The organism is Streptomyces sp. LUP30, from assembly GCF_001746365.1.
In the GTDB taxonomy this organism is placed as follows: Bacteria; Actinomycetota; Actinomycetes; order Streptomycetales; family Streptomycetaceae; genus Streptomyces.
The window spans coordinates 341938-384048 of the sequence record NZ_MJAJ01000002.1; the positions used below are offsets into that span (position 1 = coordinate 341938).

Sequence of the window (42111 nt, forward strand, 5' to 3'; positions counted from 1 at the left end):
GCCTGCGCGGCGCCAGTCCGGGGCTCAGGTCAGGGCGGTGGCCGGCAGGGCGAAGGAGGCGATGTACCGGAACGGCACACGGCGCCCTGCGACCGGTCTCCGTGCGCGCGGCCGAGTTGGCCGCTGTTCTCGGGGAGCGCGTCGAGGATCGGGCCGATGACGAAGACGACGGACAACTCCACCCCCACCCCCACCATCACGCCGACGTCCACGGTGGTGACGACCTTGCATGCGTTGACCATGGCGCCCTCCCGGCTACTAGCGTCGCTAGGTGCTGATGCAACGCTAGTACTACTGCCGCTTGATTGTCTAGCGATGCTAGGATCGAATCATGTCGGTACAAGAACGCAAGGCCCGCGAACGGGCGGAGCGCGAGCGCCTCATCGTGGCGACGGCCCGTGAACTCGCCGAGCACCAGGGGTGGGACGCCGTCACCACCCGCCGGCTCGCCGAGCGCATCGAATACAGCCAGCCCGTCCTCTACAGCCACTTCCGCGGCAAACGCGAGATCATCGGCGCCGTCGCCCTGGAGGGCGCCACCGAGCTGGCCGTCGCGGTGCGGGCCGCGGCCGCCACCGCGGACGGTCCGCGCGCGCGGGTCGCCGCCCTGGCCCGCGGCTACCTGGACTTCGCCGAGCGCAACCCGGCGGTCTACGACGCCCTGTTCCAGCTCGACGGCGGCCTGGCGTACGCGCAGGACGACACCCCGGAGCAACTGAAGGACGCCTTCGCCGCATTGCTGGAAAGCCTGGGCGAGGTCGCCGGGGACGGCGTCCACCCAGGGCTGTTCACCGAGGTGTTCTGGGCGGCTCTGCACGGGCTGGCGACCCTGACCCGGGCGGGACGGCTGCCACGGCAGGACGCCGAGTGGAGGGTGGAGTTGTTGGTGGACCGGCTCGCCATCGTCTGACGCGACACCCCGGCGGGCGCGCAGCCGACACCCGCGGTCGGCCTTCCTCGTCCTGAAGAGGTCGACCGTCAGGTGTTCTTCTGGGTTGGACGTCGAGCGCTGACACACGATCAACCGCCCACTGTCGCGCGGCTGCGCTTTTCCCCCTGGCACAGCAGGACTTGGCGCAGTGCCCAGCCGTTCGCAACGCCATCGCCTCGCCCCCGGGCGGCTGTGCGGGCCTCGGCCGGGGGTGTGGTGGGAGCAGGATGGCATTCCGGATGACCTCGGCGGACGTCCGGCCGCACGAGTCCTTGATCACCGTCTGGGCGTGCCGGCCGAGGGACAGGGGTAGGAGATGATGCAGGGAGGAGGAGGGCCGATGAGTGGACGTCAGGATCGTGAGTGGCCGGCGATGACGCCGGCGGACTTCGACCGGGAGGTCCCGCTGCGTCTCAACGTGGCGACAGGCCCCACCCCCGTGCCCGCCGAACCCGACGAGTACGGCACGCTCCCCCTCTTCGGTCATGAGCCGCCCGCCCGGCAACCGAACCGGCGCACCAGGCCTCGCACCGCCCTCGTGGTGCAGGACGAGCTGTTCTGACCAGACCAATCAGCGCCGGATCTCCGAACTGTGCGGCCACGCTGAAAGGTTGACCCCGATCAGAAGCGCGGGCGGATGCGGGACGGACTGTGGAGGCGATCGTGCGCCCTGACTCACCCCCTGCCCCGCCCCCACCTCCCGCGTACCCGACCGCACTACGCGCCCCTCTCAGTCCGCAGTCGCCCTCGCCCTCGCCCTCGCCCGAGCCAGCACATCAACGTTCAAGCGGCACAAGCGGCATCGGAGTCGGCAAGACTTCGCCTGTCCGGACATCACAGGCGCCATCACATGACCCCGTCGCCCTGGTAATACAGGCCGAACTACGCAAAAGGAGGCCGGGCATCACTCCTCGGTCTGCCGCGCCGACTCCCTTCGCTCCTCTCAGACTTGGGCGCGAACACGACGCCCGGCCGCCACGCGGAAGCACGTGCGTAAACCCCGGTGAAGAGGGTCGCCACGACTGCTAGTCTTCGGCGTCTTGTCGCACACTCGTGCGCACAGATCAAGCCACTCGTTGCATCAGCCCGTGGGGGGACTCTGCCATGACCCAGCCGACTCAGCCGCCGTCCGAGGGTAATCCGTTCGCCCAGCAGTCCACCGCCGCCGTCCCGCTTGCCGCCGACGGCAACCCTTACGCCCAGCAGCCCGGTGCCGCCGTTCCTCCCACGGCCCCATTCGCGCCCGCGGCCGTGCCGGCCCGCGGCAACGTGGCTCTGGGGCTGGTGGTCGCCGTCGTCGTGGCCCTGGTCACCGCCGGCGTCTACGGCGGGATCGTCGGCGCGACCGAGTACGAGATCGGCTACGCGGCCGTCGGCGTCGGCTTCCTCATCGGTTTCGCGGCGGGCAAGGTCGGTGGCACGAACCCGGTACTCCCCGTGCTGAGCGCCGTGCTGTCGCTGGGTGCGGTCTACCTCGGCCAGCTCATCGGCATCGCGATGATCGGCGCTGACGATCTCGGCGTCTCGGCGACCTCGCTGTTCACCGAGCACTTCGACGTGCTGACCAAGGGCTGGAACGAGACCGCCGACCCGATGACCTTCCTGTTCCTCGCCATCGGCGCGTTCGCGGCGTTCTCCGGCGCCAAGAAAGCCGCCGTGTAATCACGCAGGTGTTGCGTGACCAGATGCCTGCGCAAGAGCATGTGTCGCGCGACGGGGCTCGTCCACCTCAGGGTGTGCGGGCCCCTTTCATTCCGTACGCCCCGCAGCCGGCCCCCCACGCTGGAGCCGCATACACCCGGGCATCCGGTCGCCGCTCTCGTGATCACGTAGCCGTGGGGACGCGGGGCAGACAGCGCGGGTGGCTACGGCCGGGTGAGACCGGCCCCGATCGCCCCCCGAGTCAAGGGCACGTTACCCCCGGAGCCGGTCTCCCCCACCGCCGAGGCCGAGGCAGCCGTGCTGTCTCCGGCCTCGCCGGATGCCGCTTGCATGGTCGGCAGCGACCTGGTCATCGACGGCGGCGGCTCTCCCTGACGGCGATCCCCGGCGTACACCGATCCCTTGCTGAGTGCCGCTGAGAACGCCGTCACCGGTCCTGCCGACTTATCGTGCGGTCGCCTCGACGGTGTCCTCCGACTCGCGGTTCAGCTTCGACTTGCGGTCGTTGAAACCTGTTCTTGACGTGCGGCGTGGCTATTGGACGCCGGAGTCGACTTATGACAGTGGGGGGCTGGCCCCACCACCGATCAACCGGACACCTGGATGGCCCGATGAATGCCGTGTCGGCAACCGTAGAGCTGTCCCGTGCAAGTCGCCTACAGAGAAGGCAAGATCGTGCGCATTGTCACGGCCATCGCCGCCGCCCTGACCCTCGCCGGCCAAGCCGCGCCAGCCGCCACCGCCACCGCCACCGCCACCGCCACCGCTCACCAGCAGACCACCGCCGGGATCTGGCGCATGGACGGCTACGGCACAGTCCTATCCATCCGGAACGGAATTTTCCAGGAGTACCAGACCACCGCCGTCAGCTGTCTCAAGGGCGATTCCGCGCGGCGGACCGGCCCCGGCACCTACACCATGCCCGACGGCACTGTCCTCACTGTGCGTGCCCACGGAGGCCGCGACCGCGCGTCCCTACAGGTGGACGGTTCCGTCGGCGACCGGCACCTGCGCCGGATCCCGGAATTGCCCGAGGCCTGCACGCGTCCGGCCTCCAAGGGTCCGCGCGCTGCCTTTGACGTCTTCTGGCAGTCCTTCGAGGAGAACTACCCCTTCTTTTCCGCCAAGGGCATCGATTGGCACGCCGTACGCGACCAATACCGTCCCCAAGTACACGCTGGGACAACGAGGGACGAGCTCTACGCCGTGTTCAGCGAGATGGTCAAGCCGCTCTACGACGCCCACGTTGCCGTTCAGGACGGCGATCGCGTCTTCGCACAGGGTCGCCCCGGCACCGTCGTGCCCACCGAGGGGTTGGACACCAAGGTGAAGAAGTTCACCGTGGCGCGTGACCTCAAGAACGCCCGGAACCTCCAGGACTTCGCCAACGGGCGGATCACCTACGCCGACCTCCCCGGCGGACAGGGCTACCTGCGGATCTCCGGCTTCGGCGGATACGCGGGCAACGGCGCTCCCTACGCCGCCCAGTTGGCCGAGCTCGACAGGGCGCTGGATACGATCCTCAGCCAGGAGCGCACCTGGCGACTGAAGGGTCTGATCATCGACCTGCGAATCAATGGCGGCGGCTCCGACGCGTTGGGAATCCAGATCGCCCAGCGCCTCACCGACACCCCCTACCTGGCCTACTCCAAGCGGGCCCGCAACGACCCTGCCGATGCCACCCGGCACACGCACCCCCAGCCCGTGTACGTCACGCCTGCCCAAGGCCCTCGTTACGCCGGGCCGGTCGCCGTGCTGACCGGCGGCTCGACCGTCAGCGCGGGTGAGACCTTCACTCAGGCCCTGATGGACCGGCCCGGTAGGACGGTCCGGATCGGGCAGCCCACACAGGGTGTCTTCTCGGACGTCATGCTGCGCCGTCTCCCCAACGGCATGTCGGCATGGCTGCCGAACGAGGAGTTCCTGACACACTCGGGCAGGACCTTCGACGGCACCGGTGTTCCGCCGCACCTCACTGAGCCGGTCTTCACCGAGGAGGAGTTCGACGAGGGAAGGGACTCGGCCTTCGACAGAGCTCTGAACGTCCTGCGGCGTTATGACGGGTCCACGACCTGACGCGGGTGCCGCCGAGCGAGTGACCGTTCCACCAAGCATCGAGCGAACGAGGTTGAGTGCTGTGCAAACCACCGCCTACGCGGATGGTCTGAGGGCTCACATCCACACACAGCACGAAGCATCGATCGCTCCGGCAGGAAGTGCTCGGAGGGACAACGGATGGTGAATCCACGCACGTCGGCGTAGTCGATGCCGGGCCCGTGTCCACCGCCGTCTTGCGCCTCACACAACGAACTGCCCTGGACGGCTTTTAGGCTTCACCCATGTTGACCAGTGAGGACGAGTCGTACGAAGCCGTCGGACGGCTGGCCGCCGGAGTGGCTCTGAACCAGGCGCTCGATGTGACGGACCCGGGCTCCTGGATCGGCCTTGACCTCGGGGTGCGTGAACTGGCAGCGCGACAGCCGGAGTTGTTCCACTCGAACGCCTCGCCGTCCGGGCGCCGGATGAAGTGGGGCCCGGATCCATCGCCGCCCACCGTCGCCTGGCTGCATGAGCCCGGTGACGGCGAACTCGCCCTCGCCCTCTGCCACCCAGACGGCCGGATCCGCGAGACCGCCCTGGACCATACCGAGGAGCGACCGGCGCTGCTCGGGCTGGTCGTGGTCCGCTGCGCGGACTGGGCGGGGCCGGTGCGTGAACGGGCTCGTGTGCTTCTGGCCGAGACGCCCCCGCATCGGCTGGCCGCGCACGCCGCGCTGATCCTGCGGGTGGGCCGGCGCCCCCGGGGCGGCTTCGCCCAGGAGTTGCTGACCCGGGCGCTGTGCTCGGGTCCGGCCGCGCAAGCCGAGGCACTGCTCGACAGCAGCGACCGGCCCACCGCCCGCCTTGCGCACCGGATCGCCGTCGAGCGGCAGTTGCTTCCCGTGGTGCGGCTGGCTGAGACCGCCGCCCGCCACCGCGACGTCGTCGTGCAGAACCTGTGCGCTGAAGCGGCCGTGGCCGCCCTGGGCGTGGGCGCCTTCGACGAGTTCACCGAAGTCGTGGTGCCGCTGCTCGCGTCCCGGCAGCCCCGGATCAGGTCGGCGGGGGTGACCGCGCTGCGCCGGGTCGGGCGGCATGCCGACGCCGAGCCGTATCTCACCGACCGCTCGGCCGTGGTGCGGGCGTGCGCCCGGTGGGTGCTACGTCAGGGAGGCACTGACCCGACACCCCTGTATCGCGCACTGTGCGCTGACCCCGCGATCCGGCCCGCCGCCGCGGTGGGACTCGGTGAGTGCGGAGCTCGCGAGGACGTGGACCTGGTCCGGGCACTGCTCGCCCACCCAGTTCCCCGGGTCCGCGCCTGCGCGGTGGCGGGACTTCGGGCGTTGGAGGCGGTGCGCATCGACGACCTGCAACCGCTTTGGGACGACGCGTCGGCGGCAGTGGTCCAGCAGGCGACCGCGGCTCTGCTGCCGTGGGCCGACCGCGTGCCGCAAGGGCTGCTGCACGCTCTCCTGGCCGAGGATCGTCCGCGCCACCAGCGGGTCGCCGCGATCCGGCTGCTGCGGGCGGCGGCAGTGCTCAGCTAACAAGGGCTGACACAATGAGCCGAGTCATCGGTGAGTGATGAGACAGCAGGCGAGTTTGAGGAACGCTTCATGGATGTCGGCCCTGCGTTCCCATCGGATGCGCAGACGGTGGAAGCCGTGCAGCCACGCGAAACTCCTCTCCACGACCCAGCGGTAGGTGCCTGGTCCCGTGCCGTGCAGGGTGCCGCGTCTGGCGATCGCGGGCACGATGCCCCGGGCGCGGACCTGGTCACGGTAGATGTCATGGTCGTAGCCCCGGTCAGCGAACAGCGAGTCCGGCTTGCGTCGTGGGTTCGCCAGGACCGTGACGACCGGCCGGTGCGCTGCCGTTGTGCCTCCCCAGCCGGCCGGTGACTGAGCTACGGCCGCAGGATGAGCTTCCCGGCGGCGTGACCGCTCGCGCTCAGCTCCTGCGCCTTCGCGGCGTCCTCCAGCGGAAGGCTCTGCGCGATGCGCACCGTGAGCTTGCCGTCGGCTGCGAGGCGGGCGTACTCGCCGAGGCGGGAACCGAACGGGGCGCCCGGGCCGGAGAAGGTGATACCGAGCTCGGCGGCCTTCGGATCGGCGATGGTGATGATCCGGTCGGTGCCGCCGCGCAGGTCGATCGACACCTCCAGGTCGCCCGCCCCCGCGGCGTCGTACACGGCGTCGATGCCCCGCGGCGCGGCCTCGCGGACCCGGTCGGCGAGGCCGGCGCCGTAGGCGACCGGGATCGCGCCCAGCGAGCGCAGGTAGCCGTGGTTGCCGGGGGAGGCGGTGCCGATGACCGTGGCGCCGCGGGCGACCGCGAACTGAACACCGACGGCGCCGGCCACACCCGCGGCTCCGTGCAGCAGGAGCGCGTCGCCTTCCCCGACGCCGAGAGCGTCGAGCACGCGGACCGAGGTCTCGACGGCGACGGGCAGTGCCGCGGCGAGGTCCCAGTCGAGGTCCGCGGGCTTCGGGCCGAAGTCGACGGCCAGCGCGCGCTCGGCGTATGCGCCGGTGACGGTCCAGCCCAGGACCTCGTCGCCCACCGCGACGCCGGTCACGCCTTCGCCGACCTCCTCGACGACGCCGGCCGCCTCCACGCCGGGGATCACCGGGAACGGCGGGGCGATTTGCGGCCTCCACCCGTTGCGGATCTTGGAGTCGAGCGGGTTGACCCCTGCCGCCACGACCTTCAGCAGCACCTGCCCGGGTCCGGCGTGCGGCACGTCGACCTCTTCGAGGCGGAGGACTTCCGGGCCGCCGAACTCGGTGTAGGTGATCGCCTTCATGTCCTGCTCCAATTCTCGTCGCTCTAGGTGAAAGATCAACCTTGGCCTGGACCTGCGGCGGCCGCACCGGCACTTCGACAAGTTCCGGCGGGGCCGTTCATCGCGGCTGGAGGCTCAGGAACCAGCCATGTTTGTGGGCGCGGTCCAGCCGGTGGATCGGATCCACTCGACCAGGTCCAGGGTGGCCGGCTCGATCGAGCGCACCACCGCGAGGTCCGACGGGTATTCCGCCGCCTCCGCGAACTGGCGGAACATCGCCTTGTCGAGGTCGCTGGGCAGCACGCTCAACGGCAGGGCCTCGTACCGTGCCGGGAGTCCGGCGTGCGCGCCGAAGGCCGCGGCGATCTGGGGGCCTGTCAGCTCGTCACCGACGAGCTCGACGGCTCCGCCGGGCGCCTCCGCGGTGTCGAGCAGGAGCGCGGCGGCGACCCGGCCGATGTCCCTGATCGAGATCATCTTCAGGGCAGCGTCCTCCGGCATAGGCAGCCTCAGCACGATCTCTCCGTGCTCCAGGCTCGGTGCCATCACCTCCATGAAGGGGGCCGGGCGAACCATCGCGGCCCGCAGGCCGGACTTCTTCAGGTGCTCCTCGATCCAGTGTTTGGAGTCGTGGTGCGGCACACCCCTCTCCCGGTCCGCTCCGATGACCGAGTTGAACACGACGTGCGGGACGCGTGCCGCGACCGCCGCGTCGACGAGCGAGGTACCGACGCGGATCTCCGCCTCGACTTCTTCGAGGCTGTTCGCCTCCGGGGTCATGAAGTAGAACGCCTCGACCGCCGTCAGCGCGGTGGCCAGCGACGCCGGGTCGTCGGTCCGGATGGCCGCCAGCTCGACGCCGCGGGCGGCCAGCGCCTGAGCCCGGTCGGACTGCGGGTTGCGGACCAAAGCCCGCACCCGTGCCCTGCGGTCCAGTAGCGCGTCGACCACCGCCCCGCCCTGTCGCCCCGTCGCGCCGAAGACTGCGATCGTGCCGGTCGTCTGTGTGGCGGTGGGGGAGGACGACGCGGGCACGGCGTCCTCGAGTTTGATCTGTTGTGACATGTCTCCACGATGTGGTCTGCGGTGCCAGGCGCACCACCGGTATCCCGCCAGGTTCTCCCGATAACCCGCCAGTGGCGGGTAGCCTAGATCGCGTGTCCGACCCCAGCGGCGAGCCGACCTTCTGCACCGACGATGCGCCGTTGTCGGCGCCGCTGGCCCATGGCGCCGACGTGGCCGCGCACTTCCACGACTACGGCCAGCTCCGCTATGCCGCGCGGGGGGCCCTGGTCACGGTGACCCAGGTGGGCACCTGGGTGGCGCCGGCCAGTCGGATCATGTGGGTGCCGCCTTTCGCGGTGCACGGCAGCAAGGCGTACGGCGAGACGGACATCCGGGTGCTGTCGCTGCCCGTGGCGCTGACCGGACAGCTGTCGGCCGAGCCGTCGGTCTTCGTGGCGAGCGCGTTGCTGCGCGAGGCCTATCTGGCGCTGATGAGCGAGGGCGAGCCGCTGGAGAGCCCCCGTGCGCGGCTGCTGATCGACGTCGTACTCGCCGAGCTCGCCCGCGCCGCACAGGAGCCGATGCGCCTCCCGGAGCCGAGCGACCGGCGTCTCAAGGCGGTCACCGACCTGCTCCACGTGGACCCAGCAAGCTCGGCGACCCTGGCACAGCTAGGCCACCGCACCGGCACCAGCGAACGCACCCTGAGCCGGCTGTTCGGCAGCGAGCTGTCGATGAGCTTCCACCAGTGGCGCACCCTGCTGCGCACCCAACGGGCGCTGATCGAGCTCAGCGACGGTGCCTCGGTCACCGACACGGCGACCCGGCTGGGCTGGTCGAACCCCAGCAGCTTCATCGACGCCTTCACCGAGCTGGTCGGTCAGACACCCGGCCGCTATCGCTCGTCGGCTCGCTCCTCCCACAGCTCCCATGGGTGAGAGGTTGGCGGGGTAGCCGTAGTTCCTGGCGGAACATCGGTGGCAGCCCAATGGTGCGGGTGCCCACGCTGCAAGGGTGACTCCCTCCGTCACCACCCAGAGCTCCTCGCCGGCATCGCCGGCATCGGCCGGTGCGACCCTGAGCGACCCTATCGTCCAGTCGCTGACCCGGCACAGCTCGTCGGAGGCGTTCGTCGCGGGCGACCGACGACTGACCTACGCCCAGGTGCGGGACCTGGTCTCGCAGTACATGGGCGCGCTCAGTCGGCGCGGCGTTGGCCTACGGGTGGGCGTCACCATGCTCAGCCCGAACATGCCTGAGTCCTGGATTGTCAGGCCGCGACGTACCTCCTCGGAGGCCGCTTCACACGGGACTCCAGGCCCTGGCCTCGGTGCAAAGGATGAGTTGTGGGACCGCGTGGAACCGCTGCTGCCGCAGCGTGAGCGCAGGTTCCGGTATCCCGGCCGCAGGCCGTTGCCGGACCGGGATGTGCTGTCCTGTGCGGGATCTTGTACGTGCTGCATACGGGGATCCAGTGGGAGTACCTGCCGCAGAACCTCGGCTTCGGGTGGGGCATGACGTGCCGGCGACGGCTGACGGACTGGAACGAGGCCGAAGTGTGGCAGCGGCTGCACGAAGTCCTGCTGGCCGAGTTGAATGCGGCCTCCCGGGCTGGACTGATCAAGGTGCGTGGTCGATTCCTCCCACGTCAGGGCGCTAAAAAGGGGATTCACACGGGCCCCTCGCCGGTCGACCGGAGCCGGGCCGGCTCGAAGCACCATCTGATCACCGACGACCACGGCACCCAGCTCGCGGTCCTGCTGACCGGCGGCAACCGCAACGACGTCACGCAACTGCTGCCACTGCTCGACGCGATCCCACCGGTCCGCGGCCGCATCGGCCGTCCCCGACGCAAACCGGACTCGCTGTTCGCTGACCGGGGCTACGACCATGACATCTACCGTGGCCGTCCGGCGCGTTGGACTATTTCGAGGTCGATAGCAAGACAGGCCGCTTGTTCCACGGTTTTGGTCCTGTAGCCGTTGCTAGTTCAGACTTTGATGACGGTGGAGTGGCGCTCGCGGAATTTTCGCAGCAGTGGCCCTATTTTTTTCACCGGTCGCGCGCGCCGGTGGTGGAGCGTTCGCACCGAACCAGCACGGCCAGCACGTCGAGGGCGGCGCCATGACGGAGGTGGACCAACGTGGTCAGGAGTCGATCGACGAAGACAAGCTTGCCGCTTGGCACCGGTGCCCACGTGCCACCGCTGTCCAAGCATGAACTCGCAAGGGCGTGGACGGGAGTGGTTTGAGGAGCTGTTGGGTTGTCAGTCCCGGTACTGGGTGGAAATCCAGCGGTCGTCCTGGAACTCGGCTGGGATTTCGTCCTCCCAGGGATCGATCCCGCGGCGTTCCAGTTCGTCGAACCATCGGTCCCGCTGCGATTCGGGGAGACGCCGTCCGCACCAGGGGCAGAAGTCGATGACGACGCTCGATGTGCCGCCATCGTGGATGATCAGCCCGTACTCCTGGAACCTGGCGCTGAACTTGATCAGCGAGTCCGGGCAGGCGAAGGGGTCGCTGTGCTGATCGCAGTCCACGTTCAGGCGGCGGCTCATCGCCTCGCAACAGTGGTTGGTCATGACCTCGGGTCCTCGTTCATCGGCGCTGTGTCCACAAGTAGATCACGGTCCATGGTGATCACCGGATGGCACGTGAAGACCTGACGGATACGCAGGGACCCGACCTGGAGCCGGTGTTACCCAGAGGCAAGACGCCGAGGCGAGCAAGGGGGGTCTGCAGGTCGTCCAGTTGCCAGACGACGTGGGATCGGGCGAAGACGGCGAGTCGAGGATGTTGTTCGTTCTGGCGTGGGCCGAACCGCAGGGCGGTGTGGCATTGAAGCCAGGACGCCGCGATGGCGGGCAGAGAGTGTGACTGAGCGAGCATTTGCGCCCAGGACAACAGAATCGCAACCTTTTGAGCCCCCTCCTGTCACGGCAATGGCAAACCCGGCTGTATGCAGCGAAAGTCCCTGTTCACGCGACTCGTTCAAGTACGGTGTCGGTCTACTGCCGAGGGGTGGCGCCGGGGGGAAGCACGGTGACTGATCGTGGTCGCGCACTACCGGACCCGGAGCACGTGACGTCTGCACTGCAGCTGGTGCTCCGGGATGCGGGCGCAGGGCGATCGTGTGGGCTACGTGGCGAAATACAGCGGGCCGCGAATGTCTGCCCGGTCGGGCTGGTGCAGGAATAGCAGCACGAGGTCAGCAGCGACGCAGAAGCGCAGGGCACAGGCGCCCCGTCGCAGCTCCTGACAGCCACACCGGCTCTTCGTTCCGCTCCTGCCCGGATCTCGATCACTGGATGATCCGTCACCTTCCCGAATGACAAGGAGACCTATGCGCAAGGAAAATGGACGTCCGCACGGCAACGGCCATTCGGCGAGGTCGGACGGGAGAGACGCCGGCCGATCCAAGCGCGCGTCCGGCAAGTTGGTGCGCATGTACCGTCGCTACCACGCGTGGCGCGCTCCGTTCCCGCTGTGGGCGCGGATCATCTGCGACATCCTGTTCTGGGCCGTCATCGCCGCCGTGGCGTACGTGGCGATCGGCAGCCTGTGCGGAGCAATCCTCATCGCAGCTCCCCTTCTCGGGTTCTTCGGGCTCGCGTTCAGCAAGGATCATGACGACGGAATCGACTGGAGCGACCACCGAATGGGAGGGCAGCCCAGGAACCCCGGGCCAAAAATCTAGGGTTTCCCCGCGCCCGTAGACACCATCCTCGCGGGCAAGGTGCTTCAGCGGTCAAGCGGCTGTCCAGCTGAGGATGGCGGCGAGGTGAAGCCCCGGACCGGGCCGAACCTGACGATCACGCTGTCGGTCGCTGCGGCGGGTAGGCGACGGCGAGCACGGGTCAGGAGCCAGGAGTCAGGAGTCAGGAGTTGAACGGTTTGGATCCGTCGTCTGTGACGATGCGCCAGAGATGGTCGGCGGTGCCGTTGTCGTCCCACTGCAGGGCCGGGGCCCCGGACGCGGTCGACATGCTCTGGACGCCCAGGACCAGGCCGCTGTTCTTGTTGACGATCTTGCAGTAGCCGCCGCCCGCGTCCACCACCGACCAGAGGTGGTCGGAGGTGAGGTTGTCGCCCCACTGCAGTGCGACCGCGCCGGCCGTCCTGGAGGCGCCGCTGATGCCGAGGACCTGGCCGCTGTTGGCGTTGAAGATCTTGTAGTAGCCGTCCTCTGCGGGGACGATCTTCCACTGGTGGTTGGGGGTGGTGTCGGCCGTCTGCTGCTGGGCGGCGCCACCGGCGTTGATCGACGAGCCGGCGATGCCGAGCTCCAGGTTGCTGTTCTTGTTGACGATCTTCACGGCCGGGGTCTCCGGGTACCAGGACTCCAGCTCCGTGACACCGACGAACTTGCCGGCCTGCGGAGTGAAGACGACCCGGAACTGGGAGGTGGTGATCGTCGGGAACGTCACCTCGTTGGCGTTGTCGGCCACCGGCGTGGCCGGGCTCCTGGTCTGGTTCGGGACGTTCACCCACGAGCCGTTGTCGAGGTACTGCACGGAGTAGCTCGCCGGGACGCGGATGTTCGTGCCGTCGTCGTAGGTGTAGAACTTCACCTCGTTGATCTTCCGCGGCGCGCCGAAGTCGACGCCGAGGTGGTCGGTGGCGTTCGGCGAGCCGGAGTTGGTCCACCGGTCGTCGGGCGTCTTGTCGTAGCGGATCCAGCCGTCGGTGGCCCGTAGCGGGGCGTCGAACGTGGTGGGCTTGCAGGCCTGCCCGCTGTGGCAGTGCGGGCCGTTGGAGATGGTGTTGGTGTAGGAGGCGAAGGCCTTCGGGAAGGGCTGGGTGATGGCGCGGCCCAGCCAGTCCTGCTCGGCGGTCAGCGGGTTCGCCGCCACGTTCATCATCCGCGCGGGCTGCGTCGGGGTGACCGGGGCGGCCACGTTGACGGTGGTGTCACCGGCGGTCGCGGACTGGAGGATGCGCCGGCCGTCCTGGAAGATCTGCAGGCCGCTGCCCTTGCCGTAGTGGGTGCCGTCCTTGTCCCAGCGGATCGAGTAGGTGTGTCCGTGGTAGGGCAGGCTCTCCACCGCGAAATAGTCCCAGCTCGACGGGATCAGCGGCTTCAGCACCAGCGTGTTGTCCGCCTGCGGCTTGATGCCCAGCAGACCGGTGAGCACCAGGTCGTTGAAGCTGGAGTGGTTGTAGTTCTCGCTGAAGTTGGTTCCGTCGTAGATCCAGTCGCCGGTGTCGCCGTTGGCGGCCTCGGCGATGTAGGGCTTGCCGTCCTTGTGCTGGAGGTCGGCGAACTGGGCGAGCATGGCCGCGTAGTCGGCCTTGGTGACGTAGCTCTGCGCCGGGTAGTCCTGGAGCAGGTTCGCCATGCCGGTGAGGACCTGGCTCGTCTGGAAGGGCCAGCTCGGGCCGTCCCAGTGGCAGCAGTTGGCGTCGTCGTGCTTCTGCACGGCGGGTATCGCCTGGTAGTTGAAGTACGGGTTCGCCGTGATCCGGTCGAGCTCGGCGAAGCTCGTGCCCTTGGCGAACTTCAGCGTGTTGGCCCCGGCCTTCATCGGGACCTGCACGGTGACGGCCTGCGACTCCGAGAACTTCTGCCAGGCGCCGGTGGGGGCGTAGCTGACCGTGATCGGGTTGGCGGTGTCGTCGTTGACGACGAGCTTGTGGGTCGACGTGCCGGTGGTGCCGTTGGCGTAGTACACGGTCACCGGGTACGTACCGGCGCCGGGCGCGTCGACGGTGAAGGTGACGTCACTGTCGTCGAAGTCGATCTGCCCGACGTACTGGCCGTTGGAGGCCGTCGACGAGCTGAACAGGTTGGCGTGGTTGCGGGTGGCCTGCTCAGCTTCGAAGTCGTGCACCCGCTCCAGGGTCGTGGGCCCGAACGGCGCCTTGAACCGCTTGGCGTCCGTCAGGTACTTCCACGCCGAGGAGTACTGGGCGTCGGGCAGGTTGAACGCCCAGGGGGCGTAGCCCATCAGCTCCCGCCAGGTCGTTCTGGTCTGCTTCAGCGTGCCGTTGGTGCTGTCCGTGTTGTAGACCTGCATGAAGAAGTTGCGCTGCGGGTCCCAGAGCGAGTTCTGGACGGCGGACTTGAGGGCGGCGGCCTTGTCGCTGTACTGGGTCGCGGTCGCGCTGTCACCGGTCATGGCGGCGATCTTGCTGATCGCCTGGGCGGCGCTGAACATGTACGCGTTGACCGTGGGCCGGTAACCCGCTCCGCCGCCGAACCAGTTGCTGCTGTGCATCGACGTCTCGGTGTACTCCGTGGCGTCGGACACCGGCGTCTGGTGGTACAGGTCGCTGGTCGACTGGGTGCCGTTCACCGTGATGTCGTCGGTGAAGTTCGAATCCCACCGCTGGTACAGCGCGATGAGGTGGGGAAGCGCCGACTTGATCTGCGCCGCGTCCCCGGTGGCGAGATAACGCTGGTACGCGGCGCTCGTGATCCATTCGCTGAAGTTGCGGGCGCCCGGGTTGCCCGCACCACGCAGCCAGAAGTCCAGGTAGTCACCGGCGTAGTCCTGGTTGTGCAGCCAGCGCCCGTCCAGCAGGTGGTAGCCGGTCGCGTCCGGGAGCGCGGTGTACGGGTTCCCGGCGTAGCCGATGGGCACGTCGTACTCGGTCGACACGTAGCCGGTGCCCGGCACGGTGTAGCGGAGGGCCCGCTTGTAGGTGCTCCACCGGTAGTAGTAGACGTCGTCGATGTCGTTGTCGGGGGTGTCGACGAAGGGGATGTTGTCCTTGTACCACTGCGGCTCGTCGAGCTGGTTGGCGGCGAGGATCGCGTCCTTGTCGAGGGCGACCGCGTTGGGGTCGTCGGCCGCCTGGGCGGCAGTGGCCCCAGGCCCTACGGTCAACAGGGTCGTGGACAGCATCGAGCCGCACACTGCGGCCACCAGGCGGTTGCTGAAGCTGAGCCGGTAACGCATCGAGGTGTCCTCCGTTGGGCACTCATGCGGCGGTCGGGGTGCGGGGCGGTGCGTGCGGGGCGGTGCGGTACTCGGGCAGGGGGGACGCCGACGGCTGCGTTCGAGTCGGAGTTCGTGGGCGTGGTGGCGGAGGTGGCGGAGGTAGCGGCCCGGACGGCTGCGCGACGGGAAGAGGTCCAGGTGGTGTGGGCGAGGCCGGGGACCTGATGGATTCACTTGTTCGACCCTTCGAACGTCGTTCGTAGGGTCGGGCAGACGTTAAGTGCGCGCAGCGGGACGCGTCAAGACTCCTGACACGGGTGCGAAACCCCCTTGCGCAATGGTCAAGAAACGTTGACCATTGGGGGCATGCCTACCGACGATCTCCCCGAGACGTTCCACGTCACCACTGACGAGCAGCTCCGCGCCGTTTCCAACCTCACGCGTCACCGGATCATGGCCGTGCTCCGCTTCGAGCCCGCGACGATCACACAGATCGCCGAGCGAGTGGGCATGGCGAAGGGGAGTTCCAGCTACCACGTACGACTGCTCGAACGGGCCGGCCTGGTGAAGGTGGTACGCACGCGAAAGGTCCGGGGGGTCACCGAGCGGTACTACGCAATGGCCGCGCGGGCGATCGTGCTGCCGGATCCGGGCGAGGGAGGGCCGGATGTGCTGATGCGGCATGCGGTGGCGGACCTGGAGGCGGCGCCGGCGGAAGGCGAGCGACACGTACGGATGGCGCATCTGCGGCTCACCGAGGAGCACTTCGCGCAGTTGGGGGCGCGGTTGCAGGCACTGGCGGACGAGTACCGGGAACTGTCCGATCCGTCGCTGCCGGACGCGTCACTCGTCTTCGCACTGTTCCACCCGGCACCGCGCGACCAGGCGGAAGGGGGCGCCAAGTGACCTCGACTGTCAGGAAGTTGCCTACCGTCTTCGGACGGCTGTGGACTGCGCAGACGGTGTCCTCGCTCGGTGACGGGGTGTCGCATGCCGCGCTGCCGCTGCTCGCGTTGACGCTGACGCGGGATCCGATGGCACTCGCCGTCGTCACGGCCGCCGGAACACTGCCATGGCTGCTCTTCGGGGTGCTCGGCGGTGCGCTGGTGGACCGCTGGGACCGTCGGCGCACGATGTGGGTCACGGACGCTGCACGTGCGGTGCTGCTCGCGATACCGGCGGCAGCGGCCGCGCTCGAGGTACTGAGCATTCCCCTGCTCGCGGCCGTCGCCTTCCTGCTCGGCCTCGGCGGACTCTTCTTCGACACGGCCGCCACGGCCTATCTGCCAGATCTGCTCGGCCGCGATCCCGCGCTCCTGGAGCGCGCCAACTCCCGTCTGCGCGGCGCCCAGACCGCCGCTTCCGGCTTCGCGGGCCCGCCTGCGGGCAGTGCCCTGCTCTCGCTCGGGCAGGCGTTTCCGTTGCTCGCAGACGCGGTGTCGTTCGCCGTCTCCGCGCTCCTCGTACGGTCGCTGCCTGCCGCACCCCGACCCGTACCGCAGGCCCGCGAGTCGCTGCTGCGGCAGGCGCGGGCCGGCGCCTCGTACGTGTTCCAGGATCGGCTGCTGCTCGGGCTCGCGCTGCGTCCGGCGGTCGGGAACATCGCCTTCCTCGCCGTGGAGACCGTGCTCGCCCTCTTCGCGCACGATCGTCTCGGCATCGGCACCTTCGGCTTCGGCCTACTGCTCACGGCGGAGGCCACCGGCGGTCTGCTCGGCGCGGGCATCGCCTCTTTCCTCGGCCGGCGACTCGGCACCGGCACCGCACTGACCTGCACGGCCGCAGTCGAGGGGCTGGCCATCCTGGGCCTTGCCTCCGCCCCGAACCCGTACGTAGCCGGCCTCGCGCTCGCCGTCTGCGGAGCGGGCATGGGCGCCACGATGGTGCTCGGCCCCTCCCTCCGACAGGCGATCGTCCCCGCCCACCTGATGGGCAGGGTCGCCTCCACCTCCCGCATGCTCGCCATGTGCGCCGCCCCGTTCGGCGCCTTCCTCGGCGGCTGGCTGGCCACCACCTACGACGTACGCACCCCGCTTTACACCGCCGCCGGCCTCCTCCTCACCATGACTGCCGTCACGGCGACGATGACCAGCAACCGCAGGGTTGAGGCCGCGCTGCGTGCCGCCGCCCCGGCCGATGATCCAGAACACCCGGAATCCCGGAATCCCGTGCAGACGAGTGCCAGTTAGGGTTCGGCGAGGACGTCGGGCCCGTGGCGAGCCCAGCTCGACGTCTCCTCGCCTCGGCCCTGGAGCTTCGGGCGCCTGGCCTCCACGGGCGGCAACGAGTGGCCCGACGGGCTGGATCGGCACAGGGATCACGAGCGCATGGTGGCCGGGCTCGCGACTGCGCTCCGGGCCGGCGCTCTGACCATGACACGGTCGCCCGGGAAGCCCGTAGACGGGAAGAGGCCGGCCAGGCAGCGGAGCCAAGGGCTGCCGTAAGGGGCGGTGTCCCGTCTCAGTGGGATTCAGTCGATGCCGTTGAGAGCGGCAAGGCCCAGCGGCAAACCAGGTCGACGTGGATCAGTGCGGTACACGATCATGCGTTCATGCCCCTGAGTGAGACCCTTGCCCGAGTCGATGCAGATCTGGCCGCCGGCCGCGTTCCTGTCGCGCGCCAGCGTCTGCGAGGTCTCGTCTCGTCCTTTCCGTACGACCTGACGCTCCGTCGGCGTCTGGCCGAGGTGTACCGGCTCTACGGCGACGCCGCCGAGGCCGGACGCTGGATGTACCTCGAAGAGGACCGCAACGTCGACGAGACCGCCGCCTTCGAGGCGCGGTACGGGTCTCCCGCGTGGCGGATGAAGGCCCTTGACTGGCGCGGCCCCGAGGCGATGGCTGCCACCTCCTTCGCGGAGAAGCAGCTGGTCACGGTGCGGACTGCCTGTGCCGAGGAGCTGGGGCACCCCGTCGGCTGGGACGACCCCGCCTCCTACCGGGACGACCTGGAGGAGAAGGACGGGGCGGCGCCCTCCGGGCCGTGGACGGTCGGCGGTGTGCTGGCAGGCGTCGGCTGCCTGGTGGGGGCCCTTGCGTTCGTGGCGATCTGGGTGACGGGAGTCGTTGCCCTCTTCGACTGACCCAGGTCGCCGAAGGGCCGGTGGAGAGCGCCGCTCAAGGTTCGGCGGTACGCCGGGTCCTGCCGTGAGCGGGACGCCTGGCGATGAGTGCGACCTCCGTCGACGGCTCGTGCCGCATGCTTCAGCTGCCCACCATGGGCATGGGGACCGAGTCGCAGCCCCCGACGCCCGTGGGGGTCAGCTCGCGCCAGGGCAGGTCGATGTCAGCCGACGGTTCACCTCAGCGCGAGTGTGCACCGGTGATCCCCGGTCAGCGGCGGCCGGTGGACAGGACGACGAGGAACTGGCCGCCGCCCGCCTCGATGTCGGCGGTAACCGGCAGGCCCGGTACCAGTCGGGAGAACCTGTCCACCAGCCAATCCGCCGTTTCCTGGGCGTCCTGTCTGGTCGGACAACGGCCCACCATCTCGCGGCCGCCCTTGCGTTCCAGCCGCGCGGCAACGGTGATCAGCGGCGCGGGTTCGATCACGTACAGGCGGTCCGGCCAGGCGATGACCACTTTGACCGCGCCCTTGCGGGTGTTGCACCCGCGGTGCGCGAGCCGCTCGGCGACCTTGGCCTTCCGGTCGGCGGTCCGGCTGTCGACGCTGGGCCCCCGCGGGTCGTTCACCGACTTGTCGGGGTCGACCGGTTCATCGCACACCCAGCAGCGCCAGCCGTCGCGCTCAGCCACATCATCAAGGAGACTCATCCGAGCAAACTAGCCTGCCCGTCCGCCACCTCCCGCACCAGGGCCAGGGCGACCGGGTGAGCCGTGGTCGGCGCCGGGACTCACCCGGCCGCGGACCGGGTGAGCACAGTTGAACGGGTGCGTCAGACCGTCGTGACCACCTGGTCATAGGCGAGGCGGGGGGAACGGTCGAACCATGCGTTCTCACCCGGCCTGCCGATGTTGACCACGACGAGAACCGAGTGCTCGCCATCGGCGAAGAACTCCTTGTTGATGCCGTCGGCGTCGAATCCGGTCATGGGGCCTGCCGCCAGGCCCGCGGCTCGAACCCCGAGAATGAAATAGCCGACCTGCAGAGCCGCATTGAATTTCGCGGACTCTTCCCGCACGCTCCGGTCGGAGAACATCAGATCCTTGGCCTGCGGAAAATGCGGGAGCTGCTCCGGAAGCTCCTCGTGGAACTCGTTGTCCGCAGCGAGAATCGCGACCAGCGGCGCCTTCTCTGCCTTCGTGTTGTTCCCTTCGGCGAGGTGCTGGACCAGACTCCGTCGAGCCCCGCCCGAACGAACCAGGACGATGCGGAGCGGCTGCTGGTTCAGCGACGTAGGCGCGTACTTGACCAGGTCATAAATGGCCTGAACCTGCTCGTCGGTCACCGGTTCCTCGGTGAACGTGTTGGCGGTACGGGCCTGCCGGAAGAGCAGGTCCTGCGCCGTGGGGTCGAGACTGAGAGACATATATGCATTCCTTGCTGACGAGGGCAACGGTCAATCCATGGGTGAATTTCGCGTCTATTTCCATACGGCCGGCAGAATACTCACATCATGAGGAGGTGGCTCAGGCTCGTCAGTCGTCGGTTCGGGGCACGCCCAGTCCGAAGAACGTGCGGTAGGAATCCACCTGGCCGGTGAGCATGTGCATTCCGTGGTGCACGTGGTGGCCCAGCGCGGCCGCCTCCCGCAGGAGGGGTGTTTCTCTCGGTTTCATGATGATGTCTGCCACCACGCTGCCGGAAGGCAGGGCCCGGGGCGCGAACGGCAACGGGTCGTCGGGGCGCAGCCCGAGCGGCGTGGCGTTGACGGCGATGTCACTGTCGTGCAGCGTCGGTTCGGGGACGGCGCGGACGCGGCCCGGCCAGTGTTCGGCTAGCCGGTCGACGAGCGCGGTCAGGCGAGGCCCGTCCGGATCCGAGACGGACAGACTGTCCACACCCGCGGTGAGCAGGGCCGCCGCGATGGCGCTGCCCGCTCCGCCCGCGCCGACCAGTGTCACTTTCCTTCCCCGAGGCGAGTGACCGGACCCGACAAGGCCCGCCACGAAACCCGAACCGTCGAAGTTCGCGGCGAGCCAGGTGCCGTCGGGCTCGCGCCGCAGGGCGTTCGCACTGCCGGTTATCTCCACCGTGCGGGTGCGCCGGTCGGCCAGGTGCGCGACGGCCGTCTTGTGCGGCACGGTGACGAACAGGCCGTCCAGGTTGCCGACGCACTGCAGCCCACGGACCACCTCGACGAGGTCGTCGGGCCGCACGTGTACGGGCACCAGCACCGCGTCGATACCCAGCCCGGCGAAGACCGGGTTGAGCAGCCCGGGCGACTGGACCTGGGTGACCGGGTCGCCCAGGACGGCGTACAGACGGGTGGTTCCGCTGATGGCTCCCGTGTGCGGACTGTCGGTCATCATGGCCCTTCCTCGTGCTGGAGGTGCTGCGTGAACGGCAGTTGTCGGCAGACGCGGCGGCGCCCCGACACCAGATGCGGGAGCTCAGCCGGCGAGCATCAGATCTTCTTGGCCACGTAATGGCGGTAGCTGTCCACCGGCGGCATGAACTGCGACGGCAGCACGCCCATCTTCTTCAGCAGCCGGGTGGAGCCGCTGTCGGTGTAGCCGGCGAAGGAACCGCCCACGGCCTCCGGGCCGACCCGCTTGGCCATGTGCCGCTGGATGGCGCCGACCCGCTGCTCCCGCAGCGCCTTGTGGAAGGAGCCCTCGGGGGACAGCCGCCCGTGGATCGCGGCCTGCACCTGGGGCGAGATGTCACGGTCGAGCACCCACTCCAGGCCCAGGTCCTTCTCCTGGAGCTCCTTCAGGAAGGTGTGGCGCTGCGTGGTGTAGAGGTCGACGTGGGTGAAGTAGCCGCCCGGCTTGAGCACACGCGCCACCTCCTTCAGGAACTTCTCCAGGCTCGGGTAGTTGTGCGCGCTCTCTATGTTGACCAGGACGTCGACCTCGCCGTCCTCGAACGGCAGGTTCTCCGCGTCGCCCTGGACGTAGCGCAGGCCCTTGCGGGAGAGCGAGGCGTTGGCCCGCTTCACGGCCTGGTCCGACAGGTCGAGGCCGATCATGCTCTTCGCGTCGACGACGCGGGAGAGGAAGTTCAGACCCTCACCCAGTCCGCAGCCGACCTCGAGAACGGACTTGTCCGCGTAGTCGTCCAGGTCGACCGGCACCTCCCGGAGGGCGGCGAAGTACAGCTCCTCGGAGAAGCCGTCGGTGTCGTAGTCGAGGAAGCCGGGAATACGGGCGCTGATCTCCTTGGCCACCTGGTCGTCGTGGTAGCCCCAGTTCCACAGGATGCCCTTCTTCGACATCCGGGCCTGCAGGTCGTAACTGGTCGAGATGTTCTTCTTGTGCGTGCCCTCCTTGGCGCTCTGAGCCCCCTGATCATTCGTCAGGTTGATCTCGTTGACGCTCGTGAACAGGCCGTACATGTCTTCGCGCGCACCCATGTGCGTGTCCTTTCTCATGGTCTCCCGCAGAGCGGGAAATTCTTCGGAGTCGGGGCTTCTCAGTCGGCGGACGGGAGCGACGCCCCCAGCCGGCGGGCGAGTTCGTCCACCAGCGCGCCGAGCTCACCGGGGCCGTCCGCCGCACCGAAGACGGTGAAGTCGGGGCGCACCAGCACGGCTGTCGCGCCGTGTTCGGCCAGGTACGGCAGATAGCGGTCCTCGATGTCGACCACCGAGCCGGGGCCGGGCACCCCCGGTTCCGTGGTCGCGGGCAGAACGTGCGCGAAGCGCGTGCCGAGACCGTCGAGGAAGGCCCGCCGCCGGTCGTCGAGCAGCGCCGCCGGATCGTCGGCGGCCAGCAGGACGAAGCCCAGGCCGACGATCTCGTCGAGCAGCCCCTCCCCTTCGGCGTCCGCCACCCGGGACTGCGGGAACAGGGTGCCGGCGGGGCCCGCCGGTGTGCCGTCGCCGGTCTGCAGGAACAGGCCTTCGTCGAGGGGGATCACGGTCGACATGGGCAGTGCGGCGGCGCCGTCGCGGTCACGGGCGGCCAGCATGATCGCGTCCCGGTCGGCGGCTGCCGCGGGATCGGTCACACAGATGACCTTGCCGAGTCTGACCGACGTGGTGATGGCGTTCCGTACGTGCGCCCGGCGTTCGGCGGTGTAGGTGTCGAGCACCGACTCGTCGGCGAGACCGCGCAGGGCCAGGTCGAGTTTCCACGACAGGTTGGCCACGTCCCGGAAGCCCGAGCACATGCCCTGCCCGGCGAAAGGCGGCATGAGGTGTGCGGCGTCCCCCGCGATCAGCAGCCGGCCCTTGCGCCACTCCCCCGCCCAGCGGGCCTGGAAGGTGTACACGGCGTGCCGTTCGAGCGTCGCGTTGTCCGGGCGCACGGAGAACATCTCCAGCATGCGCCACAGGGTGTCGTCGCGCTTCAGCTCCTCGATGTTCTCGCCGGGCAGCCGCATGAACTCGAAGCGGCGGTGCCCCGGTCCGGCCGACACGGCGGTCCGCGGCCGCAGCGGGTCGCAGATCTGCAGGTTGTTGGGGCGGAAGTCGCGCGGCTCGTCCAGGACGACGTCGCAGATCAGCCAGTCGTAGAAGAACCCGAGGTCGGTGAGGGAGCTCTCCATGGACTCCCGGACGAAGCTGTTGGCCCCGTCGCACCCGACGACGTACCGCGCGGTGAAGCTGTGCTCCCGCTCGTCGGTGTCCTCGGAGATCACCTCGACCAGGTCGCCGCGGTCATCGAGTTCGACGACCTCCTGCCCGCGGACGACCCGCAGGTTCGGGAATTCGGTGCCCCGCTCGATGAGCGTCGCCTCAAGACCGGGCTGGTACATGGCTGTCGCCTGGGGCCAGCCGCAGTGGCCGTCGGCGGCGCTCTCCATGTGCAGCAGGGTGTCGCCCGCGGCGTTGCGCCAGGCGTAGTCCCGTGAGTTCTCCCCGAACTTGTCGAGGAAGGGCCCGATGCCGGCGGTCGCCAGGATGCGGGCGGCCTCGTCGTCGAAGCCGACGGCACGCGGCATGGGGTAGGGCTGCGCCCACCGCTCCACGACCGTGACCCGCCAGCCGCGCCGGGCCAGCAGGATCGCCAGCAGCTGTCCCACCGGGCCGTAGCCGACGACGGCCACGTCCGTGTCGGTGACGGCGTCCGTCCCGGTTGCGGCGTCGGCCGTCCGTGTCTGCACTGTCATTTCCGTCCGGTCCCGTCTCAGCAGTTGCCCGTGCCGGCGAGGATGTCCTTCACCACGCGCTCGAATTCGGCCTTGTCGATCAGGGTGCGGATCGTTTCGTGACCGTTCTCCACCGTCAGCAGCCGCCTGCCGGTGAGGACGAGCTGACCGTTGTCGGTGGCCCGGCCGCGCAGCACGGTCCCGGCGAACAGCGAGTCCTTCACGATCTGCTCGGCGGCGGAGTCCCGCGGGCTGTCCCAGTCGGAGACGGCGCGGGCGGTCAGCTCGAACCGGTACACCGACCGCCAGTCGCCGGCCGCGGCCCTGCGTTCCAGCACGTGGTGGGCGCCGTCCGCCGTGAGCCGGTAGGAGCATCCGAACTGGTGCTGCACCTCGCCGGTCATCCGCAACGGCTCGAGGTACGACGGTCCGGCGAAGCCCACGTCGACCAGCCAGGTCTCCCCGTCCAGCCGCACACAGGCGAAGGTGTGCTCGAAGTCCGGTCCGAACTGCCCGTTCGGCCAGCGCTGGGACGCGGCCAGGATCGAGACGGCGTAACCGAGTTCGGTCAGGAGCCTGCGGAAGAGGCCGCTCAGGTCGTGGCACACGCCGCCCGCGCCCTCGACGACGATCGCCCGGAACGTGTCGTCGACGTCGATGTCGACGACGTTGCGGAAGCCCGTGAAGCTCTTGATGAAGTGGCTGCTGTCGTAGGCCAGCGACATCAGGTGCCGCTTGTGCAGCAGGCGCAGTGTCTCGGCACTCGGCTCGGGTACCTCCGTGAAACCCAGACGGTGCAAGTAGGTCTCGACCTCGAACATCCGGTCACTTCCCCTTCTCGATGTGGTCCCACTCGGCCAGCAGCTCACGCAACCGTGAGACGGCCCGCGTACGCGTCGCTTCGTCGTGCAGTGCCGGAGCCAGCGCCGACTCCAACTTGCCGATCTCCTCGGCGACCGCCTCCGGTGTGACGGCGAGTCCGGGTTCGAGGGCCTCCAGCACCAGCTCCGCGATCATGCCCGCGGTGGGGAAGTCGAAGATCAGGCCCTGCGGCAGGTCGAGTCCCGACACCCGGTTGAGGCGGTTGCGCAGTTCGAGACCGGTCAGTGAGTCGAAGCCGATGTCGAGGAAGGCGACTCCGTCCTCGACGGCCGCCGAGCCGGTGGCGTGACCGAGCACCTGTCCGGCTTCCACCAGCACCAGGTCGGTCAGCGCCGTCAATCGTTCCGGTGGGGACAGAGTCAGCAGCCGCGCCCGCAGCGCCTCCCCGTCGTCGCCCGAGCCGGCACCGTTCCCCTTACCGGTGGCAGCACCGGTGCCGGCAGCCGTGACAGCGGCCGCCTCGGGCAGTTCGCGCAGCAGCGGACGCTGCCTGGCGACCGTGTAGGCCGGCACGAACCGCGACCAGTCGATACCCGCGACCACGAGGTGCCCCTCGCCACTCGCCATCGCCTGGCCGAGGGCCTCTACGGCCAGGTCGGGCCGCATCAGCTCGACCCCGACCTCGGCGAACTCCGAGGCCACCCTCTCGTCGACCATGCCGCCGCCCGCCCAGGCGCCCCAGGCCACGGCGGTCGCCGCACGGCCCTGGGCGCGCCTTCGGTGCGCGAGGCCTTCGACGAAGGCGTTTGCGGCGGCGTAACCGCTCTGCCCCGCACCGCCCCATACGGCGGCGCCGGAGGAGAACACCACGAAGGCGTCCAGCGGACGATCGGCGAGCAGAGCGTCCAGGTGGACGGCACCGGCGATCTTCGCCCGGCCCACCTCGGCGAACTCCGCGACGCTGCTGTCCGGCAGTTGCGCAGGTTCCTGTGCGGCGCCTGCCGTGTGGAAGACGGCGGAGACAGGCACATCGGACGGTACCGCCGCGATGACCTCGGCGAGCGCCGTCCGGTCGGTGACGTCGCAGGCCACGACGGTGACGCGGGCACCGAGCGCGGTCAGCTCCGCCTCCAGCGCGTCCGCCCCTTCGGCGGCCCGGCCGCGGCGGCTGAGCAGCAGCAGGTGCTCGGCGCCCCGGCCCGCGGCCCACCGCGCCACATGCGCGCCGATGCCACCCGTACCACCGGTGATCAGGACCGTACCGCGCGGCGTCCAGGGCTCCCCGGCCACCGTGCCACCGGCGGACTCGGCACGGACCATACGGCGCGCGTACACGCCCGTGGCCCGGACAGCCACCTGGTCCTCGCCGTGCCCTCCGCTGAGCACGGCCACCAGTCGGCCCAGCGCCGTCTCGTCCGGCCCGGCGGCCATATCGACGAGTCCGCCCCAGGACCTGGGGTGGTCGAGGGCCAGTACGGTGCCGAGCCCCCAGACCATGGGCTGCGTCGCGCTGTCCGCCTCATCGTCCTCCCGGACCGCGACGGCCCCGGAGGTCAGGCACCACAGGGGGGCGGTGACGTCCAGATCCTTGAGCGACTGGACGAGGGTGACGGTGGCGGCGGTGCCCCGCGACAGCGTGGGGTGCTCATCGTCCGGCCGCTCGTCCAGGGGCAGCAGGGACAGCACTCCGACCGGTGTGCTCCCCACCGTGTCGAGACCGGCCCGGACGAGTGCCGCCCGGATCAGTTCCGCCAGGCCCTTCCGGTCCTCACCGTCCACGTCCACCCGTAGGACACGACCGCCGTGCGCGGTCAGCGCGCCGCCCGTGGCCTCCGCCATCGCGTCGGCCTGCCCCGCGGGCACCAGCATCAGCCAAGTGCCGACGGCGACGACCGTGGCCGGCGTCAACGCGTCGGACACCGGCCGCCAGTCGATCCGGTACCGCCAGCCGTCCAGCACGGCCCGGTCCCGGTGACGGCGGCGCCACGAGGACAGGGCGGGCAGGACACCGTCCAGGACGGACGCGTCAAGCCGCAGGGAGCGGGCCAGCGAGTTCGCGTCGCCGCTGTCCACGATGTCCCAGAACGCCGCGTCGACCGGATCGGCCACCGTCTCGGGAACGGCCGGTCCGTCGCCCTCGATCCAGTAGCGCTGGTGTTGGAAGGCGTAGGTGGGCAGGTCCACACGCCGGACGTCCGTTCCGGCGAACACCTTCTCCCAGTCCACCTCCACACCACGGGCATGCAGCCGGCCAAGGCTGTTCATCAAGGCCCGGTCCTCGGGCACGTCCCGTCGCAGGGAGGGCACGCAGTCCTGGGCCACCATCGCCGACAGCACACCGTCAGGACCCAGCTCCAAGAACGTGGAGACCTTCAACTCCCGCAACGCCAAGACCCCGTCGTGGAAACGGACCGTGCCGCGTACGTGCTCCACCCAATACTCCGGCGAACACAACCGGCCCGCCTCCGCCACCTGGCCGGTCAGGTTCGACACCACCGGCAGCACGGGCTCGTGAAACGTCAGCCCCGCCACGACCCGACGGAACTCCTCCAGCATCGGATCCATCAACGACGAATGGAAAGCGTGCGACACCCGCAACCGTTTCGTGCGCCGGCCCTCGAGACGGGCTACCACCCCCGCGACCGCGTCCTCAGCACCCGACAGCACCACCGAGGACGGGCCGTTGACCGCGGCGATGCTCACCCCCTCCGACAGCAAGGGTGTGACCTCGTCCTCGGTCGCCTCGACCGCGTACATCACCCCGCCTGATGGAAGGGCCTGCATGAGTCGGCCTCGTGCGACCACCAGGGCCGCCGCGTCCTGCAACGACCACACACCCGCCACAAACGCCGCCGTCACCTCACCGATCGAATGACCGGCAAGACAGTCGGGACGCACGCCCCACGACTCCACCAGCCGGAACAACGCCACCTCGACCGCGAACAGCGCCGGCTGCGCATACCGCGTCTCGTCCAGCAGGTCCCCGCCCTCGAAGACCAGCTGCTTGAGCGAGCGACCGAGCTCCTTGTCCACGGCCGCACACACCTCGTCGAAGGCCTCCGCGAACACCGGGAACACGGCGTGCAGTTCACGCCCCATCCCGACCCGCTGAGAACCCTGACCCGTGAACAACACACCCAGACGCCCCGGAACCACCGCCTGCGACTCCACCGACGCGAGATGCTCACGCGCCTCAGCCACCGAACCCGCCACCACCACCGCACGATGATCGAAATGGGCTCGGGTCGTCGCCAGCGAATACGCCACATCCGTGAGATCCAGTTCGGACTGCTCCTGCAGGAGATCGGCCAGCCGTGCCGTCTGCGCACGCACCGCCTCCGGCGACCTGCCCGACACCACCAACGGCACCACACCACCCGGCGCCACACCACCCGGCACCACCGCACGCTCCACCGGAGACTCCGTCTGGACGGCCTCCAGAATCACGTGCGCATTCGTCCCGCTCAGACCGAAGGAGGAGACGGCGGCCCGGCGGGGGCGGTCGTGGCTCTCGGGCCATTCCCGCGATTCAGTCAGCAGTTCCACCGCGCCCGCCGACCAGTCCACCTTGGGCGACGGCTCGTCCACGTGCAGCGTCTTCGGCAGCACACCGTGCCGCATCGCCTGCACCATCTTGATCACACCCGCCACACCGGCCGCAGCCTGAGCATGACCGATGTTCGACTTCAACGACCCTAGCCACAAAGGCCGATCACCGCCAGGGCGCTCCTGACCGTACGTCGCGATCAACGCCTGCGCCTCGATCGGGTCACCGAGGGAGGTACCCGTGCCATGCGCCTCGACCGCGTCGACGTCGGCCGCCGACAGACCGGCGTTCGCCAGCGCCTGCCGGATCACACGCTGCTGGGAAGGACCGTTCGGAGCCGTGATGCCGTTCGAGGCGCCGTCCTGGTTGATCGCCGCACCGCGGACGAGGGCCAGCACCTCATGGCCGTTGCGGCGGGCGTCCGACAGACGCTCCAGCAGGACCAGGCCCACGCCCTCGGCCCACGACGTACCGTCCGCACCGGCCGCGAACGACTTGCACCGCCCGTCCGCAGCAAGACCGCGCTGACGCGAGAACTCCACGAAGCTGCCGGGTGTGGCCATCACGGCTACGCCGCCGGCCAGAGCGAGCGAGCACTCACCGCTGCGCAGGGCCTGCATCGCGGAATGCATCGCCACCAGCGACGACGAACACGCCGTATCCATCGTCACGGCGGGTCCTTCGAAACCGAAGGTGTAGGCCACCCGGCCCGAGATGAAGCTGCCCGCGTTGCCGTTGCCGAGGAAGCCTTCCAGTTCCTCCGGCACGCGGGTGAGGTTGGTGGCGTAGTCGTGGTACATGGCGCCGGCGAAGACGCCCGTGCGGCTGCCCTTCAACGACGTCGGATCGATCCCCGCCCGCTCCAGCACCTCCCACGACGTCTCCAGCAACAACCGCTGCTGCGGATCCATCGCCAACGCCTCACGCGGACTGACCCCGAAGAACCCCGGATCGAACTCCCCCGCATTATGCAAAAACCCACCATGACGAACCATCGACTTACCCACCGCATCCGGATCAGGATCGAACAACCGCCTCACATCCCAGCCCCGGTCCTCCGGAAACGCCGAGATGCCATCACGCCCCTCAACCACCAGACGCCACAAATCCTCCGGCGACGAAACCCCACCCGGCAGCCGACACCCCATCGCCACAATCGCAATCGGATCCTCCGCACCCGACAACCCCGACCCCGACGCCACCGCAACAGCAGACGTNCGATCTTCAGTCCGCGTGAGGCGTTGGCGATGGATCAGCAGCAGCCGCTGCTGCGGATCCATCGCCAACGCCTCACGCGGACTGACCCCGAAGAACCCCGGATCGAACTCCCCCGCATCATGCAAAAACCCACCATGACGAACCATCGACTTACCCACCGCATCCGGATCAGGATCGAACAACCGCCTCACATCCCAGCCCCGGTCCTCCGGAAACGCCGAGATGCCATCACGCCCCTCAACCACCAGACGCCACAAATCCTCCGGCGACGAAACCCCACCCGGCAGCCGACACCCCATCGCCACAATCGCAATCGGATCCTCCGCACCCGACAACCCCGACCCCGACGCCACCGCAACAGCAGACGTCCGCCCGCCCGCCGACCCCGACGACACCGCCTCCTCGCCCACCAACTCCACACGCAAGAACTCCGCCAGCACACCCGGCGACGGATAATCGAAGATCAACGTCGCCGGCAACCGCAGACCCGTCACAGCGTTCAAACGGTTCCGCAACTCCACCGCCGTCAACGAATCAAAACCCAGATCGTTGAACGCCTGACCCGCACCGATATCCCCCGCACCCGCATGCCCCAACACCACCGCCACCTCACCCGACACCAACTCCACGAGGTGACGCCTCTGTTCGTCGAGGGTCAGCGTGGCGAGGCGGTGCGCCAAGGTGTCACCGGTGGTCGTGCCGTTGCCCGCGGCCGCGGTTCGGGCGGTGCGGCGCGGTCGGCGGACCAGGCCGCGCAGCATCGGTGGCAAGTGCCCGGATCGTGCCTGTTCGGTCAGAGCGGTGAAGTCGAACTTCACCGGCACCAGCGTGGAGACCGCGCCCGGCAGGGTCGTGTCGAGGAGGACCGTGTCGAGCAGGGCCATGCCCTCCTCGGTGGCCAGCGGGAGCACTCCGCCCCGGCCCATACGGGCCTGGTCCGACTCGCTCATCGTCGAGATCATGCCGCCGGACTCGGCCCAGAGGCCCCAGGCCAGGGAGACTGCGGGCAGCCCCTGCGCCCGCCGCCACTGCGCGAAGGCGTCCAGGAACGCGTTCGCCGCCGAGTAGTTGCCCTGCCCCGGCCCTCCGATCACACCGGCCGCCGAGGAGAACAGGACGAACGCCGAGAGATCCATGTCGCGTGTCAGCTCGTGCAGCGTGAGCGCGGCATCGACCTTGGGCCGGAAGGCGGCCCCGATCCGCTCCTGCGTCAGGCTCGCGATCACCCCGTCGTCGAGCACTCCCGCCGCGTGCACGACGGCGGTCAGCGGCGCGTCGGGCGACACCGCGGCGAGAAGCTTTTTCACCGCTCTGCGCTTGGACATGTCGCATGCCACCACGGTGACGCTCGCTCCGGCGGCTTCGAGTTCTGCCGTCAGTTCCGCGGCGCCGGGCGCCTCCGGTCCGCGACGGCTGCTCAGCAGCAGATGGCGTACGCCATGTGCGGCGACGAGATGCCGGGCGACGAGGCCGCCCAGCGTTCCGGTCCCGCCGGTGACCAACACGGTTCCCGCGACATCCAGCGCGCGCCCGGACTCCGCCGAATCCCGTGCGGTTGCGGGGGCGGGGTCGACCGCGGCCCGTACCAGCCTGGGCGTGTGGACGACGTCGGCGCGCACCGCCACCTGGGCTTCTCCAGTGGCCAGTACACCCGCCAGCGCCGACCGGGACGCCTGCACCTCGTCCACGTCCATCAGCAGCACACGGTCCGGGTTCTCGGCCTGCGCAGCGCGCACCAGTCCCCAGACCGCGGCGCCCGCCGGGTCGGTCACCTCGGTGTCGCCGACGACACCGACCGCGCCCCGCGTCACGACGAGAAGGCGGGTCGACTCGAGTTCCGGCGCGGCGAGGAAGGCCTGAAGGATGCCGAGGACACGGCCCACGAGACCGCGGACCCGCTCGGCGCTGACGACGCCGTCGACGGCGTCGACGACCAGCACGTCCGGCATCGACGCGCCGGACCGCACCAACTCCTCGACGTCCAGGGCCATGGAGACCGGGTGCGGGACGACCGCAGTCGTCCCGCCGGCCGTCGCGCCGGACGGCATCGCGGTCCATTCGACGGCGAACAGGGCATCCGTGCCGGGACCCGTCCGTCCGGCAGCCCGGACCTGCTCGTCGGCGACCGCGCGCAGCACGAGCGACTCCACCGACGCGACGGGGGCGCCGTCGCCGTCGGCGAGTTCCAGCGCCACCGACTCGGGTCCGGTGGGAGTCATGCGTACCCGCAGGCTGGTGGCACCCGAGGCGTGCAGCGTCATGCCGTTCCACGCGAACGGCAGGATGAGCTTCCCCTCCTCGGCCTTCCGCTCGGTGAAGGCGCCGCAGTGCAGGACCGCGTCGAGGAGTGCGGGATGCAGACCGAAGCCGGCCGCCGCCTCGGCGTCGTCCGCCGGGAGCGTGACCTCGGCGTAGATCTCCTCTTCCAGGGTCCACAGCGTGCTGAGGCCCTGGAACAGGGGCCCGTACGCGTATCCGGCACTCGCCTGGTCCGCATAGAAGTTGGTCAGGTCTACGGGCTGCGCACCCTCGGGGGGCCAGACACCGAGGGTGCTGTCGGGTGCCGGTGCCTCGTCGTCGAGCTGGCCGTTGGCGTGGCGGACCCACGGGGTTCCGGGCCTGGCGTCGTCGGGCCGCGAGTACACCGCGACTGGCCGTACACCGCCTGTGTCCTCGCCTACCGAGACCTGGATCCGGACCGCACCCTTGTCGGGGATCACCAGGGGGGCTTCGATGATCAATTCGCGCAGGGACCGCGCACCCACCTCGTCCCCGGCGCGGACGGCGAGCTCCACGAGGGCCGTACCCGGCAGGAGGACCGTGCCGGACACGGCGTGGTCCGCGAGCCAGGGCTGGGCGGCCAGCGAGAGCCGGCCGGTGCCCAGCACACCACCGGTGTCGGGCACGCTGATCACCGAGTCGAGCAGCGGATGCTCCACCGCGAACGCCGGATCACCGGCCGGCACATTCGAGTTCAGCCAGAACCGCTGCCGCTGGAAGGCGTAAGTAGGCAGGTCCACCCGCCGGGCACCGGTCCCGGCGAACACCCTCTCCCAGTCCACCTCAACACCACGGGCATGCAGCTGCCCGAGGCTGTTCATCAAGGCTCGGTCCTCGGGCACGTCCCGTCGCAGGGAAGGCACGCAGTCCTGGGCCACCATCCCCGACAGCACACCATCGGGACCCAGCTCCAAGAACGTGGAGACCTTCAACTCCCGCAACGCCAAGACCCCGTCATGGAAACGGACCGTGCCGCGCACGTGCTCCACCCAATACTCCGGCGAACACAACCGGCCCGCCTCCGCCACCTGGCCGGTCAGGTTCGACACCACCGGCAGCACGGGCTCGTGAAACGTCAGCCCCGCCACGACCTGGCGGAACTCCTCCAGCATCGGATCCATCAACGACGAATGGAAAGCGTGCGACACCCGCAACCGCTTCGTCCGGCGGCCCTCGAAACGAGCCACCACCCCCGCGACCGCGTCCTCGGCACCCGACAGCACCAGGGAGGACGGGCCGTTGACCGCGGCGATGCTCACCCCCTCCGACAGCAAGGGTGTGACCTCGTCCTCGGTCGCCTCGACCGCGTACATCACCCCGCCTGATGGAAGGGCCTGCATGAGTCGGCCTCGTGCGACCACCAGGGCCGCCGCGTCCTGCAACGACCACACACCCGCCACATACGCGGCCGTCACCTCACCGATCGAATGACCGGCGAGATAGTGGGGGCGCACGCCCCAGGACCGCACGAGACGAAAGAGCGCGACCTCGACGGCGAACAGCGCCGGCTGCGCATACCGCGTCTCGTCCAGCAGGTCCCCGCCCTCGAAGACCAGCTGCTTGAGCGAGCGACCGAGCTCCTTGTCCACGGCCGCGCACACCTCGTCGAAGGCCTCAGCGAACACCGGGAACACCGCATGCAGTTCACGCCCCATCCCGACCCGCTGAGAACCCTGACCCGTGAACAACACACCCAGACGTCCCGGAACGACCGCCTTCGACTCCACCGACGCGAGATGCTCACGCGCCTCAGCCACCGAACCCGCCACCACCACCGCACGATGATCGAAACGAGCACGAGCCGTAGCCAACGAATACGCCACATCCGTCAGACTCAGTTCGCGGTGCGCTTCCAGATGGTCGGCCAGGCGCCGAGCCTGTGCGCTGACGGCCTCAGCCGTCCTGCCCGACAGGACGAGGGGCACGAGCCCCCGTGTCATGGTCGGTTCGGGGGCGTCCTCCTCGACGGCCTCCAGGATCACGTGCGCATTCGTCCCACTGATACCGAAAGAGGAGACCGCCGCGCGGCGCACACGGCCCGGCTCAGTCGGCCATTCCCGCGCCTCGGTCAGCAGTTCCACCGCGCCCGCCGACCAGTCCACCTTGGGCGACGGCTCGTCCACGTGCAGCGTCTTCGGCAGCACACCGTGCCGCATCGCCTGCACCATCTTGATCACACCCGCCACACCGGCCGCAGCCTGCGCATGACCGATGTTCGACTTCAACGACCCCAGCCACAAAGGCCGATCACCGCCAGGGCGCTCCTGACCGTACGTAGCGATCAACGCCTGCGCCTCGATCGGATCGCCGAGAGACGTACCCGTGCCATGCGCCTCCACCACATCGACGTCAGCAGCCGACAACCCCGCACTCGCCAGCGCCTGGCGGATCACACGCTGCTGGGAAGGACCGTTGGGCGCGGTCAGTCCATTGGACGCGCCGTCCTGGTTGACCGCACTGCCCCGCACCAGGGCCAGCACCTCATGACCGTTGCGCCGCGCGTCCGACAGACGCTCCAGCAGGACCAGGCCCACGCCCTCGGCCCATGCCGTACCGTCCGCACCGGCCGCGAACGACTTGCACCGCCCGTCCGGGGCCAGACCCTGCTGACGCGAGAACTCGATGAAGCTGCCGGGGCGGGCCATCACGGCCACGCCGCCGGCCAGAGCGAGCGAGCATTCACCGTTCCGCAGGGCCTGGACCGCGGAGTGCATCGCCACCAGCGACGACGAACACGCCGTGTCCACCGTCACCGCGGGTCCCTCGAAGCCGAACGTGTACGCCACCCGGCCCGAGACGATGCTCCCCGCGGCCACGGCCGCTTCGTAGTCGTGGTACATCAAGCCGGCGAAGACGCCCGTGCGGCTGCCCTTCAACGACGTCGGATCGATCCCCGCCCGCTCCAGCACCTCCCACGACGTCTCCAGCAGCAACCGCTGCTGCGGATCCATCGCCAGCGCCTCACGCGGGCTGATCCCGAAGAACGCCGGGTCGAACTCCCCAGCGTCGTGCAAAAAGCCGCCCTCGCGAACGTAGGACTTGTCGGCCAGGCCGGGCGTGGGGTCGTAGATCCCCTCGACGTCCCAGCCCCGGTCCTCGGGAAACGGCGTGACGCCGTCGCGTTCCTCGGCCACCAGACGCCACAGGTCCTCGGGCGAGGAGACGCCGCCGGGCAGTCGGCACGCGGCCGACACGATCGCGATCGGCTCGGACGAGGCCGCAAGGACCCGGTCGCGCTCCTCCTTGAGCTGCTCGTTCTCCACGAGCGAGGCGCGCAGTGCCGCGACAAGCTTGTCCTCGGACACAGACATTCTTGAGTTCCTCCGTAGGCCGCGACGGGCTCAGTTGGTGGTGTTGCCCATCGCGCGTTCGATGAGGTCGGCGACGTCCATGTCGGCGATGAGGTGTGCGGCGCTCTGTTGCGTCTCCGAGGCCACGGGAGTGGTCGCGCCAGGAACCGCGGAACTGGATGCGGCAGCTGTGAGACGCAGCAACTGCTGGAGCACGCCCAGTTCCTGGAGCCGTTCGAGGGGGACGGAGGCGAGGGCCTTGCGCAGCCCGGCCTCGTCCACGTCGGCGAGCTCCATCGTTCCGCTTGCGACGTCCGGGATCAGCTCCGCACGCAGGTGCTCGGTGATCGCGACGGGTGACGGGTAGTCGAAGATCAGAGTGGCCGGCAACGCGATGTCCGCCGCCCTCATCAGCCGGTTACGCAGCTCGACCGCGGTGAGCGAGTCGAAGCCCATCTCGCTGAACGCCTGTCCCGGAACGATGTTCTCGGCATCGGTGTGGCCGAGCACCACGGCGACTTCCTCGCGGACCAGGTCGAGCAGCATCTCGGTCTGCTCTTCCTCCGGGAGCCCGGCCAGCCGGTCCGAGAGGGAGACGACGGGAACAGGTCCGCCGGCAGCGGCGGCACGCCGGGGTCGGCGCACCAATCCCTGCAACATGGAAGGCAGTTGGTCGGCTCCCGCCTGTGCGGCCAGTGCGGCGAGATCGAACTTGACCGGTACCAGGGCCGGTTCGCCGGTAGTGAGGCCGGTGTCGAAGAGAGCCATGCCCTCCTCGACGGACAACGGGCGAATTCCGCTGCGCCGCATACGTGCCTGGTCCGTCCGGTCGAGAGCACCGGCCATGCCTCCGGTGTCACCCCACAGGCCCCATGCCAGCGACACGGCGGGCAGCCCCTGCGAGCGGCGCCACTGAGCGAACGCGTCCAGGAACGCATTCGCCGCCGAGTAGTTGCCCTGGCCCGGACCACCCAGCACACCCGACGCGGAGGAGTACATGACGAAGGTATCCAGGTCCAGGTCCCGCGTCGCCTCGTGCAACGCCAGCACCGCATCCACCTTCGGACGCAACACCGCCGCCAACCGCTGCGGCGTCAACGAAGCGATCACACCGTCATCCAGCACACCAGCCGTATGCACCACCCCCGACAAGGGAGCACCATCAGGCACCTCCCTCAACAACCCGGCCAGCGCCTCACGGTCGGCCACATCACACGCCGCCACGACCACCCGCGCACCCAACCCCTCCAACTCCGCCTACCTCCCTCAACAACCCGGCCAGCGCCTCACGGTCGGCCACATCACACGCCGCCACGACCACCCGCGCACCCAACCCCTCCAACTCCGCCTTCAACGCCACCGCACCCGCAGCCCCCACACCACTCCGACTCGTCAACACCAGACTGCGCACCCCATGCACCACCACCAGATGCCGCGCCACCACAGCACCCAACGTCCCCGTACCACCCGTCACCAACACCGTCCCACCCGAACGAAACACCCGCCCACCCGACGACGGGACCACGGCACGCGCCAGCCTCGGCACGAACACCTCACCCGAACGCACCGCGACCTGCGGCTCGCCCGAAGCCCTCACACCCCCCAACACGCCACCGACAGGCGCCGATTCACCCACCCCCACATCCACCAACACCACCCGGCCCGGCTCCTCCGCCTGCGCCGAACGCACCAACCCCCACACCGCAGCCGCCACCGGATCCACCCCACCAGACCCACCCCCGACACCGACACCGACGTCCACCGCACCCCGCGTCACCACCACCAGACAACCCGAACCCGACTCCGACTCCGAAGACGTCAAGAACGACTGCACCGCAGACAGAACACCAGCCGTCACCTCACGCACCGCCCCGGCATCCAGCACCGCCGACGGCACCTCCAACACCTCCACACCAACCGCAGCCTCCGCGTCCTCACCCACCGGCAGAGACGACCACTCCACCCGGAACAACGCATCACCACCACCGCCACCGGCCGCCCTCAACTGCTCCTCGGCGGCCGCCCGCAACACCAGCGACTCCACCGACGCCACCGGAACACCCTCACCGTCGGCCAGGTCCAGCGACAGCGACTCCGCCCCCGTCGACCTCAACCGCACACGCAACGACGAAGCACCCGAAGCATGCAGGGACACACCACTCCACGCGAACGGCAGCCGCACCCCTCCACCCTCGCCGTCGGAACCGTGTGACTCCGCGAAGGCTCCGGCGTGCAGCGCGGCGTCCAGGAGCGCCGGGTGCAGACCGAAACCGGCAGCCGAGTCCGCCTCTCCCGCCGGCAACGCGACCTCGGCGAACACCTCGTCGTCCCTGCGCCACACCGCACGCAGGCCCTGAAACACCGGCCCATAGCCGTATCCGCGGTCGGACAGCTCCTCATACAGGTCCGTCACGTCCACGGCTGTCGCATCCTTCGGTGGCCACACGCCGAACTTCGTTGCAGGAGCGGGAGGTTGGGCACTGAGCTGGCCACTCGCGTGACGCACCCAGGGGCTGCCGGGTTCCGCGTCGTCTGGCCGCGAGTACACCGCGACCGGTCGGACTCGGCTGCCGGTGTCCTCACCGACCGACACCTGGACACGGACCGCACCCTCGTCGGGGATCACCAGCGGAGCCTCGATCACCAGCTCCCGCAAAGTGCCCGTGTCCGCCTCGTCCCCGGTGCGGACGGCCAACTCGACCAGTGCGGCGCCCGGCAGCAGGACCGTGCCGGACACGGCGTGGTCCGCGAGCCAGGGCTGGGCGGCCAGCGAGAGCCGGCCGGTGCCCAGCACACCACCGGTGTCGGGCACGCTGATCACCGAGTCGAGCAGCGGATGCTCCACCGCGAACGCCGGATCACCGGCCGGCACATTCGAGTTCAGCCAGAACCGCTGCCGCTGGAAGGCGTAGGTAGGCAGGGCCACCCGCCGGGCACCGGTCCCGGCGAACACCCTCTCCCAGTCCACCTCGACACCACGGGCATGCAGCTGCCCGAGGCTGTTCATCAAGGCACAGTCCTCAGGCACGTCCCGCCGCATGGAAGGCACGCAGTCCTGGGCCACCATCGCCGACAGCACACCGTCAGGACCCAGCTCCAAGAACGTGGAGACCTTCAACTCCCGCAACGCCTGAACCCCGTCATGGAAACGGACCGTGCCGCGTACGTGCTCCACCCAGTACTCCGGCGAACACAACCGACCCGCCTCCGCCACCTCACCGGTCAGGTTCGACACCACCGGCAGCACAGGCTCGTGAAACGTCAGCCCCGCCACAACCCGACGGAACTCCTCCAGCATCGGATCCATCAACGACGAATGGAAAGCGTGCGACACCCGCAACCGCTTCATCCGCCGGCCCTCGAAACCAGCCACCACCCCCGCGNAAACGTCAGCCCCGCCACAACCCGACGGAACTCCTCCAGCATCGGATCCATCAACGACGAATGGAAAGCGTGCGACACCCGCAACCGCTTCATCCGCCGGCCCTCGAAACCAGCCACCACCCCCGCGACCGCATCCTCAACACCCGACAGCACCACCGAGGACGGACCGTTCACCGCGGCGATGCTCACACCCTCCGACAGCAGAGGCGTGACCTCGTCCTCGGTCGCCTCGACCGCGAACATCACCCCACCCGACGGCAGAGCCTGCATGAGTCGGCCTCGTGCGACCACCAGAGCCGCCGCGTCCTCCAACGACCACACACCCGCCACAAACGCAGCCGTCACCTCACCGATCGAATGACCCGCCAGATAGTCGGGACGCACACCCCACGACTCCACCAGCCGGAACAACGCCACCTCGACCGCGAACAGCGCCGGCTGCGCATACCGCGTCTCCTCCAACAACGCCGACCCATCACCGAAGACCAGATCCTTCAGCGAACAGCCCAGACCCTCATCGACAACCGCGCACACCTCATTGAACGCCTCCGCGTCACCTCACCGATCGAATGACCCGCCAGATAGTCGGGACGCACACCCCACGACTCCACCAGCCGGAACAACGCCACCTCGACCGCGAACAGCGCCGGCTGCGCATACCGCGTCTCCTCCAACAACGCCGACCCATCACCGAAGACCAGATCCTTCAGCGAACAGCCCAGACCCTCATCGACAACCGCGCACACCTCATTGAACGCCTCCGCGAACACCGGGAACGCCCCATACAACTCACGCCCCATCCCGACCCGCTGAGACCCCTGACCCGTGAACAACACACCCAGACGCCCCGGAACCACCATCTGCGGCTCTACCGACGCGAGATGCTCACGCGCCTCACCCACCGAACCCGCCACCACCACCGCACGATGATCGAAATGGGCTCGGGTCGTCGCCAGCGAGTACGCCACGTCCGTGAGATCCAGTTCGGGCTGCTCCTGCAAGAGATCGGCCAGCCGTGCCGTCTGCGCACGCACCGCCTCCGGCGACCTGCCCGACACCACCAACGGCACCACACCACCCGGCGCCACACCGTCAGGTGCCACCGCACGCTCCACCGGAACCGCAGACTCAACGCCCTCCAGAATCACGTGCGCATTCGTCCCGCTGATACCGAAGGAGGAGACCGCCGCGCGGCGCACACGGCCCGGCTCAGTCGGCCATTCCCGCGCCTCGGTCAGCAGTTCCACCGCGCCCGCCGACCAGTCCACCTTCGGCGACGGCTCGTCCACGTGCAGCGTCTTCGGCAGCACACCGTGCCGCATCGCCTGCACCATCTTGATCACACCCGCCACACCGGCCGCAGCCTGCGCATGACCGATGTTCGACTTCAACGACCCCAGCCACAAAGGCCGATCACCGCCAGACCGCTCCTGACCGTACGTCGCGATCAACGCCTGCGCCTCGATCGGGTCGCCGAGGGAGGTACCCGTGCCATGCGCCTCGACCGCGTCGACGTCGGCCGCCGACAGACCGGCGTTCGCCAGCGCCTGGCGGATCACACGCTGCTGGGAAGGACCGTTCGGAGCCGTGATGCCGTTCGAAGCGCCGTCCTGGTTGACCGCACTGCCCCGCACCAGGGCCAGCACCTCATGACCGTTGCGCCGCGCGTCCGACAGACGCTCCAGCAGGACGAGGCCCACGCCCTCGGCCCACGACGTACCGTCCGCACCGGCCGCGAACGACTTGCACCGCCCGTCCGCAGCAAGACCGCGCTGACGCGAGAACTGCACGAACGCGATGGGTGTGGACATCACCGCCACGCCGCCGGCCAGAGCGAGCGAGCATTCACCGCTGCGCAAGGCCTGCATCGCGGAGTGCATCGCCACCAGCGACGACGAACACGCCGTGTCCACCGTGACGGAGGGACCTTCGAGCCCGAGAGTGTACGAGATCCGGCCGGAGGCCAGGCTGCCGGCAGCGACAGCCTCGCTGTAGTCGTGGTACATGGCGCCGGCGAAGACGCCCGTGCGGCTGCCCTTCAACGACGTCGGATCGATCCCCGCCCGCTCCAGCACCTCCCACGACGTCTCCAGCAGCAGCCGCTGCTGCGGATCCATCGCCAACGCCTCACGCGGACTGACCCCGAAGAACCCCGGATCGAACTCCCCCGCATCATGCAAAAACCCACCATGACGAACCATCGACTTACCCACCGCATCCGGATCAGGATCGAACAACCGCCTCACATCCCAGCCCCGGTCCTCCGGAAACGCCGAGATGCCATCACGCCCCTCAACCACCAGACGCCACAAATCCTCCGGCGACGAAACCCCACCCGGCAGCCGACACCCCATCGCCACAATCGCAATCGGATCCTCCGCACCCGACAACCCCGACCCCGACGCCACCGCAACAGCAGACGTCCACCGCATCCGGATCAGGATCGAACAACCGCCTCACATCCCAGCCCCGGTCCTCCGGAAACGCCGAGATGCCATCACGCCCCTCAACCACCAGACGCCACAAATCCTCCGGCGACGAAACCCCACCCGGCAGCCGACACCCCATCGCCACAATCGCAATCGGATCCTCCGCACCCGACAACCCCGACCCCGACGCCACCGCAACAGCAGACGTCCGCCCGCCCGCCGACCCCGACGACACCGCCTCCTCACCCACCAACTCCACACGCAAGAACTCCGCCAGCACACCCGGCGACGGATAATCGAAAATCAACGTCGCCGGCAACCGCAGACCCGTCACAGCGTTCAAACGGTTCCGCAACTCCACCGCCGTCAACGAATCAAAACCCAGATCGTTGAACGCCTGACCCGCACCGATATCCCCCGCACCCGCATGCCCCAACACCACCGCCACCTCACCCGACACCAACTCCACGAGGTGACGCCTCTGTTCGTCGACCGTGAGGGCCGTCAAGCGACTGGTCAGAGAGTCGCCGGCGGTCCTGTCCGTACCAGCGAGCGCGGTTCGGCGTGGCCTGCGGACCAGGCCCCGCAGCATGGACGGCACCTGGCCGGCGGCCGCCTGCTCAGCGAGCGTCGCGAAGTCGAACTTGACCGGTACCAAAGCCGGTTCACCAACGCGCAGGCCGGCGTCGAAGAGCGCCATACCCTCCTCGATCGACAACGCACGAATACCGCCACGGCTCATACGAGCCTGGTCCGACTCCCCCAGCGACCCCGTCATCGCACTCGACGCACCCCACAGGCCCCATGCCAGCGACACAGCAGACAGCCCCTGCGAGCGGCGCCACTGAGCGAACGCGTCCAGGAACGCATTCGCCGCCGAGTAGTTGCCCTGGCCCGGACCACCCAGCACACCCGACGCGGAGGAGTACATGACGAAGGCGTCCAGGTCCAGGTCCCGCGTCGCCTCGTGCAACGCCAGCACCGCATCCACCTTCGGACGCAACACCGCCGCCAACCGCTGCGGCGTCAACGAAGCGATCACACCGTCATCCAGCACACCAGCCGTATGCACCACCCCCGACAAGGGAGCACCATCAGGCACCTCCCTCAACAACCCGGCCAGCGCCTCACGGTCGGCCACATCACACGCCGCCACGACCACCCGCGCACCCAACCCCTCCAACTCCGCCTTCAACGCCACCGCACCCGCAGCCCCCACACCACTCCGACTCGTCAACACCAGACTGCGCACCCCATGCACCACCACCAGATGCCGCGCCACCACAGCACCCAACGTCCCCGTACCACCCGTCACCAACACCGTCCCACCCGAACGAAACACCCGCCCAGCCACATCACCGGAAGTCGGCGCCGTTGCACGTGCCAGCCTCGGCACGAACACCTCACCCGAACGCACCGCAACCTGCGGCTCGCCCGAAGCCCTCACACCCCCCAACACCCCACCGACAGGCGCCGATTCACCCACCCCCACATCCACCAACACCACCCGGCCCGGCTCCTCCGCCTGCGCCGAACGCACCAACCCCCACACCGCAGCCGCCACCGGATCCACCCCACCAGACCCACCCCCGACACCGACGTCCACCGCACCCCGCGTCACCACCACCAGACAACCCGAACCCGAACCCGAAGACGTCAAGAACGACTGCACCGC

26 protein-coding genes and 4 pseudogenes are annotated in these 42111 nt (G+C 69.1%); 11 read left to right on the plus strand and 19 right to left on the minus strand.

From position 1 onward, the window contains the following. Window positions 1-39: 39 nt before the first annotated feature. Window positions 40-242, minus strand: a pseudogene (locus BG482_RS03455) (DUF1772 domain-containing protein); the annotation flags it as partial. Between the two features lie 89 nt (window positions 243-331). On the opposite strand from BG482_RS03455, the gene BG482_RS03460 reads away from it, so the two are divergent. The 5 genes from BG482_RS03460 (at window position 332) to BG482_RS03480 (ending at window position 6183) form a co-directional block, all read left to right on the plus strand. Continuing rightward, the gene (locus BG482_RS03460) at window positions 332-910 is read left to right on the plus strand and encodes a TetR/AcrR family transcriptional regulator (protein WP_069767319.1); all 579 of its coding nucleotides are present in this window, start codon (window positions 332-334) and stop codon (window positions 908-910) included. 361 nt (window positions 911-1271) lie between these two features. Further along, complete coding sequence (locus tag BG482_RS03465; RefSeq protein WP_069767320.1) at window positions 1272-1493, plus strand: hypothetical protein; 222 nt, start codon at window positions 1272-1274, stop codon at window positions 1491-1493. Window positions 1494-2035: 542 nt separating this feature from the next. Next, window positions 2036-2593, plus strand: coding sequence for a hypothetical protein (locus tag BG482_RS03470; protein WP_069767321.1), 558 nt, complete (start codon window positions 2036-2038; stop codon window positions 2591-2593). A gap of 675 nt (window positions 2594-3268) precedes the next feature. Next, entirely contained in the window at window positions 3269-4669 is a 1401-nt protein-coding gene (locus BG482_RS03475; protein WP_069767371.1) for a S41 family peptidase, read from the plus strand. A 263-nt stretch (window positions 4670-4932) separates the two neighbouring features. Further along, a complete protein-coding gene (locus tag BG482_RS03480; RefSeq protein ID WP_069767322.1) occupies window positions 4933-6183 on the plus strand; it encodes a HEAT repeat domain-containing protein in 1251 nt (416 codons plus the stop codon). A 24-nt stretch (window positions 6184-6207) separates the two neighbouring features. Here BG482_RS03480 and BG482_RS03485 read toward each other — a convergent pair. The 3 genes and pseudogenes from BG482_RS03485 to BG482_RS03495 all read right to left on the minus strand — a co-directional run. After that, a pseudogene (locus tag BG482_RS03485) lies at window positions 6208-6477 on the minus strand (transposase); the annotation flags it as partial. Window positions 6478-6542: 65 nt separating this feature from the next. Continuing rightward, the gene (locus tag BG482_RS03490; RefSeq protein WP_069767323.1) at window positions 6543-7442 is read right to left on the minus strand and encodes an NADP-dependent oxidoreductase; all 900 of its coding nucleotides are present in this window, start codon (window positions 7440-7442) and stop codon (window positions 6543-6545) included. Window positions 7443-7556: 114 nt separating this feature from the next. Further along, entirely contained in the window at window positions 7557-8486 is a 930-nt protein-coding gene (locus tag BG482_RS03495; protein WP_069767324.1) for an NmrA/HSCARG family protein, read from the minus strand. Window positions 8487-8578: 92 nt separating this feature from the next. On the opposite strand from BG482_RS03495, the gene BG482_RS03500 reads away from it, so the two are divergent. Both BG482_RS03500 and BG482_RS03505 read left to right on the plus strand, forming a co-directional pair. Continuing rightward, the gene (locus BG482_RS03500) at window positions 8579-9364 is read left to right on the plus strand and encodes an AraC family transcriptional regulator (protein ID WP_069767325.1); all 786 of its coding nucleotides are present in this window, start codon (window positions 8579-8581) and stop codon (window positions 9362-9364) included. 516 nt (window positions 9365-9880) lie between these two features. Further along, on the plus strand, window positions 9881-10405 hold the full coding sequence (locus BG482_RS03505) for a transposase (RefSeq protein ID WP_256096236.1): 525 nt from the start codon (window positions 9881-9883) through the stop codon (window positions 10403-10405). Window positions 10406-10692: 287 nt separating this feature from the next. Here the strand turns inward: BG482_RS03505 and BG482_RS03510 are convergent, their stop codons facing one another. Continuing rightward, window positions 10693-11007 carry a hypothetical protein gene (locus BG482_RS03510; protein ID WP_069767326.1) on the minus strand — a complete coding sequence of 105 codons (315 nt, stop codon included), beginning with the start codon at window positions 11005-11007 and terminating at the stop codon, window positions 10693-10695. 761 nt (window positions 11008-11768) lie between these two features. Here BG482_RS03510 and BG482_RS03515 point away from each other — a divergent pair. After that, window positions 11769-12122 carry a hypothetical protein gene (locus BG482_RS03515; RefSeq protein WP_141746540.1) on the plus strand — a complete coding sequence of 118 codons (354 nt, stop codon included), beginning with the start codon at window positions 11769-11771 and terminating at the stop codon, window positions 12120-12122. Window positions 12123-12303: 181 nt separating this feature from the next. On the opposite strand, the gene BG482_RS03520 is transcribed toward BG482_RS03515, so the two are convergent. Beyond that, window positions 12304-15327, minus strand: a complete 3024-nt coding sequence (locus BG482_RS03520) for an RICIN domain-containing protein (protein ID WP_069767328.1) — start codon at window positions 15325-15327, stop codon at window positions 12304-12306. Between the two features lie 348 nt (window positions 15328-15675). Between BG482_RS03520 and BG482_RS03525 the strand changes: the two genes are divergently transcribed. The 3 genes from BG482_RS03525 (at window position 15676) to BG482_RS03535 (ending at window position 18391) form a co-directional block, all read left to right on the plus strand. Next, window positions 15676-16215, plus strand: a complete 540-nt coding sequence (locus tag BG482_RS03525; RefSeq protein WP_069767329.1) for a transcriptional regulator — start codon at window positions 15676-15678, stop codon at window positions 16213-16215. A 17-nt stretch (window positions 16216-16232) separates the two neighbouring features. Beyond that, complete coding sequence (locus BG482_RS03530) at window positions 16233-17498, plus strand: MFS transporter (RefSeq protein ID WP_256096237.1); 1266 nt, start codon at window positions 16233-16235, stop codon at window positions 17496-17498. A 362-nt stretch (window positions 17499-17860) separates the two neighbouring features. Further along, the gene (locus BG482_RS03535) at window positions 17861-18391 is read left to right on the plus strand and encodes a DUF6584 family protein (protein WP_069767331.1); all 531 of its coding nucleotides are present in this window, start codon (window positions 17861-17863) and stop codon (window positions 18389-18391) included. 250 nt (window positions 18392-18641) lie between these two features. Here BG482_RS03535 and BG482_RS03540 read toward each other — a convergent pair whose 3' ends face one another. The 13 genes and pseudogenes from BG482_RS03540 to BG482_RS45780 form a co-directional block, all read right to left on the minus strand. Continuing rightward, window positions 18642-19082, minus strand: a complete 441-nt coding sequence (locus BG482_RS03540; protein WP_069767332.1) for a hypothetical protein — start codon at window positions 19080-19082, stop codon at window positions 18642-18644. A 122-nt stretch (window positions 19083-19204) separates the two neighbouring features. Beyond that, the gene (locus tag BG482_RS03545) at window positions 19205-19798 is read right to left on the minus strand and encodes a malonic semialdehyde reductase (RefSeq protein ID WP_069767333.1); all 594 of its coding nucleotides are present in this window, start codon (window positions 19796-19798) and stop codon (window positions 19205-19207) included. A gap of 109 nt (window positions 19799-19907) precedes the next feature. Further along, on the minus strand, window positions 19908-20741 hold the full coding sequence (locus tag BG482_RS03550) for a shikimate dehydrogenase (RefSeq protein WP_256096238.1): 834 nt from the start codon (window positions 20739-20741) through the stop codon (window positions 19908-19910). A gap of 95 nt (window positions 20742-20836) precedes the next feature. After that, the gene (locus tag BG482_RS03555; protein ID WP_069767334.1) at window positions 20837-21787 is read right to left on the minus strand and encodes a class I SAM-dependent methyltransferase; all 951 of its coding nucleotides are present in this window, start codon (window positions 21785-21787) and stop codon (window positions 20837-20839) included. A gap of 59 nt (window positions 21788-21846) precedes the next feature. After that, a complete protein-coding gene (locus BG482_RS03560) occupies window positions 21847-23487 on the minus strand; it encodes a bifunctional 3-(3-hydroxy-phenyl)propionate/3-hydroxycinnamic acid hydroxylase (RefSeq protein ID WP_069767335.1) in 1641 nt (546 codons plus the stop codon). Between the two features lie 17 nt (window positions 23488-23504). Then, complete coding sequence (locus BG482_RS03565; protein ID WP_069767336.1) at window positions 23505-24287, minus strand: arylamine N-acetyltransferase; 783 nt, start codon at window positions 24285-24287, stop codon at window positions 23505-23507. A gap of 4 nt (window positions 24288-24291) precedes the next feature. Next, window positions 24292-29052 (minus strand): type I polyketide synthase (locus BG482_RS44895; protein ID WP_256096239.1); only part of this gene is annotated, 4761 nt, incomplete at its 5' end. Between the two features lies 1 nt (window position 29053). Next, window positions 29054-34638 (minus strand): annotated as a pseudogene (locus BG482_RS03570) (SDR family NAD(P)-dependent oxidoreductase); the annotation flags it as partial. Window positions 34639-34674: 36 nt separating this feature from the next. Next, complete coding sequence (locus BG482_RS44905; protein ID WP_256096240.1) at window positions 34675-35853, minus strand: beta-ketoacyl reductase; 1179 nt, start codon at window positions 35851-35853, stop codon at window positions 34675-34677. Next, window positions 35834-37972 carry a polyketide synthase dehydratase domain-containing protein gene (locus BG482_RS44910; RefSeq protein ID WP_370745740.1) on the minus strand — a complete coding sequence of 713 codons (2139 nt, stop codon included), beginning with the start codon at window positions 37970-37972 and terminating at the stop codon, window positions 35834-35836. The genes BG482_RS44905 and BG482_RS44910 overlap by 20 nt, the downstream gene beginning before the upstream one ends. A 35-nt stretch (window positions 37973-38007) precedes the next feature. After that, window positions 38008-38346, minus strand: a pseudogene (locus BG482_RS46015) (acyltransferase domain-containing protein); the annotation flags it as partial. Between the two features lie 155 nt (window positions 38347-38501). Next, complete coding sequence (locus BG482_RS45775; protein WP_069767341.1) at window positions 38502-40307, minus strand: type I polyketide synthase; 1806 nt, start codon at window positions 40305-40307, stop codon at window positions 38502-38504. Beyond that, a partial coding sequence (locus BG482_RS45780; RefSeq protein ID WP_141746541.1) for an SDR family NAD(P)-dependent oxidoreductase occupies window positions 40300-42111 on the minus strand: 1812 nt, incomplete at its 5' end. The genes BG482_RS45780 and BG482_RS45775, both read right to left, overlap by 8 nt.

Excerpts from the sequence above, each read along its gene's own strand:
- BG482_RS03495 (WP_069767324.1), bottom strand. The coding sequence starts at position 8,486 with ATGTCACAACAGATCAAACTCGAGGACGCCGTGCCCGCGTCGTCCTCC.
- BG482_RS03555 (WP_069767334.1), bottom strand. The coding sequence starts at position 21,787 with ATGGGTGCGCGCGAAGACATGTACGGCCTGTTCACGAGCGTCAACGAG.
- BG482_RS03465 (WP_069767320.1), top strand. The coding sequence starts at position 1,272 with ATGAGTGGACGTCAGGATCGTGAGTGGCCGGCGATGACGCCGGCGGAC.
- BG482_RS03490 (WP_069767323.1), bottom strand. The coding sequence starts at position 7,442 with ATGAAGGCGATCACCTACACCGAGTTCGGCGGCCCGGAAGTCCTCCGC.
- BG482_RS03540 (WP_069767332.1), bottom strand. The coding sequence starts at position 19,082 with ATGAGTCTCCTTGATGATGTGGCTGAGCGCGACGGCTGGCGCTGCTGG.
- BG482_RS03480 (WP_069767322.1), top strand. The coding sequence starts at position 4,933 with ATGTTGACCAGTGAGGACGAGTCGTACGAAGCCGTCGGACGGCTGGCC.
- BG482_RS03535 (WP_069767331.1), top strand. The coding sequence starts at position 17,861 with ATGCCCCTGAGTGAGACCCTTGCCCGAGTCGATGCAGATCTGGCCGCC.
- BG482_RS03545 (WP_069767333.1), bottom strand. The coding sequence starts at position 19,798 with ATGTCTCTCAGTCTCGACCCCACGGCGCAGGACCTGCTCTTCCGGCAG.
- BG482_RS03525 (WP_069767329.1), top strand. The coding sequence starts at position 15,676 with ATGCCTACCGACGATCTCCCCGAGACGTTCCACGTCACCACTGACGAG.
- BG482_RS03460 (WP_069767319.1), top strand. The coding sequence starts at position 332 with ATGTCGGTACAAGAACGCAAGGCCCGCGAACGGGCGGAGCGCGAGCGC.
- BG482_RS03565 (WP_069767336.1), bottom strand. The coding sequence starts at position 24,287 with ATGTTCGAGGTCGAGACCTACTTGCACCGTCTGGGTTTCACGGAGGTA.
- BG482_RS03470 (WP_069767321.1), top strand. The coding sequence starts at position 2,036 with ATGACCCAGCCGACTCAGCCGCCGTCCGAGGGTAATCCGTTCGCCCAG.
- BG482_RS03550 (WP_256096238.1), bottom strand. The coding sequence starts at position 20,741 with ATGATGACCGACAGTCCGCACACGGGAGCCATCAGCGGAACCACCCGT.
- BG482_RS44910 (WP_370745740.1), bottom strand. The coding sequence starts at position 37,972 with ATGAAGCGGTTGCGGGTGTCGCACGCTTTCCATTCGTCGTTGATGGAT.
- BG482_RS03510 (WP_069767326.1), bottom strand. The coding sequence starts at position 11,007 with ATGACCAACCACTGTTGCGAGGCGATGAGCCGCCGCCTGAACGTGGAC.
- BG482_RS03520 (WP_069767328.1), bottom strand. The coding sequence starts at position 15,327 with ATGCGTTACCGGCTCAGCTTCAGCAACCGCCTGGTGGCCGCAGTGTGC.
- BG482_RS03515 (WP_141746540.1), top strand. The coding sequence starts at position 11,769 with ATGCGCAAGGAAAATGGACGTCCGCACGGCAACGGCCATTCGGCGAGG.
- BG482_RS03560 (WP_069767335.1), bottom strand. The coding sequence starts at position 23,487 with ATGACAGTGCAGACACGGACGGCCGACGCCGCAACCGGGACGGACGCC.